Below are 52,864 nucleotides of genomic sequence, written 5' to 3'. Positions count from 1 at the left end.
CGTCACTGCTGTATTCCGACGCAGTCAGCTTGTCGTTGGAGAGGGTGACTTTCGGTTCGTAGACTTCCTTGCCGTCGGACTGCTGGCCGTCGCCTCCCTTGCCATCGGTCTTGTCGCCGCCTGCGCCTTCGCTGGGCTTCTGGCCGTCGCCCTCCTTGCCGTCGGGCTTCTGGGCGTCGCCTTCGCTGCCGGCGTCTGCGGACTTGAGCGTCTGGGTCTTCTCTGCGTTGTCGTCTGCGAATGCGGGTGCTGCAATTGCTCCGAGCGAGCCGGTCAGTCCAAGCGACAGAGCCACGGCTGGAGCGAGGATGTTCTTCTTCACTGCGATCCTTCGAGTCATACGGTGCTAACGGCAACAGGTGCCGATCAAAAGGTCCACATGAGCCTAAAAACCGCTGAACCGCGCCCGCAAGCTCTCTGAGTGAGTACGCGAAAGTAATTTCAAAAGCCGAAAAAGTGCCTGGTGAGGGCGGTGTGTTTACGCAGAGTTCATTTTCAGAATGTCCGGAATCCCGGAAATCTGCGTAATTGTTATTTAAATGAGGCAAAAGACGGTCTGCGCTGCGCTGTTCGGTCACACCCAGGGTGGGGGAGTGGGCAGATCCTCGGGGGTGGCCGCACCGGCGCCGCCCTTCGCATCGTCCTGCCTGCCTGATACCGGCCATCCGCGGCCGATTGCGTACTGCAGCAGTTCGTTGAATTCGCCCGTCACCTCAACGGGCTGACTGAAGTCAGTTTCGTTCTTCTCGGTTCCGGGAATGTCGATGCGCCACTCGGCGAGGTCTTCCCGGTCGGTCACGTGGAAGAGGAAGTTCGCGCGGGTCTCTGTCTTCTTCCAGTAGCCAAGAAGCTCAGCAAAAATACGGTCGGCGGCGGCTGTCGGGAAGTCGAGTGCCGTGTAGCCGATGTTGAGGTCCAGCGCGTGAACAAAGCATTCTCGGGCGCGCGCCCAAGGAATAAACGATGCTGCGGTTTCTTCGCCCTGCCCCGTGCGTACGAGCGCCGACCAGGCGTCGTCGTTCATCGTGTTGAGTGCTTGTGTGAGTTCCTCGGAAGCTTCGTGGGCCATTGTGCTGACATCCCCATCTGGAGTTGATGCCACAAGCTGTTCGATTTCGGCATCCCGTGCGGCCCGCGACGGGTACATGGGGTTTTCATTCCCAGTGCGTGCCCATTCGATCAAGCGCATAAATGCATCCGCATTGGCGATGACGTGCATCGCGACATGCTTGCGGGTCCATCCGGGCAGTCGTGACGGGCCGCCCATTCCGGCGTGTGTCACCTGATCCAGTGCCTGCAGGTAGAACCCTTCGGCGAGCATCCTCAGCTGGAGATCGTCTGTCGTGCTCGGGGTGTTGTCAGCCATATTCACGACCATACCGTTGTGCACTTGCTCGGGGCAGGTGCAAACATCGTGAGTATGGGATACTTCAAATGATTATTGCCTGTCTCGATGGCAAGGGAACAATAAGTTGAATTTACATCGGCTTAAGGTTGCAGTGTAAAATTCGGGCTTGTTCGACCAGCGAAGTTCGGCAGGTCGATGAAACATCGCGTAGACGCGGAGAGGATGGTCGTGCAGGAGGACCATACGGCTGACACGGAAGCCGGTCAGGGCGGCCCCACGCCCTATGACATCGCATCGCGTATCGGGGATATCCGCGCTGTTGACAAGTGGCGCAACATGTTCTCCGGCAGCAAGACCATGCAGGCCTGGAGACTGTGGCACCTGTTCCAGTCGAGGGTGGTTGAGGGCTGTGACGCCAGCCTCAAGCAGAACACGCGAGTAGATCTGGTCGACCTCTATATTCTGGTTGCGCTCCACGACGCCCCGGATCAGCAGATGCGGATGTCGGACCTCGCCGGTGCCGTTGGTTTTTCTCCGCCGCGCATGACCTACCGGGTCAACAAACTCGTGCAGCGCGGCTTCGTCACGCGAGAAACGCAGACTGGTGACGCGCGCTCACAGCTTGTGCGGATCACTGCTGAAGGAACGGAAGAAATGGCGGCTGCGTACAAGCTTCACGACTTCCAGGTCGGAGAAATCTTCGGCAAGGTCTTTTCGGACGAAGAGCTCGACAACCTCAGCATGGTCGCAGCTTCGCTTCTGACTCTTCGTATGCCCTGATCCGTGAACTTCCTGAACCGGTCAGCGCGGCCAGCCTCCGTCTACCCCGGCAGGTTCCACTGGGCTGAGCGCATTTGGCGACGCTGATTCGGTGTGGGCGTGCGCAGCGTCAAAGCTGCGTGAACTACCCTCATCTCGAAGTAGTCGCTCATGCCCGCAAAGTCGCCATCCAGCTGCAGTGCCAGTTCCTCTTCAGCTTCGATGGTGACCGACGAGCACGTGACGATTTCGGTGGCAAGTCCCCGCTTTCGACGGCCAACCACTGCCAGCAGAACACTCGCCCACTGTGCAATGTTCTTCGGCGTGGTCACCAGAACATTGATGAGCCCGTCATCGGGACGCGACCCGGGAAGCAGTTCAAGGCCGCCCTGCACGCGGCCGGCATTGGCTCCCAACACCGAGCGGATGGAGTACGACTGCACCGGTTTGTCGTCGAACTTCATCTTGACTTTGGTGCGGTTGCCAGTCAGCTGGCGGCTGCCGGCCTCAACATAGGCCAACCAGCCGATCCGCTCTTTGAGTTCCGGCGACACGGTCTCCATGACCGCTGCGTCATAGCCCATGCCGGTCATGACAACGGATGTATCAGGTTCGGCCTGCGGGCTGGTGCGCGTGCGGATGACGTCAATGTGCCTGTCGTGTCCGTACATGGCGATCTTGATCGACCACTCCGGGTTCTCAAAGAAAAGACCGGTGTTCCTGGCCAGCAGGTTCCCCGTGCCGATCGGCACCAAGCCGAGCGCTACATCGGTATCGGCAATCACGTGCGCAACAGCGCGCACAGTGCCGTCCCCACCGGCGGCAATGATGAGGTCGACCCCCTCATCGACAGCCCTCCGGGCAGCCGCGACCCCTCCGTCCTCTTCGTCCGAGGGAATGATGAGCGGCTGAGCCCACCGCGAATTGCGTGCCTCGGTCTGGGCGGCGGCGATGATCTCCTGGGCCTCTGGCTTTGTGGGGTTGTAGACCACGGCAAACCTGGGCTGGCTGTCTGACGAGGTGCCGCTGGGCTCCTGCTCAGCTGTCACCCGGGCAACTTCGGCGGCTGTCTGGCTCTTCATGCTTCTGCGCGTGCGCAGTGCTCCGACGCTGTGACCAATCGCGTAGGCAATAAGAGCTACGACGAGTATCAGCAGGATGGTCAGAACGGTCTGCGTGCTGAAGTACATGATGCGAGTCTAGCCGCCCCGGCTGTGAGGTTCGTGCGGATCGGGACGTTCTCACTCCCGTCACCTGCACGTTCGACAGGGCCGGTTAAGCTTAGGGGCGTGATTGATCTTGTGCAGCTGAGGAACAACCCGGACGTATTCAAGGCCTCGCAGCGGGCCCGCGGCGGCAGCGTCGAACTGATTGATGACGTCCTGTCCGCCGATTCTGCCCGCCGGCAGAGCCTGACCGCTTTCGAAGAGGCTCGCGCCCAGCAGAAAGCCTTCGGGAAGAAGGTTTCGCAGGAAAAGGACCCCGAAGCCAAGCAGGCGCTCGTAGCCGAAGCCAAACAGCTGGCCGAACGCGTCAAGTCGCTCGAAGCCGACGCTTCGGAAGCCGAGCAGGCCTTTACCGCCGCGGTGCAGAAGGTTCCGAACCTCATCATCGACGGTGTGCCCTCCGGCGGTGAAGAAGACTCCGTCGAGATCCGCCGTGAAGGAACGCCCCGCGACTTCGCAGCAGAAGGCTTCGAACCGAAAGACCACCTGGAGATCGGCGAAGGGCTGTCCGCAATCGACACCGGCCGCGGCGCCAAGGTGTCCGGATCCCGTTTCCACTACCTGACCGGCTTCGGTGCACGCCTTGAAATGGCGCTGCTCAACCTCGCGATGGACACTGCCATCGAGGCCGGCTTCACTCCGGTTGTCACGCCAACACTCGTCAAGCCCGAAATCATGTCCGGCACCGGCTTCATGGGCGAGCACGCTGACGAAATCTACTTCCTGGAACGTGACGACCTCTACCTGGTCGGCACCTCGGAAGTGGCCCTGGCCGGCTACTACAAAGACGAAATCATCGACCTGTCCGACGGTCCCATCCGCATGGGCGGCATTTCCAGCTGCTACCGCCGCGAAGCCGGCTCCTACGGCAAGGACACCCGCGGAATCATCCGCGTCCACCAGTTCCAGAAGGTCGAAATGTTCGCCTTCACCCACGTGGAAGACGCCGAAGCCGAACACCAGCGCATGCTCGACCTGCAGGAGAAGATGCTCGGGTACTGCGAACTGCCCTACCGCGTGATCGACATTGCCGCAGGTGACCTCGGCGACTCCGCCGCGCGCAAATACGACACGGAAGCCTGGGTACCCACCCAGAACACCTACCGCGAACTGACCTCCACCTCGAACTGCACCACATTCCAGTCACGCCGGCTGAACATCCGCACGCGCGGTGAAGACGGCAAGACCGAAGCGGTCGCCACCCTCAACGGAACCGTGGCAAACACCCGCTGGATCGTGGCGATCCTGGAAAACCGCCAGCAGGCAGACGGGTCGGTCAACGTTCCCGCCGCACTGCAGCCCTACCTGGGCGGCATCAAGGCGTGGGGGCCGGAAGGACCACGGCACTGACACACCGACCACAGCCGGATGACTCACAGGAGAGATCGTGACCGAGTACATCGTCGCCCTTGACCTCGATGGAACAGTAGTCGACTACGAGAACCGACTGTCGGATTACACCCGAGCAGTCATCCGTGCGGTGGCCAGGCGCGGCCACCACGTGGTCATCGCCACCGGCCGCACCGTCGACGGGGCGCTGGATGTCGCCAACCGGCTGGGCCTCACCCACGGCTACGTGGTCGCCTCCAACGGGGCAGTCATCGTGGAACTCGACGCTGAATCGGACCGAGGGTGGGACGTCTACCACGTGGAGTGCTTCGACCCCGGCCCCGCGCTCGAGCGGATGTCCTCGGTGCTTCCCGAAGCCCTCTACATGGTCGAAGACACCGACCTGGTGCGCTGGTCTTCCGGGCAGTTCCCCGACGGCGACCTCGCCGTGGGCAGCGACCTGCGAGTGACCAACTTCGAAGACCTCAAAACAAAAACCGCCACGCGAATCGTCATGCGCGAAATGACGATCGACAACGCCGAATTCGAAAAGTCTGTCCAGAACATCGGCCTGCACGGGGTCACCTATTCGGTCGGCTGGTCGAACTGGTTGGACATTCAGCCCGACGGGGTTTCCAAAGCCAGCGCCATTCAGCGCGTGGGCGTGAACCTCGGCGTTGAACAGAAGCACACGATCGGCGCCGGCGACGGTTCAAACGACGTTGAGATGCTGGAGTGGGTCGACACAGCGATCGTCATGGGTCAGTCGAAAGAGAAGCTGGGCGCCTACGCCGACATCATCGCCGCCCCAGTTGAAGAAGACGGTCTGGCCGAACAGCTGGTGAACTTCTTCGACCTGACGAAGGACGAAATCTCAGCCGAGTTCCGCTAAGCGGGCGCGGGCAATCGCCTCGAGAACAGGGGCAATGCCGCCGTCAGCCAGCGACGGGGCGCGGAATGCTGCGGCCTGCAGTGCCTGCTGGTGGCCGTCGGCTATTGCAAAGCCCGCGCCGGCCCACGTGAGCATTTCAATGTCATTGGGCATGTCACCGAACGCCGCGACTTCAGGGGAGCCGATTCCACGGTCAGCGGCAAAGACTTCGAGAGTGTGCGCTTTTGTGATGCCCGGGGCGGCCAGTTCAATCAGACCCGATGACGGGTTGGAATGCGTGGGGTGGAAAGCCCCGCTGGTCAGCGGGCTGACAGCGTTCAGAAGAGCCTCGGAATCATAGGAACCGGGAATCCGCACAAGAACTTTAAGCACCGTGCCGAGCGTGCTTTCTTCGCCATAGGCGATTTCGGGTGCTTCTAGGCGAGCCCGCACTGCAGCTGATTCGGACAGTTCGGTTGCTGAATCATGGACGAAGCCCGGCGACGTGAACGACCCGTCCGGAGTTTCATAGGCCAGCACTGCCTGCGGAAGAACAGAGTGCAGGCGTTCGCGGAAATCAACCAACTGGCCGGGATCAATGCCGTAGGCAGCCGCCAGCTGTCCACTCTGCATGTCGAGCACAGCAGATCCGTTGGCGCAGATAGCCCACTGAAGCTGCGGCAGCTGTGCCGCTACCGGGTCCATCCAGCGCAGGGGTCTGCCGGTGACGGGAACAACGTGTGCGCCTGTTTCGCGAACCGCATCAATGGCCTCGAGGACTCGGGCGGTGATGGGCGTGCCGGTTTCCAGCAGAGTGCCGTCGACATCCGTGGCGATCAGACGGATGCCGGCCAAAGCGCGTTCGTCTGGCAGGTGCATGCTCATGGTGTTTCCCTTCCCCCTGTGCCCCGTACCCCTGTGCGCGTCTGGGCTTCGGCGATCAGAGCCTCGGCGTCATCGACGAACCGAGCAGCCGATGCGGCAGCGGCATCCGCTGGTCCGGCTGCGGTCTCTGCTGCTTGCCGCGCGGCTACGCGCACATGAGCTGCCGCCTGTGCGGCTTCGGATACTTTCCCCGCTGCACGGCTGAGCAGTTCGGGAAGATCGCCCACCTGCTGGCGAACATCGGCAGGGAGAACAAGCCCTTCCAGCGGCCAGCTGCTGTGTGCCTGTTGGGCAATCTGGGCGGCACGCTGGTCGAGTTCAGACAGTCGGTGGGTCAGTTCGACCACCGCCGTGACCGCCGGGACGCCGGGGGATTCCTTCTGGGCCTGCACGGCGGTTGCGTACAGCCTGTCGACCGCGCGGCCGAAACGGTCGCGGTGCTGACGCCAAAGGCCTGTTCCCAGGCGGGCATCCAGCGAATCGTCCCGCTGGTCGCCACCGTCTGACGGGCGTGACCGCAGCCAAGAAAACAGTCCCACTGCTGTCCTATTACAGGTAGTTGCCCGGCCCCGCCGGTGTGTGTCCGGGCTTCCTGACAGTCTGAGCCGCGGGTGCGGGCTGCTGACCCTCGCCGCTCATGGCCTGGCGGGCCATGATGGCGGTTTGGATGCTCTGCACCAGACCGTCAATCCACCCCGAAGCGTGCGAAATGGCGATGAGCAGCTCGCCGCGCGACGGTGTGACCGGCAGAGCGGCAGCCCCGCGATCGTATTCTTCGAGCAGTTCGTCGCTGAGAACCTCTGCGAGGTCTTCGCGTACGCCCTTGTGGATGCGGCTGAGCCTCTTGCGTCCGGCGGCATCGAGATCGTCAGTGCCGCGCAGGTCTTCCAACAGCCGGTTCAGCGTGTTGCCGATGCGCAGAACCCGGGACGGGTCGGTGACGTCGGGGGTTTCCTCATCACCTTCCGCGCTTTCGCCCGCGCCGCTGTCAGAACTGCCTTCTGCACTGCCTTCCGTGCCGCTGTCAGCAGCGTCCCCAGCGTCCGAGGCGCCGCCGGGCTCCCGCGGGTCATCCAGCTGGTCTGGGGCTGCCTGATCCTGCGACTGGGCTGCGCCGGCGGTGGGCAGCTGTTCTTCTTCGGATTCGATGGGGGTTTCAGCTGTGTTGTTCGCGTCAGTCATGCGCACCTACCTTGAGGATTACTTTGCCGACTGCTTCGCCGTCTTCCAGCAGACGGTGGGCTTCGGCGACGTCGTCAATGGGAAGTTCCCGGTACACCACCGGGGTGATGCGACCGCTTGCCAGGTGTGGCCAGAAGTCTTTCAGAAGGCCTGCAACGACGGCTGCTTTCTGTTCTTCCGAACGGGCACGCAGGGTCGTGGCGATGACCGTTTGTCTGCGCACCATGAGCCGGCCCAGGTTGAGTTCGGCTTTTGCCCCGCCCTGCAGGCTGATGATCACCAGCCGGCCGTCGCGCGTCAGGGCTTCCGTGTTTCTCTCAAGGTAGGCCGCACCCATGATGTCGAGGATGACGTCCGCGCCGGGCCTGCGGCTGGCATCCCGCGGAAGTCCGAAGAAATTGGGGGAGTCGGGCTGCTGGGCGTCCCCCGTGATCTGCTTGATGCGGTCAACGAAGTCTTCTTCGCGGTAGTTGATGACGGCGTCCGCACCCAGTTCACGGCAGAATTCGGCTTTGCGCTCACTGCCGACCGTCACGGCTGTTTTTGCTCCGTGGGCTTTGGCCATTTGGATGGCCGCGGTGCCGATGCCAGAGCCGCCGCCGTGGATGAGCACCCATTCGCCCGGCTGCAGACGCGCGGTGGTGAACAGGTTGGAGTACACGGTGGCCATGACTTCCGGCAAAGCGGCTGCTTCGGCAAACGTCATGGGACGCTCGGCGCCGCTGCTGGGGTCGGTGACAGCGGGGACGGGCATCAGCTGGCCGACGGGAACGGGCACGTATTCGGCGTAGCCGCCGCCGGTGAGCAGAGCCGCCACACGATCGCCGACCTGTACTCCCGCAGGACTGCCTTCCGCGGGTTCAGCGCCTTCTGCCCGGTTGACGGAAACAACGGTGCCGGCGACTTCCAGGCCGGGAATCTGCGTGGCCCCCGCAGGAGGACTGTAGTTTCCTTCGCGCTGCACGATGTCGGCCCGATTGACCCCGGCCGCAGCTACCCGCACAAGTGCGTGCCCGGGCGGGCATTTCGGAATGGCTACGGCCTCAACTTGCAGGGCATCGCGCCCACCGGGTTCGGGGATTGTCACCGCGCGCATCGTCGTCACTTCTGCCATGGGGCCAGCCTATCGGCCGGCACTGACACAAGCCTGAGCCCAGCACCTCGGAGGTGTCGAGCCCGTCACCATAACGGCCCGGCACCTCGTCCGCGCGGGGCAGCCCGCACACCCGAGACACAGCAAAGCCCCGGCCCGGCAGCAGGCCAGACCGGGGCTTTGCCGAACTCAGACGAACATGTGGAACAGAGGCGAGTCCTCGCCGACTTTCTCGATCTCGAGAGGAGATTCGTCCATCCTCTGCAGCAGACCGGGCAGGTCAGCCGCATTGCCCAGCGTGATGCCGACAAAAGCGGGACCGGTTTCGCGCCCGGAGCGCTTCATGTACTCAAACAGGGCGACATCGTCATCCGGGCCCAGAACCTCGTCGAGGAACCGGCGAAGAGCTCCCGGTTCCTGCGGGAAGTTCACAATGAAGTAGTGCTTGAGCCCCTCCCACACGAGTGAGCGCTCAAGGATCTCCGAGTAGCGGGAAATGTCGTTGTTGCCGCCGGTGAGAACACACACGATAGACGAACCCGCGGGAACTTCGAGCGGGGCGAAGGTCCCCTCCGGCCCGATGGAAGCCGATGCAATCGCACCGGCGGGTTCAGCGATGATGCCGTCCACCTGGTAGAGGTCGAGCATTTCCTTCGCGATCCGGCCCTCCGGAACCGTGTGCAGTTCAAGGTCCATGCCGGAGATCATCTGGTACGTGACATCACCGGCCCGGCGCACAGCGGCGCCGTCAGCAAAGGAGTCGATTTCGGGAAGCTCAACAGGTTTGCCCGCGGAGCACGCAGCGATCATGGAAGCAGCGCCCGCCGGCTCCATACCGATGACCTTGGTGTTGGGCATGGCTTCGCGAGCGTATTCGGCAATGCCTGCCAGAACTCCGCCGCCGCCGATCGGCACGACGATGTAATCGGGGTCGTAGCCCAGCTGATCGCGGATCTCAACGCCGATCGTGCCCTGTCCGGCAATTGTGCGCGGGTGGTCAAAAGCGGACACCATGAGAGCGCCGGTCCGTTCGGCGTAGCGCTTGGCCAGCGCTGAGGAATCGTCGTAGGTGGAGCCTTCGATCACGACCGTCACGCGCTCGCCGCCGAAATGGCGGATGCGCTGGATCTTCTGCTGCGGGGTGGTGCGCGGAACGATGATCCGCCCGTCAATGCCCAGGTCGTTGCACGCCTGGGCGAAGCCCTGCGCGTGATTGCCGGCCGACGCAGCGACAACACCGCGGGCCCGTTCTTCTGGGGTCAGCTGAAGCATGAAGTTGAACGCGCCGCGCACCTTGTAGGAGCGGACAGCCTGCAGGTCTTCGCGCTTGAGGTAGACGGTGGCTCCCGTCGCGGCCGACAGCCGCTCGGAAATGTGCAGGGGCGTCGAAACCACTTTCGGCTGAATTCGCGAGGCGGCCTCACGGATTTCAGCAGCTGTTGGGGGCACCTGGGGTTTCTTGCCGTCTATTAACACGTTTTCATTCTCGACCTTTAGCTGACGGGACGGCAACTTCCCGCGTCATATCACTGAAATATGGGGGCTGGCCGATACAGTGGGAGGGTCAGTCCATCCTGGTGAGGAGAACATACAGTGGCGATCAGCAGCGAGCTTGAGCACCTGCTTTCGGAATGGCTGCCCCGGCAGTCGTGGTTTCCGAGGCAGCAGGGGGTTCTCGGCCGTGTGCTCGCGTCCTCCCCGGATGTCACCCCGATGTCTTCGGTCGAGGTGTTCCACCTGGACCTGCCCAGCGGCGGTCAGGTGTACGGCTACGAATCGGTCATCGCCGTCGGCAGCACCACACCGGGTGGTGCGGAACAGGTGTTCCGCCTCAACATCCCTCTGACGTACAGGACCGAAGAAGAGCTCAGCCTGCGCTCGCACCTCATCGGCCGCATTGACGATCTGACCCTTGGCCGGGTGTGGGTGTACGACGCCGCGGCGGACCCCGCCTATGTCCTCACGATGGTCGGCGCGATTGCCGCCGGCCGCAGCTTTCCCGGCAACCAGGTCAACGCGCACCGCGTGAGCCCCCAGGCTGTCGAAGTCGACGATCTGAGCTCATCGGTCGCCGTCGCGGAGGCTCTCAGCTCAGCGCAGGTCACGGTTTCGGACCGCGCTAACGTCACGAACGTCGTCATTGACCGCGGCCTGAGCCGTTCGGTGCTCACGATCTTCCGCGTGCTCAACGCAGCCACTGCCGCCGCGCTGCACATGCCGGTGGCGCTGACAAAGGCCGATTCTGCCGCTGTTCCAAACGTTGCCGGCTGGATGTCCGGTCGGTGGTTCGACGGCTACGGCCTGGAGACCTGTGAACTTCCCACCCTCATGCTGACCAGCGGCGAAGCTGAAGCTGACACCGCGTGGGCGCAGGCCGTCCGGTCGGCACTCGAGGTTGACTCCGGTTCGACCGCCAGCTTCGTTGACACGGCCGGAGCGATCGGTTCGCGCATCGGCGAACTGCACGGCGACCTCGCCGGCATCTTCGGCATTGTGGAATCGGCTGATGCCACAAGCGCGTGGATCAAGAAGTGGCAGGAGCGCATCGACTGGGCATTTGAACGCTCACCGCTGACGCTCGAACCGCTGCGCGGCGACCTCAAACGGCACCGCGAATGGCTGGCCGGCCTCGATTCCGTGGGTGGTCTGCAGCGTATTCACGGCGACCTCACCTTGGGCAATGTCATCATGACGTCCGGCGCTGGCCCCCGGGTGCGCAACTTCGCCGAGGGCGGCGACGGGCAGACCGCCGAACCCAAACCTCCCGCTTTTGACCTGGTCGCGCTGCTGCGCTCCCTGGACTACGCCGCCGGCTACGCGCGGCTCAAGCGCACGGGCGCTCTCGAAGCTGACGAGGCGCCGCTCATCTCCGGTCTGTCACCTGACCAGCTGCGCGAAGTCACGGACTCGCCGGAGTTCGAATGGTCGAATCGGGCACAGAACTCCCTTCTGACCGGCTACTCCCGCGCTGTCGAGGGTGCTGTCACCCTGGACGACCCGATTCTGCGGGCAGTGCTCATCGACCGACTGCTGGTCGAGGTGGTCACGGAGCTGCGCAACCGTCCGGCATGGCTCACCGTGCCGCTTGCCGCACTGACCCTTGCGCTGCGCGGGCGTCCGCCGAAGGCTACTCCGCGCGGTACGGCAGCACACCGTAGCGGTCCGATCGAACCGACGAAGGTCACAAAGACCCCGCGCGCTGAGGCTCCGGAAGAAAAACAGGCGTCGGAAGAAGCGCAGGCCCCGGCTGGCAAGAACGTCGGCAAGAAGGCTGACAGGAAGCACGAAGGCGGAAGGGCTTTCGGTCTGGACGGCACTGCCGCTCCCGTGAAGAAGACGCAGCCTGCCGCAGATGCTGCAGGCAGCGCGGATGGGGCAAGCCGCGCGGATGTTGCGGACGCCGGATCTGAGGGCGACGCAGCGCAGGCATCGGCCTGGGCTGTTCCCGGTGACAAGGTCAGCGCTGAAGACTTTGCACAGCGGGCCGAACTGCAGATCCCACAGCCGGACGAACCGAAGAAGAAGCCCAAGAAGTCCAAGAAGGCCAAAAAAGCCCAGGAGAAGGCTGAAACACAAGCTGCCGAAAAGGCTGCCGAAACGACTGAACCGCAGGCGCAGCCCGAGCCCAGCGAGCCCGCCGCCGAACCGGACAGCACGGCAGGCGCACAGGCCGACAGCCCTGCCGAACAGAAGGCAGAAAAGCCCATCGGCACCTCGTCAGATTCTGCAGAAGCCGAACCCCAGCCCGCATCCGCGGGCGGAGGCCTGGGTGGGCTGGTCATCGGCGACTACACGCTCCACGAAGAAGACGGCGACTACGGCGACGAAACCGAAGAAGAGGAACAGCCGCCCGCACAGCCGAAATCAGCGCGCAACAACTGACAGTGCCGCGCGGTCCTCACGCGGGTGTGACCTAAAAGCAGTGCGGTGAACGGAAGCGCGCAGAGGTGCTTCGATAGACTTGGTGTCAGCGGGTTTGCTCCCGCTTGACTCAGCGCACGCAGCCAAGGAAGCAGACACCGGTGCCGGAAACTCACGACACAAGCGACAGTCCTCGCACGGGCAGTGCTGAACCGACCCAGAGGGGAACGCGCAAGTCAATCCTTGCTATCAGTGCCGTCGCTGCGGCACTGCTCATAGCCGCCGTCGGCATTCGCGCGTGTGAAGACGACGCCGCACCATCCCAGGAACAGCAGACCGAAGCTGATTTCCTCAATGCCGAACAGGCGGGGCGGATCGTCAGCGCTCTCCAGGACGAGGGTGCAGACGTGTACCAGCTGGTCATCACCAAAAAACACGCCACCGCGCAGGTCTTCGAAGAAGACGGCAAACTCACCACCCTGATGTTCAGCGAAACCGGCGAACCCGAAAAGAAGCGGGGAGGCAGCGCCCCGGCCGATGCCGCGCGTGTCCCTGCCGCCGACCTCAGCGCTGACGCTTTTGCAGCCGCGGCAGACAAAACCCTGAACGTCATCGACCAGGCAGACCGAATCCGCGCGCTGTCGATTGAACAGGACTACGGACATTTCAACGGCCGCGATGCCGGCCCGTCGGCCACGCTGCGAGTGGCGACCTCCGGCGAAGGGTTCGGTGAAGGCTCGGGAACCGTCGTGTGGAACCTCGCCGCCGAACGCATCCTCGGCGTGCCCAGTGCTGATGGGGCCGTACCGAAAATCGCCCAAACAGACGAAGCCGAAAAGCTGCTGAACACCATGCCGGCAGTCGAAGCAATGTCTGAACACTCCGGAACTCAGCTGGTCACAGCGCTCGAATACTACGAAGTGAAAGAAGTCTTCAGCGTTGAGTTCGCCGGGAACGAAACCCGCGCGATCGTGCTCACACGGGACGACCAGATGGTCCAACTGGACTTCGCCACGGGCGCACCCACGGCAAGCAGCTACACCCACTCCGGGCTCAAACCGCTGGAAGACTGGAAGAAGTTGGCAGATGTCGAGCCCAGCAGTCGGCTGATGGAAGCCGTGGAAGACCTTGAAATTCCAACCGCCTCCGCTGGGGCTCCGAAGGGTGCGGGAGCTGCGCTGTTCAATGCCGACAAGCGAACACCAGCACCGGAAGCTGAACCGAGCAGTGAAGCTGAAGGGACCGAGGAAGCGAGTAGTACCTCGGAAGCGGCAGAGGAAGCGGCTGACGAGGGAGCCAGCGAGGTAGCTGAGCCGTCGGAAGGTGCGGGAGCCGAACAGACTCCCGGCGCCTCGGAATCCGCAGACCCCAGTGAGGAGCCGACAGAGCAGCAGACCGCAGATCCCGTCGACATGACCGAACTGCCCCTGCTCCTGGTGCGCCACGTTGAGGAACACGGCGATGTTGTGTTCGTCGATTCGAAAGCCGGCAATGCTGAGCGGCCCAGCAAATGGGCGCTGACCGACGGCAAGCCTCTGGACGAGGACCTGCAGAAGGCCTACTGGACTCGCGTCAGCCAGTAGGGTTGTCAGCGGCGCGTGACTGTTGGTTGTTGGAGCTGAAGCTTGGCAAGCGGCGGCTGGCGGTTAACAGTTGGCGAGGGGCGGCACCTCGCGAGCGTTTCACCTTCGTGTGGCACAATGGTGTGGCGCTGTGCGCATCAGGTGAGTTGACAGAGCGGCCGAATGTGACGGTCTTGAAAACCGTTGAGTCCTCACGGGCTCCGTGGGTTCAAATCCCACACTCACCGCTGGACACCCCGGCAGTTCCTAGAACTGTCGGGGTTTTCTGTTTGGGGTGGGCGGTGCCGGGTGTGGCGCACGGAAACACCCGTTAGCCGGATTCTGCGGCTTAGCCGCAAGGAAACTCCCGGTAGCCGGGATCTGCGCTTTAACCACCACTGCTAAGGGGAGTTTTTGTTGCTGAAGCGTGGCTGGGTGGCCGACCGAGGCGCCGCGATGGGCTCGAGTCGGGCTGTTTTTAGGACCTCTATAGGACAGGGACGACAAGCACGAGGTGCCTGCCCGGTTTTTCCTGTTTCGGACGGTCGGGAAACGGCCAAGGAACAGTGAGATTCCTTTGACTCGCAGTCTGTTGAACGACGGCGGCTGCTGTGGAAACGTGAATGACAGCCCCGAAGATTCGCTTCTTCGACTTCCCCGGCACCGGCCTGCAGACCGCTGCAGACGACGCGAGCAGGGGCTGAAAAATGAAGCAATCCACAACAGGAGCGAAAGTCCGTGAAGACGCTTACCCGTATTTCTACGACCACCGCAATCGCCGCCGGAATCGCCACCGTTGGAGTCCTGGCTTCAGGCCCTGCCATGGCAACTGAAGGCACCAAGCCGGCAGTCTCCGCCCAGGCGCAGGAAGCTGCACAGCAGCAGCTGAGCCCCGCACAGATTGAAAACGTCAAGACGATCATCCAGGTCGGCAAGGACAACAACATTCCCCGCCAGGGAATCAAGATCGCACTCATGACCGCTCAGCAGGAATCGACCCTGCTCAACCTCGACTACGGTGACCGTGACTCGCTCGGCCTGTTCCAGCAGCGCCCATCGGCGGGATGGGGAAGCCCTGAGCAGATCCAGGACCCCGTCTTCGCCGCTAAGTCGTTCTACGGAGTGAACCCGGAAGTGTCGCCCAACGGCCTGCTTCAGATTCAGGGCTGGGAGAACATGGCACCCGGTGACGCCGCACAGGCAGTTCAGGTTTCCGCGTTCCCCGACGCCTACGCGAAATGGGACGGCATGGCAGAAGACCTCCTCAACCAGTACTACTGATAAACCCAGCACAGTCGACTGATTCGGGCCGGTGGGAACATGCGCCGCAAGTGCGCTGGCCCACCGGTCCGATCTCGTTCTTGGCACAATGAAAGCCATGAGCGAGCCAGCTGAAATCATCGAAGGCACGTGGGCGATTCCGGTGCCCACCCCCTTCGGCGGGCACACCAATGCCTATCTGCTGGCAGAAGACACCGGCTTCAGCCTCATCGACACAGGGTGGGGGAGTCGCGAAGGCCTCGACGCTCTCATGGCGGGCATCGAGCAGGCCGGCTTCACCCCCGAAGACCTCAACGGTGCGGCTGTCACGCACCACCACTACGGCCACGCGGGCCTTCTGCAGGCGCTCAACCAGCCGAACATCTGGTGCGGCATCCACGGTCACGAACTCAAAACGCTCAAAGACATCCGCGACGGCAAAGCCCCCACCGCCGGCTTCGAAGTCGCCGTACCCCGTGTTCCCGCCGGCACGGTGCTCCTGGCTGATGGCGCTCGCCTCCCGCTGTCCGGCCGCACCGTGCGGGCCGTGTGGACTCCAGGCCACACCTTCGGACACACGGTGTTCGTCGAAGACCACCCCGCCGGCACCCTCCTGTACTCCGGTGACCACGTGCCGCCGGAAGAAATCTCGCCCGCAGGCCGCCTGGGCTTGGACGTCAGCTATCTGTCCCGCGCTGTCAATGCCTACACCGAATCCCTCACAAAACTGGAAAATCTGCCGGCCGACACCCTCGTTCTGCCGGGCGAAGGTCAACCATTCCGTGGTCTGCACCAGCGGATCCAGCAGATCAATCGGGCTCGCGCCGAACGCACGGCAGCGGTCGCACTTGAAGCAGAAGGCGCTCAACAAAACCAACCGCCCGAATCCTTCGCCCGCTTCGCCGCACTCATGGACACGGCGGCCCACATGTATGCGGAGGGAATCCCGGTGAGCGAACTGCCGAGCTGGCACAACCGATAGGCTTCGCATACAGCAGATTCTCCAGCAGCGAGGAGTCCACATGCCGGTTCCGCACGAAGTCCGCTCCGAATCGATCGTGGTCAGCGGCACAACACCGCAGATGCGCGGAATGGCCCGCGCCACGCAGACCGCGCAGCGGATTCGCTCAGCGCACAGAAGCTACGCACACCTGTTCGAATCCCTCGGCATTGAGGACCGCGCGGTCAAGGCCGCAGCAAAAGACTCCCTCAGCGCGCTGCGCGACTGGGATCCCGAACAGCACCAGGAAATCACCGGCGTTGCCATGGGCGCGGGCCTCACTCCCGCTGATCTCATGGTCATCATCGCCCGCACGGAGATCCTGTCGCTTGCCGACCGTTCGGTCCTCCCCACCCAGCAGGAGGGACCGCGGGAGGTGGGCTCCACCTCGCCGGCTTCGGAATGCTCGACGATCACCTTCGCCGCTGATCCCTCCGATCTCGGTGCCCCGTGCGTCGGTGTGCAGACGTGGGATTGGTACCCGGAATTCGCGGATCTGTGGCATCTGCACTCCGTGTCCGCACTGCCCGGCGGCTACGGCTACGCGGGCGTTGCCGAATATGGCATGACCGGCAAAATCGGCATTAACTCGGCTGGTCTGGGATGTTTCCTCAACATCCTGTTCTCCGCTGACGATGCGCCCGGTGGCGTTCCGGTTCACTCTGTTCTCGCGCGGATCCTGGGGGTAGCCGGGAATGTCGACGAGGCGGTGAGCATGATTGAGCAGGCCCCGCTGTCGTCGAGCTCAGTCATCACGCTGGTCGATCCTGAGCGAACGGCCATGGTCGAAATCAGCGCGGGCAAGACGCGTGCGCTCGACGGACAGGGCTACGCGGTTCACACCAACCACTTCCTGGACGGCGCCTTTGCGCAGACGGGTCTTCTCAGCCCGCCGAATTCCAACACCTTTGAGCGGCTGGACTTTCTGCAGAACGCCGTGGCTTCGGCCGGGGTGCCGCAGTGTGCGGAAGACCTTGTGCCGATGCTGTGCTCCGATCCGGCGGTCGGCGGTGTTGCCAAACTGCCCAAGTCCGACGGTGTTCTCGATTCGGCCACACTGGCCAGCATTCGCATTGACCCCGCACAGCGGCGGATCGCAGTCAGCCCAGGCATTCCGCAGTACGTGAAAATGCGCACAGTTGTCATGCGGGCCTCCTGACTCGGCCACACTTCACAGCAGCTGTTGGCTGGAATTCTTTTCGGCGGTGCGGTGTTGTCTTAAGATCTTTTTAGCGGGTTCTCGGGCGTCAGCCGACTTCACTGAGCCGTTTCGGCAGTGCTCATTTGATGGGTGCAGACGAGGCTCTCAGGCCCACACGCCATACTTGACTTAACGTTTTCTGGGCGTCGGTGGAACGCTCAGTTGCTAACATCGCTGAATACGTTTATTACCGGCCAGTAACTTTACGATTGTTCGGAGCTCCTGAATGTCGTCATTCCTATATGAACTCGGTGCGGCGGCCTACCGTCGGCGGAAGACAACCGTTGCCGTGTGGTTCGCAATACTCGCCCTGCTGGGCGGGTTCGTCGCGCTGTTCGCAGACGACTTCTCCGACGAATTTGAGCTTCCCGGCGCGCAGTCCCAGGAAGCTCTTGACAATTTGGAGCTCACATTCCCTCAGGTGAGCGGTGGCCGTGGCCAGCTGACGATCGTCGCTCCCGATGGTGCTGACCTCAATGACGAGGAATACAAGAAGCCCATCGAGGAAGCGGCTGACAAGCTCGAAGACTTCGATCACGTCGACGGTGCGACGAGCCCCTACGACGACATCATCGAAGGCTCAATCAGCGATGAGGGCAATGCCGCTCTGCTCAACGTTCAGTACGACGACGCAGAGGCCAATCTGCCAGACTCGGTCAAAACCGACCTTGAAAAGGCCGCTCAAGACCTGCAGTCCGAACTGCCCGAAGGAACCGAAGTCGTGGCCGGCGGTGAAATCTTCAAGGTCACCGGCATTTCGATTTCCTGGGTTGAGGGCATCGGCGTTGCCATTGCCTTCGTCGTGCTGTTTGTGACCTTCGGATCTTTCATTGCAGCCGGTATCCCGCTGGTCACCGCAATTGTCGGGGTGGCCATCGGCCTGCTGTTGGTGGTGCTCACAACTGCATTCGCCACGGTGAACTCCACCGCTCCCATGCTTGCTCTCATGCTGGGCCTGGCGGTTGGCATTGACTACGCGCTGTTCATCATTTCGCGTGCCCGCCAGATCAGCCGCGATGAAGGCCTCGACGCTCACGAGTCCACGGCGCGGGCAACCGCAACTGCCGGTTCTGCCGTCGTGTTCGCCGGTATGACGGTCATCATTGCGCTTGTCGGCCTGTCGATTGCCGGCATCCCCTTCCTGTCGGTCATGGGCTTCGGTGCCGCCGCAACCGTCGCGGTTGCAGTGTTTGTGGCCTTGACTCTCGTCCCGGCCATCATGGGCTTCTTTGGCGAAAAGATGATGCCGAAGAAGAAAAAGAAGGCCGCTTCTGAAGACGCGCATGCCGACGCCCAGGAACAGCAGGCCAAGCGCGCCAAGCCGAAGAAGGAGCGCCCCGCAACGCGGATCTTCCGCACGTGGGAGCACATTGTCACGAAAGTGCCCGCCCTTACCGTCATCATCGTGGTCGTGGGCTTGGGCCTGTTCGCAATCCCCGCATCCAAGCTGCAGCTGGCGCTGCCGAACAACGGCGGCGAACCCGAAGGCACCCCGCAGCGGATCGCCTACGACCTCACCGAGGAGCACTTCGGACCCGGCGCGAACGGCCCGCTGATCGTCACCGCGGACATCATCACCAGCGATGACCCGCTGCAGGACGTCGACGACATGAAGGAAGACCTCGAAAAGGTCGACGGCGTCAAGCAGATCGCCATGGCTACCCCGAATGAAAACGCCGACACCGCGATGATTCAGGTCATCCCGGAATACGGTCCGGACGACCCGCGCACAGAAGAAGTCGTCGAAGAGATCCGCGACATGCACGACTACTTCAAAGACACGTACGGCTTTGAAACCGCGGTGACTGGTTCGACTGCAGTCGCCATCGACGTGTCGAGCCAGCTGGGCAAGGCCCTGCTGCCGTTCGGCAGCTTCGTTGTGGGCTTGTCGATCGTCCTGCTCATGATGGTGTTCCGCTCCGTGGCGGTGCCGATCAAGGCTGCCCTGGGCTTCCTTCTGTCGGTCATCACAGCCTTCGGCGTGGTGTCGCTCGTCTTCGTGCAGGGCTACGGTGCTGAAACGATCGGCATCGAGCAGGTCGGCCCGGTCATTTCGTTCCTGCCTATCATCCTCATGGGCATCTTGTTCGGTTTGGCCATGGACTACGAGGTGTTCCTCGTGTCCGGTATGCGCGAAGCCTATGCCCACGGGGCTTCTGCACGCCACGCGATCGAGAAGGGATTCCTGTCCTCAGCCGGGGTCGTCACGGCCGCGGCCCTCATCATGTTCGCCGTGTTCGCAGCCTTCGTGCCCGCCGGCGAACCGATCATCAAATCGATCGCTTTGGGCCTGGCGGTGGGCATCACCGTCGACGCCTTCCTCATCCGCATGACCCTCGGCCCGGCCGTCATGGCCATGCTGGGTGAAAAATCGTGGTGGCTGCCGAAGAAGCTCGATGCGATTCTGCCCCACTTCGACGTTGAGGGCGAAGGACTCGCCCACCTCGTTGAGCAGCGCGACTGGCCGCAGAAGAATTCTCCGTACCTGCTCTACGGGGAGAACATCGGCATCAACGGTCCACGCGATACGGGCCGCTCAGCTCGCGGTGATGTCGGCGATGCGGAAGGCAAGCTAGTCTCCGGAGTCGACGTTGCGCTGAAACCGGGCGAGGTGTTTGCCGTCACCGGGCCGGGATCATCGGCACTTGTCACAGCTCTGTCGGGCCGCATGGCGATCTCCGAGGGTGAACTCAAGATCCTCGACTGGGTCATGCCAGAACAGGGCGTGCACGCTCGGCGGGCGCTTCCGCTGATTGTCATGAGCCCGCGCGACGATTCGACAGCACCGTCGCACCGCTCGCTCTACCGCATGATCCAGAACCCGCCCAAGCTGGTCGTCGTCGACCACGCGGACCAGCCGCAGGACGCGCAGAGCGCGGCTTTGCTCAAGCGGCTCATCGACTCGGCACTCCAGCGCGGCTCTGCGGTTGTCCTCGGCCTTGTCACTGCGGACTCCGACTGGATGCTGCCGAAGAACTCCGAATACACACTTCTTGACCTCCATCGCAGCTCCGACCATTCGCCTTTGGCGGAAGCACATGCTGATGCGCACCAAGAGTCTGTCCACCTGACAGGGGAAACACACCATGTTTAAGTTTGAACGGGCCGCTGCCGGTCAGCGCGTGACGTGGTCGACCATCATCGGTCTGCTTCTCATCCCACTGCTCGTAGCCGGCGGCTATGTGGTGACTGCCCACGGGGCAGAAGAGAAAGTCCACAGCATCCCCGGTGCCATCGTCAACAACGACGACGGCACCGAGATCGACGGCAAAACCGTGCCGTTGGGCCGTCAGCTGGCGGCAGCGCTCATCTCGCCGGATGACGAAGACCAGGACAACCTCGACTGGCAGCTGTCTGACGATGAGGACGCAGCCGAGGGGCTGCGCAACGGCAAGTACGCCACGGTTGTGACGATCCCGAAGAACTTCTCCGAGCGCGTCATGTCGATCTCCGAAGACGACGGCAAGAACGCCGAACACGCCACAATCGACATTCAGCAGTCCAAAGTGAAGCCCGTACCGGACGTCATCATCGCCAAGGCGATCACGCAGGCAGCCACTCAGAGCTTTAACAAGGACTTCGCCAAGAAGTACCTTGACAACATCTACCTGGGCTTCAACGAAATCTCCGGGCAGATGAAGGAAGCCGCCGAGGGCGCCGGGAAACTCGACGACGGCGCCGGCGAACTGGTAGACGGAACCACGCAGCTCGACAGCGGTGTGCAGGAGCTCAACAAGGGTGCACGCACCCTGTCGACCAAGGGCAAAGAGCTGCGCAGCGGAGCTGATCAGCTGGCCAGCGGTGCAAGCGAACTTTCCTCCGGCCTCAACACCATGAAGGACCAGACGAAGTCACTTCCCTCGCAGACGAAAAAACTGTACGAGGGCGCTGACCAGCTGCACGGCGGCATCGTCGAGTACACCGGTGAGATCGACAAGGTCGTTACTGCACTCGACGACTTCGACGCTGACAAACTCAAAAAGGCAGTTGACGCTGCCGACAAGCTCGACACCTCCATGAACACCATCGCCACCGGTGTGGAAGACATGCAGAAGGATGTCGACAAACAGCTCGCTGCAGCCAAGAAACTTATGAACTCCGACGGCACCTCGAAGGCTACGAGCCTCGATGACCTCCAGGCTGCTGGCCTGATGTCGGCCCAGGAAGTCGCACGCGCTCGCGCAGTGCTGTGCCCCGAACCGGGTTCTAAGATCAGCCAGCAGGGCGCCCAGCAGTTCCAGAAGGACCTGCAGAAGGCAATGGCCGATGCGGGAATCGACCCAGAAATCCAGAAGGCCCTCGCCGATCCCGAACTTCAGAAGGCACTCGGCAGCGCCGTGTCGAAGACAGCCTGCAGCACAGCCGAACGCGCCTTCGCAGCGGGAATCTCCACCGCCTCGGTGGGGGTCCTCCAGAAGATCAGCGATGGTCTGCACACAAAGGGCGATTCCGGCCTTACCCTGCCGCAGGGCCTGCGGAAGCTGGCAGACGGCACGAGCGAACTGAACTCCGGCATCCACGACAACCTCGGTGACATCGAGAAGAACGTCAACGGCCTCAAGGACGGCAAGAAGAAGGTCGTCCAGGCCGGCAAGCAGCTGCGTGACGGATCCGGTCAGCTGGCCGACGGCACCAAGAAGCTGCACGATGGCACCGGCAAGCTGACCGCTGGAATCGGCCAGGCGGCTGACGGTTCGAACGAACTGGCCGCCGGCGCTTCGAAGTACCGCGCAGGCGTCGGCAAGTACACCGACGGGGTTGATCAGCTGGCCGCCGGCACCAAGAAGCTGTCGGACAACACCCCGCAGCTGGTCGACGGCACGAAGAAGCTCAAGGACGGCACGGGCGAGTTCTACGACAAGCTCGAGGAGGGCAAGGACGAAGTCCCGACCTACGACGAGTCGCACCGTTCACAGCTGTCGGACGTCGTGGCAGCATCTGTGCCAGGTGAATCGGCGAAGTTGAGTTCCCTGGCCCAGAACAGCGTCATCGGCGTGCTGTTCGCGCTGCTGCTGTGGATCGGCTCGCTGCTGACCTACACGGTGCTGCGCGCAGTACCGGCCTCAGCCGTGACTTCGGGCCACCCCTCGTGGAAGGTGGGGCTGAAAGCGCTGGCACCGGGTCTGGCGATTACGGTCATCCACGCCTTCGTCATGACGGTCCTGTTCCAGTTCATCTGGGGCCTGGGCTTCGGAACGTTCGCAGGAATGTTCCTCCTGGCTCTGTTGGCGGGAATTACGTTCACAGTGATCAACTTCGCCCTCGTGGCGCTGACGGGCGGCTTCGGCCGGATTGTGTCCGCGGCGATGATGGTCGGCGTTCTGTCGGTCAACCTCATCAGCACGGCACCAACAGGGCTCGTGTCTCTCATGAGTATGCTGCCGCTGGCCCCAGCGGTGAACGGCTTCACCGCTTTGGCTTCCGGCACGCCGGGTGCCGGTGCGGCTGTCGGCCAGCTGATTGTGTGGCTCGTTGTGGGCGCAGCTGCGGCCTTGGCGGCAATCGCCAGCAAGCGCACCGTCACGGTGCCGCGCAGGCCCGCGTACCGGTACGTGTGATCAGCTGAAGACAAAGGACGAGGCGGAAGCTCAGGTGAGCTTCCGCCTCGTCCTTTTGCTGTCGGCAGGTCAGGTGAGGTCGTCGATGATGGCCTGGGCGATCGTGTTGGCATCGATGAGGCTCTGGGCCTTTGCATTGGGGTTGGCGGCGATCGCCAGGCCCAGCTGTACGGCTGACAGCTGGATGGAGAACGCGAAGCGGCGCGGATGAACTGTGCCGTCTGCGGTGACGGTGCGGTACGCGGGACCGTCAACGTCCAGCCCCGTCAGGGGCATGTCGACACCCGCCGCGGTTGTGATGACGGCCGGCCGCACTTGGCCGCGGTCCAGCATTGAGTTCATGAGCTCGTCATCGGCAAAGCGGACGTTGTTGCCGGGTGTCGAAGCATCCACCAGGGCGGTTGCTCGGATCGCCCTGTCCGCGATGGGACTGGTGGCAACGAAATGGCCGCGCCCGGGACCACTGACGGTTTTGATTTGCACGTCAGGGCCGATGAAATCAACAAGACCAGCCTCAGTCAGCGCAATGAGCTCAGCAAAGCGCTGCGGGGGCGGGCCGTCGCAGATGCCGGACACAAAGCCCTCAAACCAGCCGCGAACCTCCGATGTGAAGCTCACCGGATCCAGCAGATCGTCGATGACGACAGTCTTCAACAGGCTGCGAGCAGCCCACAGGGCGGCGAAAACAGCCTTGCCGGGAGACCCCTCAGGGCCGGCCTGTGCCGCAGCGAGGTCACGGCGCAGGAACTGCAGCATCCATTCGCGCAGATCAGTATCAGGGTCAGCGAATTCAACATCGTCCATGGGGCGCAGCAGCCGGTGCAGATCAAGCGCAAAGCCGGGATCAGCAAGCACCCTTCGTTCGACCGACACCCAATTGGGGGAGGCCTGCGTCAAATGCCCCGCGGGAGAGCCTCCAGAGGGCCGCTCACGGCCTTCAGGTGCGTGCTGACTGCGGTGCGGGCCAACGGCGGCTGCGGTCGACGGTTCTGCTGCGGCAGCGGCTGTCGCAGCAGATGCCGCTTTTCCGCCCTTTTCAGTGCGGCCTGCGCGAACCCCGATGTGTTCGGTGACGGCGTGGGTCAGTGCATCGTGCATGTGAAGCGGATCGGCGCTGAAAGCCTCGGGGTGCACGCGGTAGAGCGTGCGATACCAGGCCGAGCGGATATCAGCCAGGACCAGCGGCCACAGGTGGTCGTTGAAGCTCAGCTTCTGGCCTTCAGCCGCCTGGGCGTCTGCAAGAGTGCGAATGTTCTCCGGAGTGAAATAGCGCAGCTCCCACGCTGACAGCGGGTGCGCTTCCGTGATCGGCTTGCACCGGTAGGGGACACCGCGGCGCGAAGAAGGCACGAGGATTGGCTCAAGTCCGCTGGGGTGGTACTTCAGAGAGCCGTCTGAGTTCTGCGTGAACTTACCGCCGCGGCCGGTGGTGAGCAGATCCTGCAGGTCGAAGTAGTTCAGCCCGAAGCCGCGGAAGACCACCGGTTCTCCAGGCTTGAGGTGGTTGACAGGCGTTTCAGCAGGCAGGCACGGCGGCAGGTATTCGACACCGGGCTCGCGGCTGAGCTCAGCATAGGAACGGCGCTCATCCGTCAGACGCGCCTCAATATGGCCCAAGCACAGCACGGTGTAGTCGACAGCCAGGCGGCTGCCATCGGATAAACGCAGAACCTGCTGACCGTCCGTGCCGTCCGGTTCGGTGATGTCGGTGACCCGCGCCTGATGCGGGATGACGGCCGCGGTCTGTGTCTCTTCCGCCCGCGCGACGATCCGCTGGTAGGAATCGCGCAGATACCGGCCGTACTCAACACGGCTGGGGAAATACGAGCCCGGGCTGCGCGGATCCGATGACCATTCGGCCATCGACGGCCCCTGGTCCGGATTCGGCACACCGCACGACTCATCTGCGAACACCGTCTGTTCGGCAGCCGTTGTGTTCATCAGCAGCGACGGACTCTGATCCGTCCGCCACACCCGACCCGCGCCCGGCGGGAACGGATCGATCACATGAATGCGCAGCCGGGGCGGCACCTCGTCCGTCCCAGCAGACGACAGCGCAACCAGGCGCTCCAGAACAGTCAGGCCCCGCGGGCCCATGCCGATGATCGCAATATCAGCCATCGGCACCGGTCCCAGCGTTCGCACCTCCGCGCAGCTTGTCGTTGTGCGGGTAGCCCGGCCAGGGGTCGCCCGGCTTGTAGCCGTGCGGGTAGCACTTGCCGCCATCGGTTTCCATGCCGATGCCGGGCTCTGTGGTCTCGGTTTCCTGCTGCGGTTCCTCTGATGGCGAGGTGGAGTCTTCGGGCGTGCTGTCTGTGTTCTCTGAGCCGCCCGTGCTGCCGTCGGTCGGGGCCTTGCCGGCCTTCTTCTTGCCGTCTTCCGAGGAGGTCTGCTTCTTCACCCATTCGCGTAGGTCGTCATAGTCAGGGTGGAGGGTGTTGACGACATCGTTGGTGATCTGGGCGGACTTCACTTCGGTATCGCGCATGACCATGGCGAGGTCGGCGAATGCGCTGAGGTCCGACAGCGGGATGTCGGTGCGGATGTTGTCAGATGCACTCGCAGCCAGCTGGGGGTACTTCAGCGCCATTTCCTGCGGGCTGAGCTGTTCAAGAGCGGCCTTGAGGAAACGCTGCTGACGGCACATGCGGTCGTAGTTGTCTGCCCCGTCACGGCTGCGGGTGTACCAGAGTGCTTTCTTGCCTTCGAGGCGCTGCGGGCCCGGGTCGATCCAGTCGAAGATCTGGTTCTTCGCACCGGTGTGCTGGTTGGTGCCACCGCCCATCGGGATGGGGCGTTCAACGTCGAGTTCGACACCGCCCATGGTGGTGATGAGGTCGGTGAAGCCCTGCATGTTGACGGCAGTCCAGTAGTCGGTATTGAGCCCCAGGGAGGCTTCAACCGCCTGGATGGTGGCGAACATGCCCGGTTCGAGACCGTGGGTGTCGCCGACGGCTTCGGGCGAGTTCTCAGCCCAGTCCCACACCGCGTTGATGAGGTCCTCCGTGGGATTACCGGTGGGACGGAAGCCGTTGGGGAACGTTTCAGCGAGCTTCGAGCCTTCCGGGAATTCGGGGAAGGCCAGGTTGCGCGGGACCGAAATCAGGGTTGTCTGTCCGCTGCGCGTGTCGATGCTGGCCACGAGCATGGTATCGGGGCGCACGCCTTGGCGGTTGTCGGCGCTGTCCTGGCCGATGAGGAACACGTTGATGCGCTCCTTGTCAGCCCACAGGTCTTCGCGTTTGAGCACCTTGGCGCCTTCTTTGCCGAACACCTTTGACAGAGTGGTGGCGGTGACATTGGCGTATGCGGCGCCGACACTCAGCGGAATGCCGACGATCACAATGAGGCTGACCACAAGCACCCAGCTGAGCACCTTCTGCGGCTTGGGCAGGCGGAAGCCGCGTTTGGACACCGCGAAGGACCGCAGAATCACAAGGACCCAGATGACGAGTCCTATGAGGAGCACAATCGATGCGAACCGCAGGGTCTTCGGGCTGGACACCACGCGGCTGGCAAAAGCCGTCGGACCGTAGATGAGTGCCGTGATGACGATGGCCGCGATGCCCAGGAAGAAGCCGCACAGCAGAATCCATCCGGCAATCGACTTGCGGTTGCGGCGGACGATCGCCAGACCCGGCAGCATCGTTCCCAGCGTCGTCCACATGACAATCGACGGAAAGCCGTCACCGCCGCGCTGACCGTGACGCGGCTGAGCGTTGTCGTTTTCGTCAAAGTCTCGGTGCGCGGTGTGCGGTGGGGCAGCGGTCGAGGTGGCGGGGGTTCCCGAGGCGGCTGCGGCGGGGGTGGTGCCGGCTGTCGGAGCGGCGGGTGCTGGAGTGGCGGCTGCTGGCACTCCAGCTGCGGCGGGAGCGGTTGCCGCGGTGGCCGCTGCTGATCGGGTGGGCGATGCTTCCTGAGATTCCGCGGGCGAGGCGGTGGGCGCGTCAGCCGGTGCGGTTTCTTCTGCTTGTGCTGCGCGCTGCTGCTCTTCGCGTTCACGCTGTTCGCGCAGCTCGCGGCGTGACGGGAAGGGTTCGCTCAGATCGCGCGCGCTGTGATGTTCAGAAGCCGGGGTGGGGCGGACAGTCTCCGGCGACGCCGGTTCTGCGCTATGTGTTCCAGTGGGCTTGTCACCGCGGAAATTAGGGCGAGAGGAGGCACGAAGGACCCTGCGAGGAGGAAGATTTTCCCAGCGTCCGTGCTGGGTGGTGCCTGCACCGTCCGGCTTGTCTGCGCTGCCAGCGGAGCCAGAGTCGCCTGTGGTGTCGTGGGAATCGGTCACCGTGTCGTCTCCTCTATTCATCAGCCGTGCCGCTGACAAGAGCGGCGCGGTGAGCATATGTTCCTCGGCTGAACAGCAAGTGTACCGAGCCGACCGCCAACACAGGTCACATGTGACGTTCAGGTGAGCTCCACCTCGGCGGCGGAACCGGCAGAGCACACCTAGCGGCGTAAGCTGCGGCGAGGGAACGGGGGTGCTTTTGCTCCCGCGGCGCTTGGACTGTAACCTGTATCTGCCTGGAGTTGTGGCTGAGCGGTCGAAAGCGTCACCCTGCTAAGGTGAAGTCCTCGCGTTTGGGGACCGAGGGTTCAAATCCCTCCAACTCCGCCAAACGGTGATGACCCCTGAGAACCTTGAGTTTTCGGGGGTCTTTCCCATTGTGGGCGGGGTCTTCGGACTCCGCTGTGTGCGAAGCCCGTGGTTCTATAGGACGTAGTTAGATGAGTGAGACGATTGCCCCATGGCCGACGAACAGACCTTTGAGTCCATCCCCGCGCATATTCGCCGTGCGATGACGCCCGAACAGGCCGCCGTGGTCCGACACCAGCTTGCGCGCACCCCTTTCGCATTCGTGGGTGCAAGCGGTGGCCAGATCGAAGCAATGCGCGCCGACTACAACGACGAACGCGCATTCTGGAACGAAGGCGGCCCGCAGATGGTCCGCACCGACAACATGACGCTGCCCCTGGCCGGAGCCTCGGTCCCCGTGCGCATCCACCGCCCCGTGGATGCTGAAACCCTGCCGGCGATCATCTTCGTTCACGGCGGCGGCTTCACCGTGGGCAACCTTGATACCCACGACCGGATTCAGCGCGTGCTGGCGGCCGAATCCGGGGCGGCGGTCATTGCGGTGGACTACTCACTGACCCCAGAAGCGGTCTTCCCACAGGCGATGCACGAAGTTGCCGGTGCCGCCGCCTACTTCGCGGCCCGCGGCTCCGAACACGGCATCGACCCCAAACGCCTTGCCTTCGCCGGAGACTCCGCCGGGGCGAACCTGGCACTGACAGCAACCCTTCTTCTGCGCGATGAACCCCACGTTGCTGCCGAAGCGGCCGGCCTCGACGCTGACCCGAGTGCCGGGCAGCCAGGAGGGGACAGCGCTTTCGAATCGACTCGCTCACTCCTGCTGTACTACGGCGCCTACGGGCTGCGGGACTCCGCCACCATGCGTCTGTACGGCGGCTGGTGGGACGGCCTGAGCTGTGCCGACCTCGAAGTGATGCTCGAAGCCCACTACCGCGGCGCTCAGTACGTTGCCAATCCCTACGTTGACCCGCTGACGGCCGACTACTCCAAACCCGTACCGCCCATGTTCATCGTCGGGGCCGAGCTCGACCCCCTGGCCGATGATTCGCGAGCCCTGAACAAGGTTCTGGGAACATTCGGCCGCGAAAGGGAGTTCCACTTAGAGGAAGGTGCACTGCATTCCTTCCTCCATTTCGGCAGGATGATGGAAGCTTCGCGCGATGTGCTGGCGTGGGGAGCCGAATATGCGGCCGCCCGCTTCGACGGCAGCTCACAGATGTGAGTTCCGCGCACGGAGCACACAATGTCCAAGGAGGGACAGACACATGAGCCAGACCATGATCATCGACGGATACCTTGCCCGTGCTGCCCGCGCACTCGTACAGCTTTCAGCGACCGCTGTTGCCGAACGCGCCGGCTGCACCCGCAAACAGCTCAAAGCATTTGAAAAGGGACAGTGGGACCTCACTGTCGAACAGCAGACCGATCTGCGTCGCGCCCTCGAACACTACGGGGCGATCTTCATCCCCGACGATAGCCAGGGCGGCTACGGTGTGCGCCTGAAGTTCAACCGCAACAAGATCCCACTGATTGAGACCTGGGAGGGCGAAGGCGGTATGCCCGCCGACGACGACGTCTGATCGTCCCCACCCCACAACACGAGGTGGAGCTGCAGAAATCTGCAGCTCCACCTCGTGCGTTAGGGCCAGGTGAGCAGGTCAGTAGCGGAAAGTGGCAACAGCCTCCGACGATTCCGGGAACTCGGCAACCGTGCGGACCGTGCCCTTATTCGCGACAGTTGCGAGAATCGCCCGGCTGGCAGGCCCGTAGGCGTTCGTCGCGGCCAAACGCTGAATGTCACGCGGAGTGAACAGCGTGTCGACCCGGCCTTCGGCAGCAGCCTGCACAATCTCACCCAGGTCATAGGAGCCCTTGCCCGACGCAATGAGCGAACGAGCATGCTCGACAACAGAGGCCTCGTCAGCCTGCATCTTGTCGTTGAGAACCTCCCACGCCTTCGAACGGAGCTCTTCGGGCCTGGTCTGTTCAGGGTTGCCCGCGATGACCACGTCCTGGATGTTCGGGTAGGGGCACAGGCTCTTGAACGGGCTCAGATACTCCTGCACGGAAGCCAGAACCAGCGGCTGCGAACGCGCAGTGCCAAGCTCAGCCGCAACGCCTTCACCCACGCGGCGAAGGAAGTTCTCCCGCAGGTGATCCTCAGTGTCACCGCCGCCGCCAGTACCGTAGAAGCCCGTGCGCTCGCCACCTGCGGAACGGTACTGCAGGTTGTGCTCCGGAAGCTCCGTGACCGTGGCGTCAAAGTTCTCAGGAATCGAGCCCAGCGGCAGCTGCTCGATGTGGTTGCGGCTGGCATCGAACAGGCGCACGGAGTTCTTGGCCAATGCCAGAACGTACACACGGCCGGCCTGTTCGAGCATCGGTGCGAGGGGAACCACATTGAAGTGGTCGTCAACCGTGCGCAGGGCCGGAACCTCAAGCGGAATGCGGATGATCCGGTAGAAGCCATCCGCGGCGAAAACCGCCAGGCCACGGCTCATGTGCAGCCAGAAACCAGGGTCATCGAGGGCCTTCTGGACGGGTTGGACAATCGCCGCAGCTTCGCTCGCGCTGAGACCCGCACTTTCAAGGTCCGCTTTCGCGCCGCCAAGCTGATCGCGCATAAGCCCGGCCGCAAGCTTGTCCTGGCCGCCGGAGACCTTCGTGGGAATGTAGATCGAAACCTTGCTGCCCGAAGCCTGATCTGCGCTGATCAGAGCATCGAATTCGAGCTGGTCGATGGTGCCTTGAGGGTTGTCAGTCATTGAAGATTCCTCTCCGCAGTTGGGTGACACCGAAGTGTCATCTCTTCCCACCACGGTAGCGGCCGGTGCGCGGTGTGAAAAGGGGAATTTCACCAGGAGAAAAGGGCAGTTCCACCAGGAGAAACAGAACGAGCGCCCGACCTCGGTTCTGGCTCGTGAACCTGAGGCCGGACGCTCGCCGGTCTGTTATGTCAGCCGATGCTTCCGCTCGAGCTGGGGTCAGGCGAGTCCCAGGCGCTGGCGCAGCTTGTCGACTTCGCCGCGCAGCTCAGCCGGGACGTGGTCGCCGAGTTCCTCGTACCACTCTTCGATCGACTTGAGCTCTTCAGCCCACTCTTCGGGCTTAATGGCCAGGGCCTTCTGCAGCTGTTCCGGAGTGACATCGAGTCCGTCAACGTCAAGGGCGCCTTCGGCGGGAGCCTTGCCCAGCGGGGTGTCAACAGCTTCGGCGGTGCCGGCAACACGTTCGAACACCCACTTGAGAACACGCGAGTTCTCAGAGAATCCGGGCCACAGGAACGAATTGTCGTCGTCACGGCGGAACCAGTTGACGTAGAAGATCTTCGGCAGCTTGGCGCCTTCGGTCTTGCCGATGTTCAGCCAGTGCTGGAAGTAGTCGCCGACGTTGTAGCCGATGAACGGGCGCATAGCCATGGGGTCGCGGCGGACAACGCCGACCTTGCCCTCAGCGGCGGCGGTCTGTTCGGAGGACAGGACCGAGCCCATGAACACACCGTGCTGCCAGTCGTGGGTCTCGGTCACCAGCGGCATCGTGGTCTTGCGACGACCGCCGAACAGGATTGCCGAAATCGGGACGCCGTTGGGGTCCTGCCATTCCGGAGCTGCGGTGGGCACGTTGGCAATCGGGGTGCAGAAGCGCGAGTTCGGGTGGGCTGCCGGGGTCGAGGACTCCGGAGTCCAATCGTTGCCCTTCCAGTCGGTCAGGTGGGCCGGGGCTTCGTCGGTCTTGCCTTCCCACCACACGGTGTTGTCATCCGTGAGGGCAACGTTGGTGAAGATGTTGCCGCCAGCGTCGATTGCTGCCATTGCGGTCGGGTTGGTCGAGTAGCCGGTGCCGGGAGCAACGCCGAACAGGCCGTATTCGGGGTTGACCGCGTAGAGCTGACCGTCGTCGCCGAAGCGCATCCAGGCGATGTCATCGCCGAGGGTCTCAGCCTTCCAGCCGGGGACGGTCGGCGTGATCATTGCGAGGTTCGTCTTACCGCAGGCCGACGGGAATGCGGCCGCGATGTACTTGGATTCGCCTTCGGGGTTGGTCAGCTTGATGATGAGCATGTGCTCGGCCAGCCAGCCTTCGTCGCGGGCAATGGCCGAAGCAATGCGCAGCGAGTAGCACTTCTTGCCCAGCAGAGCGTTGCCGCCGTAGCCGGATCCGTAAGACCAGATGGAGCGGTCTTCCGGGAAGTGGGTGATGTACTTGGTCTCGCTGCACGGCCAAGCGACGTCCTCTTCGCCCGGTTCGAGCGGGGCACCCACCGAGTGCATGCATTCGACGAACTTGCCGTCGTTCTTGTCGATAGCCTCGAGGACTTCGTTTGAGACGCGGGCCATGATCTGCATGGACAGAACAACGTAGGGCGAGTCGGTGATCTCGATGCCGAACTGCGGGTGCTTGGCGTCAATGTGTCCCATTGCGAACGGGATGACGTACATGGTGCGACCGCGCATAGCGCCGGTGAACAGCTCGTTGAGCGTGGCGCGCATTTCCTGCGGGTCCATCCAGTTGTTCAGCGGGCCGGCGTCTTCTTCTTTTTCAGAGTTGATGAAGGTGCGCGATTCAACGCGTGCGACGTCGGCGGGGTCGGACTTTGCGTAGTACGAGTTGGCCGGTTCGGACAGTTTGACGAGAGTGCCGGCTTCGACCAGCTGGTCGGTGATTGCCTGACGCTGTTCTTCGTCTCCGGTGATCCACTCGATGCGGTCCGGGGTGGTGAGCTCGGCAGCGCGCTTGACGAATTCGAGGATCTTCTCATTCTTCGTGGGTGCGCCTGCGAGCAGGTCTTCGACTGAGCCACGGTCGATGACGGTCATGCTTAACTCCAAGCTTTCGGTGTTCTTGAGACAAGCCCACCGTAGGAACGCAGAATGTACGCTGGAGAGGAAAACGGGCCACTGAACATGTGTGTTGGCTCACAAGATGGTTCCGTGTGGCGCGATTCTAAAATTCTTGTGGCCGTTGCTTGCATAAACATGACGTGTTTTTGCAAGAGCGGTTTTATCGTTGTGGGCAGCCTCACGCGGCGTGCTTTTGGGTTTCCCGCAAACACTGTGTATAGTTGTTCAGGTCCGCACGGATGTGCGCCACTAGCTCAACGGATAGAGCATCTGACTACGGATCAGAAGGTTGGGGGTTCGAATCCCTCGTGGCGCGCAAATGAAAATCTCGGGACATCGTTAACTCGATGTCCCGAGATTTTTTTGTTTGGCTGCCATGTGTTGGGCCATCGTTTCCTATGTGGGCTGGCAGGCTGTGGCGGCTTGGCAGGGAAAAATACCCCTTAGCCGGAATCCACGCTTTAGCCGTAAGAAGACTCCCTTTAGCAACAGAAACTCCCGTTAGCAGTTGTTGCTAAGGCGCAGAATCCGGCTAAAGGGTGTGCGTCTGTCCAAATCTGGGTGTGGCCATGCCGAGCTGCAGCTCCCTTTTCGGATTGGGCTGTACTTCGTCGTGGAACAGGAGACTCCGGAGACGACGCAGGGGTGGTTCTCCGTTGTGCGGAGAACCACCCCTGCGTTGTTTGCTGAGCCGCAGTTGTCAGCTCAGCTCTTCAGTTCAGCGGCGAGTGTGTGCACGCTTTCGGCTTGCAAACACTGCTGCAGCTCCTGCCGCCAGCAGTGCTAGGCCCGCGCCGAGGGCAGTGAGTTCTGCGCCTGTGCGCGGCAGGCCCTTCCCGCTGCCCGAGTCCGAAGTGCTGTCAGAGCCACTCGCTGTGGATCCTTGGGAGTCCGAACCGCCGGGGCCCGGCTGGCTTTCGCTGTCATCCGAACCCTCGTTGCCAGCGGCTGCGTCGTCCGATGCATCTTCGCCAGATTCCTCACCCGGTCCCTGACCGTCGTTGTCACCGGGCTGTTCGCCTGGCTGCTGGCCGTCGTTGTCACCGGGCTGTTCGCCGGGTTCCTGACCATCGCCATCGCCCGGCTGCTGGTCGCCGGGTTCCTGGCCTTCGTCTTCGCCCGGAGCCTGGTCGTCGTTGTCACCTGGTTCTTCTGCCGGCGCACCTGTGCTGATGCCCACGATGCTCGGATTGTGGTCAGACGAACGGAACTCGTCGGGCTGGTAGAAGTTGGTCACGTTGTAGTTGTGGCGGCTGTACTCCAGCGCGACCGATTCGACCGAGTTGATCTCCCATGTGGCAGCGCCGGTCACAGCACCCGCCGCAGCGGTCGGAGCAGCCGAGCGTGCCTGTGCCTTCGGACCCATCGCTTCTTCCGAGGCGAGCACGTGGTCGAGGCTTCCGGTCAGCCCACCGAACAGGTAGGTGGGTGCCGCATCGAAGTGCTCACCGACGTTGGTGTACCCGGCTTCGTAGAAGACCTGCATGGGGTCTTCCTTCGTGTACGAGTTCAGGTCACCCAGAACGAACACGCGGTTAGTGCCCATGGCTTTCTTCTGCGCGTCAGCAAAGTCAACGACAGCCTTGGCCTGCTTAACGCGGTCGGCATTCGAGTTGCCCTGGCCATCACCTGAGTCTTCATTGCCTTCGCCCTTGCCGGAGCCCTTGGACTTGAAGTGGTTCATAACGGCAATGAACTCGGAAGCCTCGGGGTTGTCCACGCCGACGGCCTGGAACTTCTGCGCCAGGGGCGCGCGAGCGTTGTGGAACGCCGGGCTGTCGAGAATTGCTGATTCGCCTGCGGGCTTTGCTTCGGCCTTCTGGTAGATGTAAGCGGTGCGAATGACATCGTCACCGGTCTCCGGGATCGACTTCGGGGAGGGGACAAAAGCCCAACGCTCCTCGCCTGCCGCCTTGTTCAGCGCCTTGACCAGGTTTTCCAGAGCCCAGTCGCGGTCCTTGCCGAACTTGTCGGAGCTTTCAATCTCTTCCAATGCGACAACTGAAGCGTCGAGCTTGTTGATGGCCGCGACGATCTTTGCCTGCTGACGCTTGAAGTTCTCTTCGTTGTACGCGCCACGCGGCGTGCAGTAGTTCGATCCGACTGGGTTGCCCTCACGGTCGGTGTAGGCCTTGCACCCTTTTTCTGTGTCGCCGGTGGTGGGGAAGTAGTTGAGCACGTTGAAGCTGGCCAGCGTCATGTCACCGCCGACACCCGGTACGTTTGCGCGGGTGTTTTCAAACTCAGCGGGGGTCAGCTCATTGTTGTCCGGCAGGAACCCCGTGGGCTGCAGGCGGTACTTGTCGTGGCCATAGCCGACAACGGTGGGCTTGGTGAACGTGACCTTGGCACCCACGCGCACCGGCTTGTCGTTGCTCAGGTACGGCAGCGGGGTGTCCTTCGCAGTCTTGAAGAAGTCCGCGGTGCCGCCGTCATCGAGGACATAGGCCTTTTTCTTGTTTTCGGCGTCGACCTTCTTGGCTTCTTCTGATCCAGGGCGCGCCACATCCGTGGGCTGGCGCAGGGTTTCAGTTCCGTTGGCCAGGCCGACTTCACCGTAGGTGTTGGTCGAGTAGTTGTCGGTGACCGTGATGTCGCCGGTGGGCTGAACAAGCATGCCTTCGAGGGCCTCACGCTTGGCAGGGTCTTCCGGGAATGCGCCTTCGTACGGCTTCGGGGCCACCGCTGCTTCGTCGAGCTTCTTCAGTCCCCCACCGTCAACGCTGATCTGGGTCTGTCCGTAGTACTCGCTGACACTGCCGGTCACTTCGACGTTGTCACCGGTCTTGACCTGCTTCACGGTGTCCTTCGAGTAGACGAAGATGCCGTGCGAGCCCTCTGCGAAGTCGTGGTTGTCTCCGCCGGTGCTTTCGGTCTGAATGTAGTAGCCGTTCAGCCCGCCGGTCGGGTAAGCGGCCGTCACAACACCGGTGGTGGTGACGGTCTTGCCCTTATACGGGCTTTCGTCACCGGTGCCCTGGATGGTGTTGATCGGCAGGAGGTTGGCCGGGTTCTCCGGGTCCGAAGGGTCTGTTGGGCCAGGTGTGCCGGGCTCATCTGGGTTGGGGTTGTCAGGTGCGTCGCACGTGCTGGGGTCGGGTGCGGTTCCCGGGGTCGGCTCACCTGATTCCCATTCGGAGCAGTTGAGCTGGATCGACTGGTCCTTGCCGGAAGCCTTTGCTCCAGTGGGCTCTGCCTGCTGACCGCGCACCGAGGCAGGCAGCTTGTCGCTGTTGGACGCCGTGACGCCCTTTCCGCCGACAACACCGCCGATCTGCTTGAAGTCGACGAGGTTTCCATCGGCGCTGACCACGAAAACGGAAGCTCCGTAGGAACCATCAGCGGCGGCGCCGCTTTTGACAGAGTTCGTCAGCGGAAGTTCGACAACGTGAACACCGGATTCACCGACAACCGTGCCCTGGGGCAGGGTGACGACCGATTCGTCGCTGTTGAGAGCGCCGCCTCGAGTGACAGAACCGACGACCCAGCCGGACAGATCCGTACCAGCGGGGGCGACGATCTCAACGAAGTCGGCATCGTTCGACGGGTAGGAGATTTCAGAGATATGAGGATCGGCGGGAGCGGCCCAAACGGGAACTGCGGAGCCGAATGCGAGACCGACGGCGGCAGTGCCGGCGAGCAGAGCATGGCGCTTCATATGAGTCCTAATGAGAGGTGTGAGCACACGAAAGTGCAGACTGACCCAACAAGGCTAAAAGACTCAGCATTCTCTTAGGCAACGAGAAAGTGAACTCTGCCAAGGAACGCAGAAGAGACCTGAACCACATTCCGTAGACTGTGGTCATGACAACTGCACTCATCATCGTTGATGTTCAGAATGACTTCTGTGAAGGCGGTTCTCTCGGTGTTGACGGGGGACTGGCAGCAGCCGAAGCGATTGCCGACTACGTGGAAGAGGGGCCTGACGACTTCGTTGTGACCACGCAGGATTGGCACATCGACCCCGGCACGCACTTTTCTTCCGAACCGAACTTCACAACCACCTGGCCCGTGCACTGTGCGGCAGACACCGAGGGTGCGCAGTTCGCACCGGCCCTCAAACCGGTGTTGGAGGCAGTTGATGCCCAGTTCCTCAAGGGGCAGTACTCAGATGGCTACTCCGGTTTTGACGGTGTAGAGGCAGACGGCGAATCAGAACTTGCCGAATGGCTGCGGGAACGCGGTGTGACACACGTGAGCGTCTGCGGCATCGCCACCGACTACTGCGTGCGCGCAACAGCACTGAGCGCATTGGACGAAGGCTTCGAAGTTCGAGTGCTCGAAGACCTGTGCGCGGGTGTTGCTGCAGATACCAGCCGCAAAGCGCTCGCAGAACTCGCCGACAACGGCGTCACGGTTCAGCGCACCGACGGAAAGGCCGCCGCCTACGACATCGGGGACACCGAGGACTGAGACTCACCAGATCTGGGCGCTTCGTTCTGGGCTGGTCAGCCCGACCGGCCCAAAACGAGGCGCACAGAAACATTTCGCACACCGCAGCACACAGCGCAATGAAGCGCGGCAGAAAGGACATCTATGGCACTTGCGGAGAACTTTGAACAGGCGGAACCCGGTGACGTTCTGTGGACGCCCTCACCGGAGCGGATTGCCGCATCGAAAATACGGGAGTTCCAGGAGTGGCTGGCTGAAACACGGAGTGTGCCGGTGGGCGACTTCGCGTCGCTGCACGCCTGGTCAGTCGAGAACCTGAACGACTTCTGGGACGCGGTGTGGGAGTTCTTCGACATAATCGGCGACCGCGCAGACGGTCCGGCGGTCACCGGCACCATGCCAGATGCCCGTTGGTACGCGGGATCCCAGATCAACTACGCCGAAAACATGCTGCGCCGGGCTGACAGCGCACCGGATGACGAGGCGCTCATCGGCTTGGACGAAGATCTGAACCGGCGAGCTCTGACCTGGGCGGAGCTCGCGGGACAGGTCGGTGCGCTCGCCGAATGGCTGCGGTCATCAGGGGTGGGTGAAGGCGATGTTGTCTGTGCCGTGCTGCCGAACATCCCCCAGACGGTTGTCGGCCTGCTGGCCAGTGCATCCGTGGGAGCTATTTGGTCGGTTGTCGGGGCGGAGTTCGGTTCTGCGGGCGTGCTGGACCGCTTCCAGCAGCTTGAACCGAAGGTGCTGCTGACCGTTGATGGCTACAAGTTCAACGGCAAGCAGATTGATCTGCGTGCATCTGCGGCGTCGCTAGTGGAGCAGATGCCCAGCATCAAGGCGCACGTACTGGTCGACAATCTGGGTGACCGCCTGCCCGAAGCTGACGCTGCCGAGGTGGGTGTGCCGAGCGCTGTCTTCTCTGACATTGTTGCTCAGCCGCAGAAACCGGAATTCACTCGCGTGGAGTTCTCGCACCCCCTGTGGGTTGTTTTTTCGTCCGGCACGACGGGCAAGCCGAAGGGCATTGTGCACGGTCACGGCGGCATTGTTCTAGAAGCGGCGAAGAGTGTTCTGCACAGCGAACTTGAGCCGGGGTACGTGACCTACACGGCTGTCTCGCCCACGTGGATCATGTGGAACATCCTGGTCAACGGCCTTGGTGCCGGTGCGGCGATCGTCGTCTACGACGGTTCCCCGGTGGCCGGTTCGGCTTCGCGCCACTTTGAGATCGTCAGCCGGGAAAAGGCAAACCATTTCGCGACGGGTGCCGCGGTTCTGCAGATGATGGAGAAGGCCGGCGCGAAGCCGCGCGCCGAATACGATCTGTCATCCCTGCGGACAATCCTGTCGACCGGTTCACCGCTGCCGGGTTCAACGTGGAAGTGGGCGTACGAGTTCGTGGCCCCCAATATCCGTGTGGGCTCGGATTCCGGTGGAACCGATATCTGCACCGCGTTCATCGGTTCGAACCCGCTGGACCCAGTTGTGTTGGGTCAGCTGCAGGGGCCGTACCTGGGCGTTGCCGCCGATGCTTTTGACGCCCACGGAAATTCTGTTGTGGATGAGCTCGCCGAGTTCGTGGTGACCGAGTCGATGCCGTCGATGCCGGTGAAGTTCTGGAACGACCCTGACGGCAGCCGGTACAGGGACGCCTATTTTGACGTGTACCCCGGTGTGTGGCGCCACGGCGACTGGGTGACGCGCTCCGCCGATGATCGCTGGGTCATCCACGGTCGTTCGGATTCGACCATCAACCGCGGCGGCATCCGCATGGGCTCGTCGGACATCACGAATGCGGTCAACCGGGTTGAGGGCGTGCAGGCGTCCATGGTGATCGGCGCCGAGCTCGGCGATGGTGACTACTACCTCCCGCTGTTCGTTGTGACCTCGCCGGGAACCGAACTTGATGAGCAGCTGCGCTCCAAGATCGTTCAGACGATCCGCACCGAGGTGTCTCCGCGGCACGTACCGGACGAGATCATCGCCGCCCCCGGTGTTCCCATGACCCGCACCGGCAAACTTCTCGAGGTGCCGCTCAAGAAGGTCTTCCAGGGCCAGTCGCCAGATGTTGTCAACCGATCTGCTGCCGCTGACAACGAGATTCTTGACTGGTATTTGGACTTTGCCAGCCGCTTTGCGCAGAGTGAGGCTGACTAAGAGACAGACAGCAAGGACTGATGTTGGGCATTTGAGGTTCGGCACCGGATCTTCGGTACTGGCCTTAGGCCCCCGGGGGTGGACAGCTGGTGCTGTCCACCCCCTCGTGCTGTCAGTGCAGATTCAGTGTGCGTTCTGCTTTAACGCGCTGTGCAATCAGCTTCGCTTCCGGGTGAATCCCACCGCTGCCGCGCCGATTCCCAGCAGGACCAGCCCCATTCCGGCGCCAACCCGCCAGTCCGCACCCGTGCGGGGCAGCGTTTCGGCTTGCTTAGGTTCCTGTGGCGTGGGGGTTTCTTCGCCTCCGGCTTCCGGCGTGGACTCGGGCTTCGGTTCCGGCTGTTCCGTTGGGGCCGAGGAAGTTTCTTCCGGCGTTGGGGATTCTTCCGGTGTGGGTGTGTCAGACGGTGTCGGCTCTTCAGACGGCGTGGGCTCTTCTGGCGGGGGAGTCGGTTCCGGCGGTTCTTCCCAGTAGACGGTTTCTTCCGGGATGCCCCAGTCGGACACCCAGCCGTCTGACCTTTCGCTTTCAAGGATTTCGACGGTCCACGTGGTCCAGCCGGGTTTGCCCTCCACGACTTCGGTTGTCAGCTGAGCCTTTCCGTCGCCGTCAATGCGTGCCGTGAGTTCTTGTTCGTCGACCAGTGTTCCCTGTGGTTCCGCACTCTGCACGGGCTCGGAGTCCGAATGGTAGGCCCGCGCGATCACGGACAGTGTTGAGTTCGGCGGGGCGCCGGTGATGTTGACGGTGTCTGTGATGCTCCCGTCAGAGGAAACCTCGGCAGTTGTTTCGGCAGTCGGTGCAAAGGGCAGCTGCGTGTTCGCGGTTGCCTTAGCGGTGACTTTCGCGGGAACACCCGTGGTGACGTTCTGAACTCGCTTGCCGTCAGTGGGCTTGTACACCAGAACATCTGTGCTCGGCAGCCCCGCGGCTGTGGCTTCGACAGACACCAGCGCGCCGGGTGGTGCTGAGACAGATACTTCCGTGCCGGCCGGCACCTGCCTGCGGAGATCTTCGCTGCCGCCGGTCATGACAACATCCACCGGCCAGTCCAGTTCCTTCCCCGCAGCCGAGGTCAGTGTCGGAGTGGCGAACACCTTCCCGTCGCGGTGCTTAGGCGCAAGGGTCAGAGTGTACGGGCCTGCGAAGTCTTTGGCGTCCTTGCGCATCTGGGTGAACATGTCCGCGGCTTTTGCGAACTTCTTGCCGAGCTCTTTCGGCGTGCGCACCTTCATGGTGTGTCGGTGGGGCAGTGCCTTGTCGAGTTTGACGAACGCCGACAGAGCCGCCTGCCGGCTGCTGTCCTTCGAGTCCGCGTATTCCGCCAGCAGCCAGGCTGTCTGCGGTGTGCGCACCGATGTTGGCTCAGCCCCCTTGAAGTGCTGTGGCCTGGGTGAGGGAAGCCCCGCATCGAGACAGTAGGACGGTTTGCCGTCGATCGTGAGATAGGCGCCGTAGAAGGTCTTGTGCACCCCTTCTTTGTGCCACAGACCGGGGCCGTAGAAGTCGTCGTCGGCGGCCGCTGGTCCTGAAACTGCGAACGCCATGATGGCGGTCAGAATGATGAGTGCGCTTGTCTTCAGCGCTGTCAATAGATTTTTCATAGCCACATCAGACACGTGCTGCCGTCGGCTTCTCTACGCCTGAGACAGGCTGTGGACATCGTCGATTTCATCCACAGGCTCAAGCACACAAGTCGGCGAGGTGTTTTCAAGGGCTCGGCCCGCGGTGACCCTGGGAGGCACCGCCGTGTGCACAGGAGTAGAGTTTGAGTGGAGTATCTACTACACAGCCGAACGGGGATGCTGACTTTGAGTATCAAAGAAAACGCTGACGTCGTCCTGATCGGCGGGGGCATCATGAGCGCAACGCTCGGCACCCTGCTGCACGAACTTCAGCCCGACTGGACAATCCGCGTCTACGAGCGCACCGACTATGTCGCACGCGAAAGCTCTGACGCATGGAACAACGCGGGCACCGGCCACGCGGCCCTGTGCGAGCTCAACTACTCGCCGGCCGACAAGAACGGCAACATCGACATCGCCAAGGCCGTCAACATCAACGAACAGTTCCAGGTCTCCCGCCAGTTCTGGAGCTACCTCGTTGACGAAGGCATCGTCGGCGAACCCGGCACCTTCATCAACCAAGTTCCGCACGTGTCCTACGGCCGCGGAGAATCCGGCCGCGACTACATTCGCGCTCGCCGCGAAGCCATGGTCAAGAACCCCCTGTTCAAGGACATGGAGTTCACCGACGACCCCGCCACGCAGGCTGAGTGGCTGCCCCTCATGTTCGAAAACCGCGGCCCGGGACAGGTCAACGGCCTGTCGCGCGTGACCAGCGGAACCGACGTCGACTTCGGTTCGCTCACCCGCCAGATGCTGGCCAACCTCGCCGACAACGGCGTTGAGGTCCGCACCGGCCACGAAGTCACGGACCTCAACCGCAGCGGAAACGGCTGGCGCGTGTCGGTGAAGAACACCGCGGCCGCCGAATCCTTCGACGTCGATGCCAAGTTCGTGTTCATCGGGGCCGGCGGCCACGCACTCCCGCTGCTGCAGAAGACCGGCATTCCGGAAGCCAACGGCTACGGCGGATTCCCCATTTCGGGTCTGTTCCTGCGCAGCTCGAACCCCGAACTGGTGGCACGCCACCACGCCAAGGTGTACGGCCAGGCCGCAACCGGTGCTCCGCCGATGTCGGTCCCGCACCTGGACACCCGCGTCATTTCCGGCAAGGAATACCTGATGTTCGGTCCCTACGCCGGATTCTCGCCGAAGTTCCTCAAGACCGGTTCGTTCCTTGACCTTCCGCGCTCGGTTCGCCCGGGCAACCTCCCGGTCATGCTCAACGTGGCCAAGGACAACTTCGACCTCGTGACCTACCTCATGAGCCAGCTGGCTTCCACGAAGAAGGACCGCTTCGAGGCTCTGGGCGAATTCACTCCAGAAGTCGACCCCAGCCAGTGGGAGCTCATCCACGCCGGTCAGCGCGTCCAGGTCATGAAGAAGGACGCCAACGGCAAGGGCATGCTGGGCTTCGGCACCGAAACCGTTGCGTCGGCTGACGGTTCCGTTGCAGCTCTGCTGGGTGCTTCGCCCGGTGCATCGACCGCCCCATCGATCATGCTCAAGCTGTTCGAACGCTGCTTCCCGCGTCAGTTCGAAGGCTGGAAGCCCAAGCTCGAAAAGATGGTCCCGTCCTTCGGCCGCACGCTGCACGAAGACGAAACGCTGCTCGACGAACTCACCGAGTACACCAACCGGACCCTGCAGATCAACGTCGACTGACATCGACAGAGCTCAAGTCCGCACTGACTGAAGCCCTGCACGCTGAAGCCCCCCGCAGCCACTGCGGGGGGGGCTTCAGCGTTTTCCAGCATCAGTCTGCGGGGCTTCACAGCTGAGATAAGCCATAGTGTCACCGGGGTGTGGAATCATGTATGCGATACGCAACGGAAGCTCACACGAACGGCGACTATGACGCAGCACCCACACAGCAGCTACAGTCAGCAATACCCGCACGGCGGTCCTTCGCGCCCAGCCTGGTATGCGCCATCAACCGGGCCAATCCAACAGGCCCCATCCGGGCAGCTCACCGGCGCCTCGAGAATTGCCTACCCAACCGTGTCGCGCCCAGACGGCTCGACCGGAGAGCTCGTCCGAATCATCCTCGCGTCCATTGCCATCGGGCTGTTGGGCTTCGGGCTCCTGCTCATCATCCTGTTTCAGTCGCTGACGTTCAATGGCTTGGGCATTCTCATCGTCCTTCTGTCGCTGGTGCCCATGGCGTTCATCTTCCTGGTGGTCCTGTGGTTCAACCGGTGGAAGAAGCGCAACCCCGTGTGGCTGGTTCTGCCGCTGCTGTGGGGTGCAGTCATGGCGATCGTCTTCACCATTGTGGTGCAGACCTTGGGATTCTTGGGTTCGACCCTGGTCATCGGCTTCGACAGCTCACAGAGTCTTTTTGACCTCCTGTACCCAGTGCTCGGAGCCCCGCCCATCGAAGAAGGCGCCAAGGGCATTTTCCTCGCGGTGTTCGCCCTGGCCGCACGCCGACACTTCACGGGTCCTCTCGACGGCTTCATCTACGGTTCGCTGGTCGGTGCGGGCTTCGCGTTCACCGAAAATCTGCAGTACCTGTCGGGGTCCTTTGACGAAGGACAGTTTGTGGGTCTGGCCATCACCTTCGTGCTGCGCGGCATCGTGTCGCCGCTGAGCCACTCGCTGTTCACAGCCGTGGCCGGTGTTGTGACCGGCTTTGCCGCAGCTCGCTGGCAGTGGTGGGCTGCGATTCTGGCGTGGCCGCTGGGATGGTCCGTGGGAACCTTCCTGCACGCCCTCTGGAACTTCATGGCCGGAGCTGTGGGTGGATTGGGAATCCTCGGCCTGCTCATCATCGTCGGACTGGCCTTGGTATACGCCGTCATCTGGTACAGCCTCGCGTTCGTCCTGCGGTGGCTCGAAGTGCGCAAGGACCGCGCCATGCTCGATGAATACAGGCAGGCGGGCTGGCTGACACCGGCCGAGGTCGACACGTTCGGCACGTGGCGAGGCCGCAGTCAGGGCAAGCGGTGGGCAGCCGGCTATCACGGGGGTGCCGACACCTTCAAGAAGATGGTCCGCACGACTATCAATCTGGCCAACGCCCGCCAGCGCATCAACGTCCACGCTGGCGGTGAGGTTGAACGCGAACGTGAAAAGAAGCTGCTCACGGACTTCGCCACACAGCGCACACAGCTGATGAACAGCGTCAACAGTGCGCACAGCTACCAGGCGCACTATCCTGGCGCGTACTGATGATCGACCTGGTGCTGGGGATCATCGCCCTGTCGTCTTTGGCGATGGGGTGGATCCGCGGTCTCAGCCCCACCGTTGGGGCGCTCATCGGGTTTGCGCTCGGGCTGCTTATCGGCAGGGGAGTGCTCGCCGGCATGAAACTGGCCGGGACGAACGAGCTTCTCGATGTGATCGGACCGACCGGCGCTTTTGCCGTTCCCTTTGTGCTGGGTCTTATCGGGGCAGCGATCGGAGCTTCGTGGGGGAGGGTGCTGCGCGATCGCATCCGTTCGGCCGCCGGCAGGCTCGTTGACGCCATCGGCGGCGCCATCAGCGGTGTTGTGATCTTCTGCCTGCTGGTGTGGGTCAGTGCCGGGTGGGTTCGCACAACATCGCTCATCGAACCTAACCAGTGGGCCGCCGATTCGGTAATTGTGCGCGCCCTCGACGGGGCTGCGCCCGTGCCGTCCTCACAGGCGCTCGGTGCTCTGGGCGAAGCCCTGCGCTTCAACGGCTTCCCGGATGTCTTCAGCGGACAGAAAGAGCAGATCCGCGAAGTCGATGCACCGAACCCGGAAATGGTGGCCGTCGGCAAAGAAGCGGCCCAGTCGGTTGTGAAGATCACCGCTCAGGCGCCCGCGTGCAACTCCGCATCGGAAGGCACTGGCTGGGTGTACTCCGATCGCTATGTGGCCACGAACGCCCACGTCGTTGCGGCCGCTCAGCAGATTTCCGTGCAGGTCACCGGCAAGGGACAGGCCCTGCCGGCGCAGGTGGTGGGCTTCAACCCCACGATCGACGTTGCCGTCCTCTATGTGCCCAGCCTGCAGGCCCCCGCTATGCAGCGCGGCGAGGACTTGGCCGTGGGAGCCGACTCCGTCGTTGTGGGCTTCCCGGAACACGGGCCATACACGATTTCACCATCGAGGGTCCGCGAAAGAGTTATCGCCGAAGGCAAAGACATCTACGGCGAAAAGAAAGCCGTCCGCAAGGTGTATTCGCTGCGAGCCGATGTGCGCCCAGGAAACTCGGGAGGCCCGCTGATCGCGGCAAACGGCCGAGTATCGGGCATGGTCTTTGCGAAGTCGCAGAACGACGATGCAACTGGCTATGCGCTCACGCTCAAGGAGATCATGCCGACGCTGAAAGCAGCAGAGGGTACGCGGGGGCTGGTGCCCACCGGCAAGTGCACCGCGAAGAACTGAAACGTCCGCGGCAACACCGAAGCTACTGCGTCAGGTTCAGCCCAGCAATGATCGCGCGGTGGTCTGAGGTTCCGCGGTCCATGACGGTGTCGTAGACGGGATCGAGTCCGCGGACCATGATGTGGTCCAGCCGCACCGCGGGGAACTGTGCCGGCCACGTGAAGCCGAAGCCGCCGCCGACGGCCTTGCGGCTGTCGACCAGCTGTTCATCGAGGTCTTTGAAGTAGCGGTCAGTCTGCACCGCGTTGAAGTCGCCGGCCACAATCAGGTGTTGGGCGTCTTCCTGTTTCACGGCCGAGGAAAGCTTCTGCAGCGCTGAATTGCGCAGAGTCTCAACACCGGGGCGAACGGACGGCACGTGCACCGCGTACAGCTTCACATCGCCGTGATCGCTCTTCACAGTGGTTTCAAATGCCCGCGGCCACTGCAGACCCAGGTCGATGTTCTGCTTCTGCGTCAGCGGCCAGCGTGACCACACGCCGACCGTGTCGGCAACCTGCGTGTGCGCAAACGACTTGTCGAGTTCTTTTTTGATGATCTTGCCCGACAGGGATTCGATCTCCTGAATGACGACAACATCCGGTTTCTGATCGATGATGGCCCGTGCCGTCGCAGTCGGCTGCGGCAGGCGAGCACCCACATTGTGTGTGGCCACGATGAGGTCGGCGTCACGGTCATCAGATGCCGGCTTGAGGTAGGGCCCAAACATCACACCCCACACCAGGGCGGGAATGAGCACGCCGATGATCGACAGCGGCGACAGTCGGATGAGCGCCAAGAGCAGCAGCAGGACGAGCAGCACCCACGTCCAGGGCAGAGCCGATTCGACGATGAGGGCAAGCCCGTTGGTCGTCGGGATCAGTTCGTGGATGATCAGAAGCGCGGCCAAAAGCGCGCCGAGGAGGGCTACGACAACGCCCTTGGCTGGGTTCTTCGTACGAGACATGAGGGTTTCAGTCTACGAACCGAACCTGACTGCTTTCTGGGCCAGTCCTCAGTGTGGGCTCATATATGCCAGCTCAGCACAGCCCGAAACTCATCATCCGGGCGAGACGCGCACGCCCACATGATCAGCGCAGAGCTGATGCGCTCCACACCTCGACATCCGGGTGCGAATCGAAGCGGTAGCCCTGTCCGCGGATGGTGCGCACAACAGAGGAATATGAGCCCAGGCGCTTGCGCAGGCGACGCACGTGAACATCGACGGTGCGTTCGTCAGGGCGGTCAGCGTCATCGCCCCACACCTTGTCGACGAGTTCGGCGCGGGAAAGGGTGTGGCCTTCGCTGCTGACGAGTGTGGCCAGCAAGTCGAATTCCTTGACCGTCACTGTCTCCAGACGGCCGTCGATGTGCACTTCGCGGCGCGGAAGGTCGACCTTGAGGCCAGCCGCGGGCTTCTGAGCTTCTGCCGGCTGGGGCGGCTGGATGCGGCTGGGAATACGCGAGCGGACGGGACCGTGGGAACGGGCGGCGGCACCGCGGGCAGCCGGCGATCCGGTGGCGACAGCGCGCACGGCGTCGAGGTCGCGTTCCGGACCGGACGGTGCCAGCGCGATGATCGCCTGGGTTTCCGACGACGGGGCGAGTTCCTGCGTGTAGTCGCGCAGCGATTCGGCGATTTCGGTGAGGTTGGTGCCGGAAGCTGCGGCTTCTTCTTCGCTCAGGCCGATGTAGAGGATGATTCCGCGGGCCGAACCGGGCTGTGCCTGGACTCCTGCGGGGCCGTAGGTGCGAGGGGCGGACTGCGGGTCTACCGGGGTCAAGCGGGCTCCTCGCCTGCGGGTTGCTGCTGCGCTGCGGGGGTGGACGTTCTGGGGTGCAGATGCGTACTGCGTCATGGGATTCTCTTCTCTTGCGATGGGAACATGCGGATGCTGCTGAAGAACTCGTTCGCGACCGTGTCAGCACGTGAGGTCGCGAACGCAGAGCATCGGCATTCGCTGCAGGAAGAACATGACGTCATTATTTGTCACGCCGCGAACGAAAACCAAGCGGATTTCCACTTTTGAGACGATTATGACGACATATGACGTAATAAAGAGTCGTTCGGTGACGCTGAAAGCGCTTTGACGGGCTTCCCGGTGGGCCAAGATGACAAAAGAAGAACAGCACGAGGTGCCAGGCACCTCGTGCTGCTCTGTTCCGGCCCCGCTGGGGACCGGAGAGGGATCAGGCGGTGCCGTACATCCGGTCACCGGCGTCCCCGAGACCGGGGACGATGTAGTTGTTTTCATTGAGGCCTTCGTCGAGTGCTGCCGTGAACACGTCGATGTCGGCGCGGTCGCCGAAGCGCTCGGTGATGTAGTTGACACCTTCCGGAGCGGCCACCAGGCAGACGGTGGAGATGTGCGAAACGCCGCGCTCCAGCAGGAAGTCAATGGCCATTTCCAGGGTGTGACCGGTGGCCAGCATGGGGTCGATGACGAACACCTGGCGGTCTTCGAGGTCGTTCGGCAGCCGCTGAGCGTAGGTCTCAACCTCAAGTGTGTCGTCGTCGCGGACCATGCCGAGGAAGCCGACTTCGGCCGTCGGCAGCATGCGGGTCATGCCTTCGAGCATGCCCAGGCCGGCGCGCAGAATCGGCACAACCAGGGGGCGCGGCTGGGCGATCTGGGTGCCGGTGGTTGCGCACACGGGGGTGTTGATCTGCTTGGGCTGCACGCGGACGTTGCGCGTGGCCTCGTAGGCAAGCAGTGTGACGAGTTCGTCGGTCAGCTGGCGGAAGCGAGCTGAGTCAGTGCGCTCGTCACGCAGGACAGTGAGCTTGTGGGCAATGAGCGGGTGGTCCGCCACGTGGAGCTTCATGGTTTAAGCCTATCGTTCGCTGAGCCTGTCGTCCTTTTGTTCGTGCGGTGCTTGTGTGTGATGTGCGGGCAGAGACAATAGGCGCATGGCTTGTATCTGTTCGCTGAACATTCGCCGGGCTGCACGCTGCCGGGGGAGGCTCACCGCGGTTGATGTCTGCAGTGCGGATGATGTTTGCAGGGGAGCGGTGAGCTGACGTGGCGCTTGCAGTCCGCGAACAGCACGCGCAGTGGATGGGCAAGGCGCTGGATCAGGCGCACCGCTGCCCGGAATCCGATGTGCCGATCGGCGCTGTTGTCATTCTCGACGGGCAGGTGGTCGGGGCCGCCTGTAACCGGCGCGAAGCCGATGCTGACCCCACGGCGCACGCCGAGGTTCTCGCGTTGCGCCAGGCTGGGCAGGCCCTTGGCACGTGGCGGCTGGACGGGGCGGTCCTCGTCGTCACAGTCGAACCGTGTGCCATGTGCGCCGGCGCGGCAATGAACGCCCGCGTGGGCGCAATCGTCTTCGGCGCGCACGAACCCAAAACCGGTGCCGTGGGGTCCGTGTGGGACCTTCCGCGCGACCGTGCGGCCCACCCGATTCCGCAGGTGTACCCCGGTGTGCGAGCTGACGAGTGCCGGGCCGTGCTGGATGATTTTTTCGCCGATCTGCGGTTGCCGGGCAGCGAAGAGTGAGCAGAATGACAGTCCCCCAGTTTGTGCCGCGGCCGCTGAGGCCTTAGAGTTGTCCGCGGTAGCGTGTCCGAGCGGCCGAAGGTGCAACACTCGAAATGTTGTGTAGGGCAACCCCCTACCGTGGGTTCAAATCCCACCGCTACCGCCAGATAAAGCTCCGAGGTTTTCACCTCGGAGCTTTTTCATGTTCTGGATGGGAGAACAGGGGTGTACGGCCGAGGTGCCGCAAGAGTTCCCGGGTTCGGCTCGGCTGTTCTGAGCTCGGGGGTACAGCCGAGGTGCCGCGCGGGTTCTTCGGTTCGGCTCGGGTGGTCTGGGGCCGGACTGCGGCCCGAGGTGCCGCCCGGGTGAGCCTGGGGCGGCGGTACGATGAGCCCATGACTTTTCAGTACCGCCTGCGCCCTGCCGTGCGTGATGCCGCGGCATATGTTCCCGGCAAACCGGCTGCTCCGATCGAAGGCATGACCGCCTACAAGCTGTCGGCCAATGAGCACCACATGGAACCGCTTCCGCAGGTGCGCGAAGCCATTGCGAAGGCGTCTGAAAATCCCAATGTCTACCCCGACCCGGGTGTTTTCGAACTGACTGAGGCGATGGCCGATTTCCTGGGTGTGGCACCTGAGAACGTCGTGTTCGGTGCCGGCGGTTCAGAAATCCTGTCGGCCGCCTTCGCCATTACGGCAGGCCCCGGCGCGAACATCGTCTACCCGTGGCCGTCCTTTGAGATGTACCGCCAGGTGGGTGTCATGAGCGGAGCGGAGAACCGCCAGATCCCGCTGACCGCCCACGGTCGCCACGACTTTGACGCGCTGCTGGACGCAATTGACGACGACACGACGCTGGTCGTGCTGTGCAGCCCGAACAACCCCACGGGCCCCGCAATTCGCGAGGCCGAGTTCCGCTCCTTCATGGATCGTGTGCCGTCGGATCTTCTGGTGGTCCTCGATCAGGCCTACCTGGAGTTCATCACCTCGGAAGACGCGGTTGACGCCGTTGCGGCACTGGCTGACTACCCGAACCTCATCATCATGCGCACGTTCTCCAAGGCCCACGGCCTTGCCGGCCTGCGCGTGGGCTACGGAATTGCCCACCCGGACGTCATCCTCGAAATGCGCAAGTCGATCGCGCCGTTCTCGGTGCAGAGCATCGGCCAGGCAGCCGCGCTCGCCTCGCTGAGGGCATCTGCCGAAGTCGATGTGCGGGCAAAGGAAGTTGCCGCAGCTCGCGACAAACTGACAGAAGAGCTGCGCGCACTTGGCATCGATGTGCCGACGTCCGACGCCAACTACGTGTGGCTTCCGCTGGGCGAACGTTCCGCAGAGTTTGAAAAGGTGTGCATGGCCAACGGCCTGGCAGTGCGCAACCTGCACACCGGCATTCGTGTGAGCATCGGCCCGGACGAAGCCATGGAGCGCTTCATCGCCGTCACCCGCGAGTTCCTGGGCAAGTGACCGGTCGATCATGAGCATTGCCGATATTGCCGGCCTGAAGGAAACACTGGGGCGCGCGTTTACGGACGACCCCGATGTTCTGCAGACCTACAGCTTCGACCACGCGCAGTTCAGCACCGCGGGCAAACCCCTGGCGCTCGTGCGCGCGCAGACAGTTGAGGACGTGCAGACCACCGTCCGCTTCGCCCACGAACACGGCGTGCCGATCGTTCCACAGGGCGCACGGACCGGACTGGCCGGAGCGGCCAACGCGATTGACGGCTGCATCCTGCTCAGCCTCGAGCGGATGAACCGTGTGCTGGATGTCAACACCGTCGAACAGACCTGCACCGTCGAACCCGGCATCATCAACGGCGACCTCAAGAGGCACCTCGACAGCTTTGACATGTCCTATCCGCCCGACCCCGGGTCGGTGGCGATCTCGTCGATCGGCGGGAATGTGTCGACCAACGCCGGCGGCATGTGCTGTGTGAAATACGGCGTGACCGCCGACTACGTGCGCAGCCTCAAAGTGGTGCTGCCCGACGGCACGCTCACCACCGTTGGCCGACCCACCAAGAAGGGTGTGGCCGGATACAACCTGCACTCGCTCATCATCGGCGCCGAAGGCACCCTCGGGGTGGTTGTCGAGGTGACGCTCGAGTTGGTGCCGAAACTTCCGCCGCCGCTGACCGCGGTGGCGATCTTCCCGGATTCCGTCAGCGCGGCAGGCGCCGTCACGGACTACATGGGCGCGGGCGGCCGTCCGTCGTTCATGGAGTACATGGACCGGCAGGTGATCGAGTTCGTCAACGCCTACGGCGACTTCGGTCTGCCGGATGGTGCCGGGGCGATTCTGCTGGTGCAGGCTGACGGTGACGGTTCGACGGAATCGGCCGCCGCGGAACTCGAACGGTTCACGGCTGTTGCAAAGGCCGTCGGCGCTGACGACGTCTTCTTTTCAGACGACCCGGCAGACTCCGAGCTGCTGGTTGCTGCGCGCCGCGCTGTTTCTCCCGCAACCCAGAAGTTCACCCACGAACTGGGCGGTGGCGAACTCGTCGACGACATCTGCGTGCCTCGACCCCGGCTGCGCGATATCTTCGCTCGCTTGGACGAGATCGCGGAACAATACCCGCAGCTCACCTTTTCCTGCTGTGCTCACGCCGGTGACGGCAACCTTCACCCGACCGTCACGTTCAACGCGCTCGACGACGAACAGGTGCGCCTGGCTGAAGAGGCCTTCGGCGAAATCATGCGGGCCGGCATGGAATGCGGCGGCACTATCACGGGCGAACACGGAGTGGGTTCACTCAAAGCCCCCTGGCTGCGCCACGAACTCGACGAGGGCAGCCGCGCAATGCACATGGCCATCAAGAAGGCCATTGACCCGAAGAACATCATGAACCCCGGCAAGATGCTTCAGTTCCTCGGCGAAGCCTGAGCCATGCACACGGACAGCGCCCCAGGTGGGGACAGCACTGCGCGCGACGGCACCTCCGCCAGCCCGGACCGTGCGGAGGTGAGCTTCGGCTTCACAATCGAGTCCCGCCTCGACCCCGGATCACGAACCCGCAGCCCCTACTCCCTGGGGCAGGGGAGCGTGCACGGCCGTACCGGAGTAATCCGCACACCGCACGGGGATATTCAGACTCCCGCGTTCATTCCGGTGGGCACAAAGGCCACCGTGAAGGCCGTACGCCCCGAAGAGATGCGCGAACTCGGAGCGCAGGCCCTGTTGGCCAACGCCTACCACCTGTACCTGCAGCCAGGTGCTGACCTGGTCGACGAAGCCGGTGGGCTGGCCGCGTTCATGAACTGGCACGGGCCAACCTTCACCGATTCCGGCGGTTTTCAGGTGATGAGCCTGGGTTCGGGGTTCAAAAAGGTCATTTCGATGGAGGCGGCCGCTGACAAGGCCGGGTTCGATGACGATGCGACGGCGGCGGGAAAAGAGCGGCTGAGCTTTGTCGACGATGACGGGGTGAACTTCAAATCCCACCTGGACGGTTCTCTGCACCGCTTCACTCCCGAAATCTCGATGCGGGTCCAGCATCAGCTGGGGGCGGACATCATGTTTGCCTTTGACGAACTGACGACTCTCATGAACTCCCGCGCCTACCAGGAAGAGTCCCTAGAGCGGACACGCCTGTGGGCCATCCGCTGCATCGAAGAGCACAAGAAGCTCACTGCTGAGCGCAGTGCGCCAGGTTTTGCCGGTCTGCCGGGCGGCAAGCCCTATCAGGCGCTTTTCGGCGTCATCCAGGGAGCACAGTACGAAGACCTGCGGCGCAAAGCCTGCCGCGACCTGGGCGCCATGGACTTCGACGGCTACGGAATCGGCGGGGCGCTGGAAAAGGAAAGCCTCGGCACGATCGTCGGCTGGTGCAATGACGAACTGCCCGAAGACCGTCCCCGGCACCTGCTGGGGATCTCCGAACCGAACGACATGTTCACCGCGGTGCGGGCAGGTGCTGACACGTTCGACTGCGTGCAGCCGTCGCGCGTAGCCCGCAACGGAGCCGTGTACACCGCCTACGGCCGCTACAACGTCAACAACGCTGCCTCAGAGCGCAACTGGGATCCGATCGAGCCCGGCTGTGAGTGCTACACCTGCCAGAACTATTCACGCGCCTACCTGCGTCACCTGTTCAAGGCCAAGGAGATGCTGTTCTCCACCCTGTGCACCATCCACAACGAGCACTACACGGTGCGGCTGGTAGAGAAAATGCGCGAAGCAATCGCCGATGGCACCTTCGACGAATACGAAGAGGAAACGCTCGGCCGCTTCTACGGCTCCGGCCCCGCTGGGCAGCGCGGCTAGGGCGTGTCTGATAAATGTCGGG

At 62.8% G+C, this 52,864-nt stretch carries 38 protein-coding genes and 4 tRNA genes; 25 read left to right on the top strand and 17 right to left on the bottom strand.

Features of this window, described 5'->3' with window-relative positions:
* Together HMPREF3092_RS05015 and HMPREF3092_RS05010 are read right to left on the bottom strand one after the other, a co-directional pair.
* Positions 1-322, bottom strand: a 322-nt coding sequence (locus tag HMPREF3092_RS05015) for a hypothetical protein (RefSeq protein WP_218079007.1), incomplete at its 3' end; no start/stop codon positions are given.
* Positions 323-574: 252 nt separating this feature from the next.
* Positions 575-1,366 (bottom strand): maleylpyruvate isomerase family mycothiol-dependent enzyme, encoded by a 792-nt coding sequence (locus HMPREF3092_RS05010; RefSeq protein WP_070424145.1) that lies wholly within the window; start codon positions 1,364-1,366, stop codon positions 575-577.
* A 210-nt stretch (positions 1,367-1,576) separates the two neighbouring features.
* On the opposite strand from HMPREF3092_RS05010, the gene HMPREF3092_RS05005 reads away from it, so the two are divergent.
* Positions 1,577-2,128: a MarR family winged helix-turn-helix transcriptional regulator gene (locus tag HMPREF3092_RS05005; RefSeq protein ID WP_176745697.1), complete on the top strand. Its 552-nt coding sequence runs from the start codon at positions 1,577-1,579 to the stop codon at positions 2,126-2,128.
* A gap of 41 nt (positions 2,129-2,169) precedes the next feature.
* Here the strand turns inward: HMPREF3092_RS05005 and HMPREF3092_RS05000 are convergent, their stop codons facing one another.
* Complete coding sequence (locus tag HMPREF3092_RS05000; protein ID WP_083274264.1) at positions 2,170-3,297, bottom strand: diacylglycerol/lipid kinase family protein; 1,128 nt, start codon at positions 3,295-3,297, stop codon at positions 2,170-2,172.
* A 99-nt stretch (positions 3,298-3,396) separates the two neighbouring features.
* Here HMPREF3092_RS05000 and serS point away from each other — a divergent pair, with 99 nt between their 5' ends.
* Complete coding sequence (serS, locus tag HMPREF3092_RS04995; RefSeq protein WP_070424040.1) at positions 3,397-4,683, top strand: serine--tRNA ligase; 1,287 nt, start codon at positions 3,397-3,399, stop codon at positions 4,681-4,683.
* A 37-nt stretch (positions 4,684-4,720) separates the two neighbouring features.
* Complete coding sequence (locus tag HMPREF3092_RS04990) at positions 4,721-5,554, top strand: HAD family hydrolase (protein WP_061944942.1); 834 nt, start codon at positions 4,721-4,723, stop codon at positions 5,552-5,554.
* Here HMPREF3092_RS04990 and HMPREF3092_RS04985 read toward each other — a convergent pair.
* The 5 genes from HMPREF3092_RS04985 to ilvA form a co-directional block, all read right to left on the bottom strand.
* Positions 5,537-6,418, bottom strand: a complete 882-nt coding sequence (locus HMPREF3092_RS04985; protein WP_083274263.1) for an HAD family hydrolase — start codon at positions 6,416-6,418, stop codon at positions 5,537-5,539. The two genes, HMPREF3092_RS04990 and HMPREF3092_RS04985, sit on opposite strands and share 18 nt — an antisense overlap.
* Positions 6,415-6,957 (bottom strand): hypothetical protein, encoded by a 543-nt coding sequence (locus tag HMPREF3092_RS04980; RefSeq protein ID WP_176745696.1) that lies wholly within the window; start codon positions 6,955-6,957, stop codon positions 6,415-6,417. The genes HMPREF3092_RS04985 and HMPREF3092_RS04980 overlap by 4 nt, the downstream gene beginning before the upstream one ends.
* Before the next feature lie 10 nt (positions 6,958-6,967).
* A complete protein-coding gene (locus HMPREF3092_RS04975) occupies positions 6,968-7,600 on the bottom strand; it encodes a proteasome activator (protein WP_070424039.1) in 633 nt (210 codons plus the stop codon).
* Complete coding sequence (locus HMPREF3092_RS04970; RefSeq protein ID WP_141737956.1) at positions 7,593-8,714, bottom strand: NAD(P)H-quinone oxidoreductase; 1,122 nt, start codon at positions 8,712-8,714, stop codon at positions 7,593-7,595. The genes HMPREF3092_RS04975 and HMPREF3092_RS04970 overlap by 8 nt, the downstream gene beginning before the upstream one ends.
* 168 nt (positions 8,715-8,882) lie before the next feature.
* Positions 8,883-10,169: a threonine ammonia-lyase IlvA gene (gene ilvA / locus HMPREF3092_RS04965; RefSeq protein ID WP_019174392.1), complete on the bottom strand. Its 1,287-nt coding sequence runs from the start codon at positions 10,167-10,169 to the stop codon at positions 8,883-8,885.
* Positions 10,170-10,286: 117 nt separating this feature from the next.
* On the opposite strand from ilvA, the gene HMPREF3092_RS04960 reads away from it, so the two are divergent.
* From HMPREF3092_RS04960 to HMPREF3092_RS04930, 8 genes are all read left to right on the top strand, one after another.
* Positions 10,287-12,575, top strand: a complete 2,289-nt coding sequence (locus tag HMPREF3092_RS04960; protein WP_070424038.1) for a maltokinase N-terminal cap-like domain-containing protein — start codon at positions 10,287-10,289, stop codon at positions 12,573-12,575.
* 140 nt (positions 12,576-12,715) lie between these two features.
* The gene (locus HMPREF3092_RS04955; RefSeq protein WP_070424037.1) at positions 12,716-14,137 is read left to right on the top strand and encodes a hypothetical protein; all 1,422 of its coding nucleotides are present in this window, start codon (positions 12,716-12,718) and stop codon (positions 14,135-14,137) included.
* 140 nt (positions 14,138-14,277) lie between these two features.
* A tRNA-Ser gene (locus tag HMPREF3092_RS11325) sits at positions 14,278-14,364 on the top strand.
* Between the two features lie 490 nt (positions 14,365-14,854).
* Complete coding sequence (locus HMPREF3092_RS04950; protein WP_061941073.1) at positions 14,855-15,397, top strand: hypothetical protein; 543 nt, start codon at positions 14,855-14,857, stop codon at positions 15,395-15,397.
* A gap of 97 nt (positions 15,398-15,494) precedes the next feature.
* Positions 15,495-16,358 (top strand): MBL fold metallo-hydrolase, encoded by an 864-nt coding sequence (locus HMPREF3092_RS04945; protein ID WP_070424036.1) that lies wholly within the window; start codon positions 15,495-15,497, stop codon positions 16,356-16,358.
* A 40-nt stretch (positions 16,359-16,398) separates the two neighbouring features.
* Complete coding sequence (locus tag HMPREF3092_RS04940) at positions 16,399-17,535, top strand: C45 family autoproteolytic acyltransferase/hydrolase (protein WP_061941077.1); 1,137 nt, start codon at positions 16,399-16,401, stop codon at positions 17,533-17,535.
* Positions 17,536-17,803: 268 nt separating this feature from the next.
* On the top strand, positions 17,804-20,671 hold the full coding sequence (locus HMPREF3092_RS04935; RefSeq protein ID WP_070424035.1) for an MMPL family transporter: 2,868 nt from the start codon (positions 17,804-17,806) through the stop codon (positions 20,669-20,671).
* Complete coding sequence (locus HMPREF3092_RS04930; RefSeq protein ID WP_070424034.1) at positions 20,664-23,135, top strand: YhgE/Pip domain-containing protein; 2,472 nt, start codon at positions 20,664-20,666, stop codon at positions 23,133-23,135. Before HMPREF3092_RS04935 ends, HMPREF3092_RS04930 begins: the two co-directional genes overlap by 8 nt.
* A gap of 69 nt (positions 23,136-23,204) precedes the next feature.
* On the opposite strand, the gene HMPREF3092_RS04925 is transcribed toward HMPREF3092_RS04930, so the two are convergent.
* Both HMPREF3092_RS04925 and HMPREF3092_RS04920 read right to left on the bottom strand, forming a co-directional pair.
* Positions 23,205-25,256 (bottom strand): FAD/NAD(P)-binding protein, encoded by a 2,052-nt coding sequence (locus HMPREF3092_RS04925; RefSeq protein ID WP_070424033.1) that lies wholly within the window; start codon positions 25,254-25,256, stop codon positions 23,205-23,207.
* Positions 25,249-27,420, bottom strand: coding sequence for an LCP family protein (locus HMPREF3092_RS04920; protein ID WP_070424032.1), 2,172 nt, complete (start codon positions 27,418-27,420; stop codon positions 25,249-25,251). The genes HMPREF3092_RS04925 and HMPREF3092_RS04920 overlap by 8 nt, the downstream gene beginning before the upstream one ends.
* A gap of 238 nt (positions 27,421-27,658) precedes the next feature.
* Between HMPREF3092_RS04920 and HMPREF3092_RS04915 the strand changes: the two genes are divergently transcribed.
* The 3 genes from HMPREF3092_RS04915 to HMPREF3092_RS04905 all read left to right on the top strand — a co-directional run bounded on the left by HMPREF3092_RS04915 (position 27,659) and on the right by HMPREF3092_RS04905 (position 29,309).
* Positions 27,659-27,750, top strand: a tRNA-Ser gene (locus HMPREF3092_RS04915).
* Positions 27,751-27,880: 130 nt separating this feature from the next.
* Positions 27,881-28,951, top strand: coding sequence for an alpha/beta hydrolase fold domain-containing protein (locus tag HMPREF3092_RS04910; RefSeq protein WP_083274258.1), 1,071 nt, complete (start codon positions 27,881-27,883; stop codon positions 28,949-28,951).
* Positions 28,952-28,994: 43 nt separating this feature from the next.
* Complete coding sequence (locus HMPREF3092_RS04905) at positions 28,995-29,309, top strand: helix-turn-helix domain-containing protein (RefSeq protein ID WP_070424031.1); 315 nt, start codon at positions 28,995-28,997, stop codon at positions 29,307-29,309.
* A gap of 78 nt (positions 29,310-29,387) precedes the next feature.
* On the opposite strand, the gene HMPREF3092_RS04900 is transcribed toward HMPREF3092_RS04905, so the two are convergent.
* Both HMPREF3092_RS04900 and HMPREF3092_RS04895 read right to left on the bottom strand, forming a co-directional pair.
* On the bottom strand, positions 29,388-30,494 hold the full coding sequence (locus HMPREF3092_RS04900) for a baeRF3 domain-containing protein (protein ID WP_070424030.1): 1,107 nt from the start codon (positions 30,492-30,494) through the stop codon (positions 29,388-29,390).
* 219 nt (positions 30,495-30,713) lie between these two features.
* A complete protein-coding gene (locus HMPREF3092_RS04895) occupies positions 30,714-32,546 on the bottom strand; it encodes a phosphoenolpyruvate carboxykinase (GTP) (protein ID WP_070424029.1) in 1,833 nt (610 codons plus the stop codon).
* Between the two features lie 267 nt (positions 32,547-32,813).
* On the opposite strand from HMPREF3092_RS04895, the gene HMPREF3092_RS04890 reads away from it, so the two are divergent.
* Positions 32,814-32,886, top strand: a tRNA-Arg gene (locus HMPREF3092_RS04890).
* Positions 32,887-33,288: 402 nt separating this feature from the next.
* Here HMPREF3092_RS04890 and HMPREF3092_RS04885 read toward each other — a convergent pair.
* On the bottom strand, positions 33,289-36,228 hold the full coding sequence (locus tag HMPREF3092_RS04885) for an ExeM/NucH family extracellular endonuclease (protein ID WP_070424028.1): 2,940 nt from the start codon (positions 36,226-36,228) through the stop codon (positions 33,289-33,291).
* Between the two features lie 146 nt (positions 36,229-36,374).
* Between HMPREF3092_RS04885 and HMPREF3092_RS04880 the strand changes: the two genes are divergently transcribed.
* Positions 36,375-36,983 carry a nicotinamidase gene (locus HMPREF3092_RS04880; RefSeq protein ID WP_070424027.1) on the top strand — a complete coding sequence of 203 codons (609 nt, stop codon included), beginning with the start codon at positions 36,375-36,377 and terminating at the stop codon, positions 36,981-36,983.
* Between the two features lie 123 nt (positions 36,984-37,106).
* A complete protein-coding gene (locus HMPREF3092_RS04875) occupies positions 37,107-39,122 on the top strand; it encodes an acetoacetate--CoA ligase (protein WP_070424026.1) in 2,016 nt (671 codons plus the stop codon).
* A gap of 156 nt (positions 39,123-39,278) precedes the next feature.
* Here HMPREF3092_RS04875 and HMPREF3092_RS11320 read toward each other — a convergent pair whose 3' ends face one another.
* A complete protein-coding gene (locus tag HMPREF3092_RS11320) occupies positions 39,279-40,727 on the bottom strand; it encodes a hypothetical protein (protein ID WP_176745694.1) in 1,449 nt (482 codons plus the stop codon).
* Positions 40,728-40,925: 198 nt separating this feature from the next.
* On the opposite strand from HMPREF3092_RS11320, the gene HMPREF3092_RS04865 reads away from it, so the two are divergent.
* The 3 genes from HMPREF3092_RS04865 to HMPREF3092_RS04855 all read left to right on the top strand — a co-directional run bounded on the left by HMPREF3092_RS04865 (position 40,926) and on the right by HMPREF3092_RS04855 (position 45,106).
* On the top strand, positions 40,926-42,413 hold the full coding sequence (locus HMPREF3092_RS04865; protein ID WP_062022390.1) for a malate:quinone oxidoreductase: 1,488 nt from the start codon (positions 40,926-40,928) through the stop codon (positions 42,411-42,413).
* Positions 42,414-42,749: 336 nt separating this feature from the next.
* The gene (locus HMPREF3092_RS04860; protein WP_070424024.1) at positions 42,750-43,922 is read left to right on the top strand and encodes a PrsW family intramembrane metalloprotease; all 1,173 of its coding nucleotides are present in this window, start codon (positions 42,750-42,752) and stop codon (positions 43,920-43,922) included.
* The gene (locus HMPREF3092_RS04855) at positions 43,922-45,106 is read left to right on the top strand and encodes a MarP family serine protease (RefSeq protein WP_061941109.1); all 1,185 of its coding nucleotides are present in this window, start codon (positions 43,922-43,924) and stop codon (positions 45,104-45,106) included. The genes HMPREF3092_RS04860 and HMPREF3092_RS04855 overlap by 1 nt, the downstream gene beginning before the upstream one ends.
* Positions 45,107-45,128: 22 nt before the next feature.
* Here the strand turns inward: HMPREF3092_RS04855 and HMPREF3092_RS04850 are convergent, their stop codons facing one another.
* The 3 genes from HMPREF3092_RS04850 to upp form a co-directional block, all read right to left on the bottom strand.
* Positions 45,129-46,052, bottom strand: coding sequence for an endonuclease/exonuclease/phosphatase family protein (locus tag HMPREF3092_RS04850; RefSeq protein WP_061941111.1), 924 nt, complete (start codon positions 46,050-46,052; stop codon positions 45,129-45,131).
* Between the two features lie 124 nt (positions 46,053-46,176).
* Positions 46,177-46,944 (bottom strand): winged helix-turn-helix domain-containing protein, encoded by a 768-nt coding sequence (locus HMPREF3092_RS04845; protein WP_070424023.1) that lies wholly within the window; start codon positions 46,942-46,944, stop codon positions 46,177-46,179.
* Between the two features lie 331 nt (positions 46,945-47,275).
* On the bottom strand, positions 47,276-47,911 hold the full coding sequence (upp, locus tag HMPREF3092_RS04840; RefSeq protein WP_062022379.1) for a uracil phosphoribosyltransferase: 636 nt from the start codon (positions 47,909-47,911) through the stop codon (positions 47,276-47,278).
* 197 nt (positions 47,912-48,108) lie between these two features.
* Here upp and HMPREF3092_RS04835 point away from each other — a divergent pair, with 197 nt between their 5' ends.
* The 5 genes from HMPREF3092_RS04835 to tgt all read left to right on the top strand — a co-directional run bounded on the left by HMPREF3092_RS04835 (position 48,109) and on the right by tgt (position 52,842).
* Positions 48,109-48,588 (top strand): nucleoside deaminase, encoded by a 480-nt coding sequence (locus HMPREF3092_RS04835; RefSeq protein WP_082784640.1) that lies wholly within the window; start codon positions 48,109-48,111, stop codon positions 48,586-48,588.
* A 57-nt stretch (positions 48,589-48,645) separates the two neighbouring features.
* Positions 48,646-48,736, top strand: a tRNA-Ser gene (locus tag HMPREF3092_RS04830).
* Between the two features lie 229 nt (positions 48,737-48,965).
* Entirely contained in the window at positions 48,966-50,039 is a 1,074-nt protein-coding gene (gene hisC / locus HMPREF3092_RS04825; RefSeq protein ID WP_070424022.1) for a histidinol-phosphate transaminase, read from the top strand.
* 10 nt (positions 50,040-50,049) lie between these two features.
* Entirely contained in the window at positions 50,050-51,462 is a 1,413-nt protein-coding gene (locus HMPREF3092_RS04820; RefSeq protein ID WP_070424021.1) for an FAD-binding oxidoreductase, read from the top strand.
* Between the two features lie 3 nt (positions 51,463-51,465).
* Positions 51,466-52,842 (top strand): tRNA guanosine(34) transglycosylase Tgt, encoded by a 1,377-nt coding sequence (gene tgt, locus HMPREF3092_RS04815; RefSeq protein ID WP_082791098.1) that lies wholly within the window; start codon positions 51,466-51,468, stop codon positions 52,840-52,842.
* The last annotated feature ends 22 nt before the right edge of the window (positions 52,843-52,864 follow it).

The organism is Brevibacterium sp. HMSC24B04 (genome assembly GCF_001806835.1).
Taxonomy (GTDB): Bacteria; Actinomycetota; Actinomycetes; order Actinomycetales; family Brevibacteriaceae; genus Brevibacterium; species Brevibacterium ravenspurgense.
The sequence above is the reverse complement of the archived record's forward strand: the minus strand, read 5'-3'. Positions and strand labels throughout refer to the sequence as shown.

What these genes read in the sequence shown, in the direction of transcription:
- HMPREF3092_RS04875 (WP_070424026.1), top strand. Translation starts at nt 37,107, where the DNA reads ATGGCACTTGCGGAGAACTTTGAACAGGCGGAACCCGGTGACGTTCTG.
- hisC (WP_070424022.1), top strand. Translation starts at nt 48,966, where the DNA reads ATGACTTTTCAGTACCGCCTGCGCCCTGCCGTGCGTGATGCCGCGGCA.
- HMPREF3092_RS04930 (WP_070424034.1), top strand. Translation starts at nt 20,664, where the DNA reads ATGTTTAAGTTTGAACGGGCCGCTGCCGGTCAGCGCGTGACGTGGTCG.
- HMPREF3092_RS04935 (WP_070424035.1), top strand. Translation starts at nt 17,804, where the DNA reads ATGTCGTCATTCCTATATGAACTCGGTGCGGCGGCCTACCGTCGGCGG.
- HMPREF3092_RS04905 (WP_070424031.1), top strand. Translation starts at nt 28,995, where the DNA reads ATGAGCCAGACCATGATCATCGACGGATACCTTGCCCGTGCTGCCCGC.
- HMPREF3092_RS04820 (WP_070424021.1), top strand. Translation starts at nt 50,050, where the DNA reads ATGAGCATTGCCGATATTGCCGGCCTGAAGGAAACACTGGGGCGCGCG.
- HMPREF3092_RS04910 (WP_083274258.1), top strand. Translation starts at nt 27,881, where the DNA reads ATGGCCGACGAACAGACCTTTGAGTCCATCCCCGCGCATATTCGCCGT.
- HMPREF3092_RS04945 (WP_070424036.1), top strand. Translation starts at nt 15,495, where the DNA reads ATGAGCGAGCCAGCTGAAATCATCGAAGGCACGTGGGCGATTCCGGTG.
- HMPREF3092_RS04880 (WP_070424027.1), top strand. Translation starts at nt 36,375, where the DNA reads ATGACAACTGCACTCATCATCGTTGATGTTCAGAATGACTTCTGTGAA.
- HMPREF3092_RS04940 (WP_061941077.1), top strand. Translation starts at nt 16,399, where the DNA reads ATGCCGGTTCCGCACGAAGTCCGCTCCGAATCGATCGTGGTCAGCGGC.
- HMPREF3092_RS04845 (WP_070424023.1), bottom strand. Translation starts at nt 46,944, where the DNA reads ATGACGCAGTACGCATCTGCACCCCAGAACGTCCACCCCCGCAGCGCA.
- HMPREF3092_RS04900 (WP_070424030.1), bottom strand. Translation starts at nt 30,494, where the DNA reads ATGACTGACAACCCTCAAGGCACCATCGACCAGCTCGAATTCGATGCT.
- HMPREF3092_RS04895 (WP_070424029.1), bottom strand. Translation starts at nt 32,546, where the DNA reads ATGACCGTCATCGACCGTGGCTCAGTCGAAGACCTGCTCGCAGGCGCA.
- HMPREF3092_RS04850 (WP_061941111.1), bottom strand. Translation starts at nt 46,052, where the DNA reads ATGTCTCGTACGAAGAACCCAGCCAAGGGCGTTGTCGTAGCCCTCCTC.
- HMPREF3092_RS05000 (WP_083274264.1), bottom strand. Translation starts at nt 3,297, where the DNA reads ATGTACTTCAGCACGCAGACCGTTCTGACCATCCTGCTGATACTCGTC.
- HMPREF3092_RS04985 (WP_083274263.1), bottom strand. Translation starts at nt 6,418, where the DNA reads ATGAGCATGCACCTGCCAGACGAACGCGCTTTGGCCGGCATCCGTCTG.
- upp (WP_062022379.1), bottom strand. Translation starts at nt 47,911, where the DNA reads ATGAAGCTCCACGTGGCGGACCACCCGCTCATTGCCCACAAGCTCACT.
- HMPREF3092_RS11320 (WP_176745694.1), bottom strand. Translation starts at nt 40,727, where the DNA reads ATGAAAAATCTATTGACAGCGCTGAAGACAAGCGCACTCATCATTCTG.
- HMPREF3092_RS04885 (WP_070424028.1), bottom strand. Translation starts at nt 36,228, where the DNA reads ATGAAGCGCCATGCTCTGCTCGCCGGCACTGCCGCCGTCGGTCTCGCA.
- HMPREF3092_RS04970 (WP_141737956.1), bottom strand. Translation starts at nt 8,714, where the DNA reads ATGGCAGAAGTGACGACGATGCGCGCGGTGACAATCCCCGAACCCGGT.
- HMPREF3092_RS04865 (WP_062022390.1), top strand. Translation starts at nt 40,926, where the DNA reads ATGCTGACTTTGAGTATCAAAGAAAACGCTGACGTCGTCCTGATCGGC.
- HMPREF3092_RS04975 (WP_070424039.1), bottom strand. Translation starts at nt 7,600, where the DNA reads ATGACTGACGCGAACAACACAGCTGAAACCCCCATCGAATCCGAAGAA.
- HMPREF3092_RS05010 (WP_070424145.1), bottom strand. Translation starts at nt 1,366, where the DNA reads ATGGCTGACAACACCCCGAGCACGACAGACGATCTCCAGCTGAGGATG.
- tgt (WP_082791098.1), top strand. Translation starts at nt 51,466, where the DNA reads ATGCACACGGACAGCGCCCCAGGTGGGGACAGCACTGCGCGCGACGGC.
- HMPREF3092_RS04855 (WP_061941109.1), top strand. Translation starts at nt 43,922, where the DNA reads ATGATCGACCTGGTGCTGGGGATCATCGCCCTGTCGTCTTTGGCGATG.
- HMPREF3092_RS04925 (WP_070424033.1), bottom strand. Translation starts at nt 25,256, where the DNA reads ATGGCTGATATTGCGATCATCGGCATGGGCCCGCGGGGCCTGACTGTT.